The organism is Rhizobium sp. CF122, from assembly GCF_000282035.1.
GTDB lineage: Bacteria > Pseudomonadota > Alphaproteobacteria > Rhizobiales > Rhizobiaceae > Rhizobium.
Window position 1 is genome coordinate 1 of record NZ_AKKA01000028.1, and the last position, 57456, is coordinate 57456.

A 57456-nucleotide genomic window follows, 5' to 3' on the forward strand; every position below is an offset into this window, starting at 1 on the left:
CTACCCCTTTTCTAAGTCAACAGCGGTTTTCAAAAAAAACGAGATTTCTTGCATGGCATTGAATTTTAACGCGGATTTCCAGAGGCCAGCTTCTCGGCCCCGCGATTGCGCGGCCAGCCGGATCATTTCTAAGAAAATAGGGTCCCAAAACGCAATGGCGAGGTACTTCGCCCTCACATCTTCACATTCAGGTGGTCTCAAGGGCGAATGATTTGGGTGTGCGCACCCGGCCCATTTGACTTCTATTGCCAAACTATGCACTTTTCGGCGCCAGCCACAGCTGCCCGAAGACGCCCACCGAAAGGACGCGGATCCACCTGCCATGATGACGGAGAAGATGATGATCCGCTCGTTCGGCAACGAGCCGCCGCTTCTCGCCGATGGCAGACGTGCGCCGGACCGCCGCGAGGTTTCATTGCGCTGGCTTTCGGGTACGTTCCTCACCGGCATAACATCGAGCGTGCTGATGGGCGTGGCGCTCTTCGCCGCACTCGACGGTCGCCAGCAGCTGGCGATCCCTGCCGAGGCTTACGCCAATATCAATGCCGAGGCGCATGCCGATACCGACGTGACGCGCGGCAGCCGCCTGATTGCCTCCGCGATTGCAGCCAAGCCGTCGGACCGCAAGATCATGGAGGTCTCGACCGTCGTCCACGAGGGTGACAAGGAGGTTGTCCGCCGCCAGCCCTTTGCACGTGTGAAGATAACGCTTGCCGCCAACCACGTCGCGACCGAGGACTATCCAAGCTTCAACCCGCTGACGATCTTCTCGGCGGACGAGCCCGATGCACAGCCAAACGTTCGCACCGGACAGATCTACGGTTCGGACGTGGAGTCTGAGGTCAGTCTGAAAACGGTAGCCTACCCCACGGCAAAATCCGATCTCCAGGTAGCAGCCGGTATGACCCTCGACGAGATCGAGGAGAACGTGCGCTCCAACGGCTCCGTCCTGACCGACGGTGCGGCCCAGGTCGCAGCACTCTACTATGTGGACCCACGCCGCTTCTCCAACGATGACAATGACGTTGACCTGACGGCCGGCCTGACGGCCCGTGTCCTCGAGCAGAACATGACGGTCTCCGCACCGGAATCGATCACGCCGCAAACGGAAGAGTTTGCCGACGACATCATCCCGGTACGCCAGGACACCTCGATCATCAAAACAATGACGGAGTCGGGCTATCCGGAGCCGCAGGCCAAGGGCCTGTCTGCCTATCTGTCGCCCATGATCGGATCGGACGATCTCTCGAAGGGCGATGTGTTGCGGATCGGCATCCTGCAAAGAGGCGAGCAGGCCAAGATCATCCGCGCCAGCGTCTATCGCGGCACCCGCCATCTTGTCACCGTGGCGCTCGACGACCACGACCGGTTCGTCGCCGGGCACGAGCCGCCGCAAATCGATGCGGTCACGACCGCCTTCGACGACAGCTCGACATCGATCCCGTCCAACCAGAACCTGCCGCGCGTTTATGACGGCATCTATCGTGCTGCGCTCTCCTACGGCATGACCAAGGACATGACCGCGCTGATTATCAAGCTGCTGGCGAGCAGCGTTGATTTCCAGGCGGAATTGCGCCCGACCGATACTCTGGAGGCTTTCTTTTCGGTCACCGATTCCAGCGGACAGGCAACGGCCGATTCCGAGCTTCTCTACGTGAATGCGCGCTTCGGCGACACGCAGACCCGCTTCTACCGCTTCCAGGATCCGGAAGACGGTTCGATCGACTACTTCGATCAGGACGGTAAGAGCATTCGGCAATTCCTGCTGCGCAATCCCGTGCCGAACGGCATTTTCAAGTCGGGCTTCGGCATGCGCCGGCACCCGATCCTGGGTTTTGCCCGCATGCACACCGGCGTCGATTGGGCCGCTCCGCGCGGCACGGCGATCATCGCCGTCGGCAACGGTACCGTCGAAAAGGCGGGCTGGGATTCTGGCGGCTACGGCAACCAGACCATCGTCCGCCACGCCAATGGCTACGAATCCTCCTACAATCACCAGAGCGCCATCGCCAAGGGCATCATTCCCGGCGCCAAGGTGCGCCAGGGCCAGGTGATCGGCTGGGTCGGTACGACAGGCGAATCCACTGGCCCGCATCTGCACTACGAGATGATCGTCAACGGCACCAAGGTCGATCCCCTGCGCGTGCGCCTTCCGGGTGGCAAGTCGTTGAAGGGTGAAGCGCTGGCAAAGTTCGAAGACGAGCGGCAGCGTATCGACACCCTTCTCGGCAACCAGCCGCCGCCGCAGGTGGCAAGCAAATAGCATCCACAAAAATGGCGGCCGAAGCCGCCATTTTCTTACTGAGATCGAAGGATCTTAGGCCGCTTCGTTGACCGCGGTATTCCGGGTGCGGAACAACAACCGGTCGGTACCGCTGGTGATCTTCACCGTCGATCCATCCGGCACCTGGCCGGAGAGGATCTGTTCGGCCAGCGGATCCTGAACATACTTCTGGATCACCCGCTTCAGCGGCCGCGCGCCATAGACCGGATCGTAGCCCTTGTTGGCGAGCCAGGTCCGCGCATCGTCGTCGAGCTCGAGCGTGATCTTGCGCTCGGCAAGCAGCGCCACCAGACGCTTCAGCTGAATGTCGACGATCGCGCCCATTTCCTCGCGCTTCAGGCGATGGAACAGGATGATCTCGTCGATGCGATTCAGGAACTCCGGCCGGAAGTGACTGCGCACGACCTCCATCACCTGCTCGCGAACCACCTCGCTGTCGTCGCCTTCCTTGAGCTGGGTCAGGTATTCGGCACCGAGGTTCGACGTCATGATGATCATCGTGTTGCGGAAATCGACCGTCCGGCCCTGACCATCCGTCAAGCGGCCATCGTCCAGAACCTGCAGCAGGATGTTGAAGACATCAGGGTGCGCCTTCTCGATCTCGTCGAACAGCACGACCTGATACGGCCGGCGGCGAACGGCTTCCGTCAGCGCACCACCTTCATCATAGCCGACATAGCCGGGAGGGGCGCCGATCAGCCGGGCCACGGAGTGCTTCTCCATGTACTCGGACATATCCATGCGCACCATTGCCGTCTCGTCGTCGAAGAGGAAGCGGGCAAGCGCCTTGGTGAGCTCCGTCTTGCCGACACCGGTCGGGCCAAGGAAGATGAACGAGCCGATCGGTCGGTTCGGATCCTGTAAGCCGGCACGCGCACGGCGCACCGCACGCGAAACGGCCTGAACCGCGTCACCCTGACCGATCACCGATTTCGCCAGTTCGTCTTCCATCCGAAGCAGCTTGTCGCGCTCGCCTTCCAGCATCTTATCAACCGGGATGCCGGTCCAGCGAGAGACGACATGCGCAATGTTGTCGGGGGTCACGACCTCCTGCACCATGGCGCTGCGATCGCTATCCTGCTGTTCGGCCTCACCAAGCTTCTTTTCCAGTTCCGGAATGACGCCATACGTCAGCTCGCCGGCACGCTGGAACTCGCCCTTGCGCTGTGCGATCGCGAGTTCGTTGCGTGCTTCGTCCAGCTGCTTCTTTAGGTCCGCGGCAAGGCCAAGCTTCTGCTTTTCCGCCTGCCAGCGGGCCGTGAGGGCATCGGCCTCTTCCTCAAGACCCGTCAACTCGGTTTCAAGCCGCACCAGCCGGTCGGCGGATGCCGTGTCGGTTTCCTTCTTCAGCGCCTCGCGCTCGATCTTCAGCTGCATGATGCGCCGATCGAGTTCGTCCAGCTCCTCAGGCTTGGAATCCACCTGCATGCGCAGCCGCGCAGCAGCTTCGTCCATCAGGTCGATTGCCTTGTCGGGCAGGAAGCGGTCGGTGATGTAGCGATTGGAAAGCGTCGCAGCCGCGACCAGGGCCGAATCCGAGATGCGGACCTTGTGGTGTTGCTCGTATTTTTCCTTGAGGCCGCGCAGGATCGAGATCGTGTCCTCGACAGTCGGCTCCTCGACCATGACTGGCTGGAAGCGGCGGGCAAGGGCCGGGTCCTTCTCGACATGCTTGCGGTATTCGTCGAGTGTGGTCGCACCGACGCAGTGCAGCTCGCCGCGGGCAAGCGCAGGCTTCAGCAGGTTGGAGGCGTCCATCGCCCCATCCGCCTTGCCGGCACCGACCAGCGTGTGCATTTCGTCAATGAACAGGATGATCTCGCCGTTCTCGGCCTGCACCTCGTTGAGTACGGCCTTCAGCCGCTCCTCGAACTCGCCGCGATACTTTGCGCCGGCAATCAGCGCGCCCATGTCGAGCGCCATCAGCTTCTTGTCCTTGAGCGATTCCGGCACGTCGCCGTTGACGATGCGCAGCGCAAGACCTTCGACGATGGCGGTCTTGCCGACGCCGGGCTCGCCGATCAGCACCGGGTTGTTCTTGGTGCGGCGCGAGAGAACCTGGATCGTGCGGCGGATTTCGTCGTCGCGGCCGATGACGGGATCGAGCTTGCCCTCGCGAGCCTCGCCAGTCAGATCGCGTGCGTACTTCTTCAAGGAGTCGAAGCCCTGTTCGGCATTCGAGCTGTCAGCCGTGCGGCCCTTGCGGATCTCGTTGATCACCTGATTGAGCGCAAGCGCAGTCACGCCAGCGTTCTTCAGCGTGGTAGACGTCGACGCCGAAGACTCGATCGCCAATGCCTGCAGCAGACGCTCGACGGTGACGAAGCTGTCGCCAGCCTTTTTCGCTGCCTCTTCAGCAGTCGAAAGAACCTTGGCAAGCGGCTGAGCAAGATAGATCTGCCCGTTGCCGCCGGAAACCTTCGGCAGCTTAGCAAGTGCGGCATCGTTGGCAAGACGCGCAGCCTTCGGGTCACCGCCTGCGCGCTCGATCAGCGAAGCGGCCATGCCCTGATCGTCGTCAAGCAGCACCTTCAGAACATGTTCGGGGGTGAACTGCTGGTGCCCCTGCGCAAGCGCATAGGTCTGGGCGGATTGAATGAAACCGCGCACCCGCTCGGAGTATTTTTCAATATTCATACTGTACCTCCATGAATCGCCCTGCCCTCATAAGGCACAGGCCGATGACTGAGATTGAGCTCCCTTAAATGGCAAGCCCATTGTTCCGCCGCGGTTGGGATTTGCGGCCGACGAACTTTGGCTGGATATGGTGGAGGATTTTAACAGTTTAAAGAGGCTACCAGGCGAAAAACCACGACATCAAACGCCAGGACCTGATGGAAGCTGTCGCCGCGCTTCTCGGTCTACAGCATATTAGCTACCGCTTGTGAATGGCGGGCGCGGAGCGCAAGATGCCGCGGCGGAAACGCGCTATCTCGCCTTGGGGAGGAAATCATGGACGACCTGAACCTCACGACCCTCAAAAAGGGTCAAGCGTTAGTGAAAGACGTGGTCATCGAAGGCCTTGCGGCAGGGTTGCGCGGCAAGTTGCTGAGTGGAAAGGATGCAGATTACGACGCGGCGCGGGCTATATGGAATGCCATGGTCGACCGGCGCCCCGGCCTTATCGCGCGCTGCGCTGGCGCAGCCGATGTCATGAGAGCAGTTCGGTTTGCGCGCGACAATGGACTCTTGCTGGCTGTTCGCGGCGGGGGGCATAACATCGCCGGCAATGCCGTCTGCGAAGGCGGCGTCGTTATAGACCTGTCGCCGATGAAATCGGTAAGGGTTGACCCAGGCACGAGACGCCTGCGCGTTGAGCCGGGCGCGACACTCGCCGACGTGGACGGAGAGACGCAAGCTTTCGGGCTTGCCCTGCCCACCGGCATCAACTCCACGACCGGCATCGCGGGATTGACACTCGGTGGCGGCTTTGGATGGCTAACCCGCAAATTTGGACTGACGATCGACAACCTCATTTCGATGGACGTCGTGACAGCGGAAGGGAAGTTCATGCGCGCCAGTGAACGCGAGGAGCCGGACCTTTTTTGGGCCTTGCGCGGCGGTGGCGGCAACTTCGGTGTGGTGACCTCCTTCGAATTCCGGCTTCACGACCTGCCTGGAGATGTCCTCGCGGGTCTGGTCGTTCATCCCTTCGCCGATGCAGACACTGTGCTCAAGCAATATCGCCAGGCACTCGAAACCGCGCCTGACGAACTGACGTGCTGGGTCGTCATGCGCAGGGCACCACCGCTTCCCTTCCTGCCAGCAGAATGGCATGGCAAGGAAATCGTAGTGCTTGCCATGTGCTATTGCGGCGACGTCGAAAAGGGAAAGGCAGCGACTGCCGAGCTTCGCGCCATCGGTCGTCCGATCGCCGACGTCGTCGCTCCGATGCCCTTCGCCGCCTGGCAGCAGGCTTTCGATCCGCTGCTGACACCGGGTGCGCGCAACTACTGGAAGAGCCAGGACTTCGCCGAGCTTTCGGACGCGACGATCGCGATACTTCTCGACGCCGTACGCAAGCTTCCAGGTCCGGAGTGCGAAATCTTCATTGGCCATGTAGGCGGCGCGGCAGGCCGCATCCCCGTGGAGGCCACGGCCTTCCCGCAGCGAAACTCGCATTTCGTCATGAACGTTCATGCACGCTGGCGTGAGAAGTCGATGGATGACACTTGTATCGGTTGGGCGCGCGCGCTTTTTGAGGCGACAAAGAAGAATGCCATCGGCACTGCCTACATCAACTTCATGCCGGAGGATGAAGCCGATCGTGTTGAAGCGGCCTATGGTGCCAATTACAGGCGCCTAGCGGCGATCAAGCAGCACTACGATCCGCAGAACCTTTTTAGGATGAACCAGAATGTGAAGCCGGAGACGGAGATGCGGGCTGCCAGCTGACCGGCAAGCAAAGCGGCAGCGGCCAGGATCCGGCGACAATGCCAGACGAGATGCCAAGACCGTAAAGGCCGTTAGACATCAAAAAAGAGGCCGTCCCAGGACGGCCCCTCATTCATTCCCCACTTCTCCTGGAGGGCCCCACGTCTTCCTAAGGGCAAGTGCAATCCATTAATCCGAGGTGACGTCTACCAGGACGGGCGGTTCGCCGGAAGCGGCTTCTCCCTCATCCTGAGCCTCGCCTTCCGCAGCGCGACGCGAACGACGCGGGCGGCTGCCGGCAGTGCGGCGACGTGGCTGACGTTCGCGCGGCTGGCCTGCGGCGCTTTCTTCGTCCATCGAAACCTCCACCGGGATACCTTCGATCTCCGGCTGCGGACCGCTGCCATCGATGACTTCGGGTTGCGGCGCTACAGCAACGGCTTCAACCGGAGCTGGCTGCTGTTCCTGACGCCGCGGCTGGCGAGGTTGCTCGTCGTTGCGACGCGGCTGTTCATCGCGGCGACGCTGCGACTGCTCGTCCGAACGGCGCTGCTGATGCTCGTGCTGCTGACGCGGCGGCTGGACGATGACGACGTCGTCGTTGTCGATGCCCTCGACGTCGTCTCCTTCGCGCTCGGCGCCTTCACTGAATTCATTACGGTCGTCGCGCTGGAAGCGCTCCTGCATCTGCGCCTGTGCGGCGGCAATGATGCGATTGTAGTGTTCGGCGTGTTGCAGGTAGTTTTCGGCGATGACACGGTCACCCGAGCTCTGCGCGTCGCGAGCGAGCTGCGCATACTTTTCAGCGATATGCTGCGCGGTACCACGGATCTTAACGTCTGGGCCGGAGCTGTCATAAGTCCGCGTCAGCGGATTGCCGCCCTTGCGGTTGAAGTTGTTGTTATTGTTATTTCCACCACCGCCGCCGCCGTTGTTGCCACGCCCGCGACCGCGCTTGTTCTGCTGTCCTGGCCTCATAGATCGTTCACCTGAATTCTCTGTTTGTTGTGGAGTTATGGCACCAACCGCCGTGGCCGGTTCACCGGCTCAGGGCCCTCGTGCCGCAAGCATACTGCGCCTTCGCGCCAACCTGCCGCTTGTTCTCAAGTCAGTTTGACTGATTCACGCGTTGGGTCGTGTTCAACCTTTGAAGCTCTCGTTTAAAAGAGCGGACCCCCTAGGCCGAGCTAGTATCGAACGACTCGTCGTTCTGTCCTATCTCTCCAACGCGTGGGGTCAACCTATATTGCTTCCCGTGGAAATCCAAGCCTTTTCTTCGCAATGACACCAATGTCCTGTTCAATGCTTTGGGTTGCCGCGCATCACTTGAGCGCGAACACAAGCGCCCGGTCATTCTGGCCGTAATCCTTTACGGATTCCAGAAGCTTGAAGCCTTCAGCCTCGAAAACGTCTGTCACGTCGCTTCGCTGGTCGTAGCCGATCTCAAGTCCCACAACGCCATTCGGCTGCATGAACCTTGCCGCATCCTTGGCGATGGTTCTGTAGGCGTCAAGCCCATCCGCGCCGCCATCCAGTGCGGCAGGTGGATCAAATTTCGTCACTTCGGGAGCGAGAGTGTGAACAACCTTAGAAGCGATATAGGGCGGATTTGAGACAATCGCATGAAACGCGCCGTGGATGTTTTCAAACCAGCTGGACCGAATGGCTTCGAAGCGATCCTGTAATCCGTTTCTTTCCGCGTTTGATTTCGCCGTCCTCAACGCATCGGTCGATATATCGCTGCCGACGCCTGACGCTTCCGGACATTCGCTCAATAGCGCCAGGCATATCGCCCCGGTTCCGGTTCCTAGATCAAGGATATGGATACGGCCCTCGGTATTTGCAAGATCGCGCAGATAAGGAAGCATCGTATCGACGAGAATTTCCGTATCGGGCCTGGGCTCAAGGGTTTCCGCCGACAAAGATAGTGGCAGGCCATAGAACTCGCGTTCGCCAAGAATGCGATGAACCGGCTCATGCGCCAGCCGGCGCTCGATCGCTTGCTCGAGCAAGACCGCCTGCTCCGTGGCGACGGTCTCGCCACCGCGCGTCACGATAGCAGTCGTCGAGAGTCCAAGCAGCCCTGCGACCAGCACACGAGCATCCGCGGCAGCGCTCTCTATGCCGGCTTCGGTGAAGCGACGGCGAGCCTCAGCCAGCATTTGGGAAACCGTAGGCTCGGCCTGTTTCCCGCTCATGCTCATTGCTGCTCGCCGAGTTGAGCCAACTGGCTCGCCTGATAGTCGGCCATCAGCGCGTCAACCACCTCGTCGATCTCGCCGACCATCATCCGGTCGAGCTTGTAGAGCGTCAGGTTGATGCGGTGGTCCGTCACCCGCCCCTGCGGGAAGTTGTAGGTGCGGATGCGCTCGGAACGGTCGCCGGAGCCGACCTGGCTCTTGCGGTCGGCAGAACGCTCACTGTCGGCGCGTTGACGCTCGGCGTCATAGAGCCGCGAGCGCAGAACCTGCATCGCCTTGGCGCGGTTCTGGTGCTGAGACTTCTCCGAGCTGGTGACGACGATGCCGGTCGGCAGGTGGGTGATGCGCACCGCGGAGTCGGTGGTGTTGACGTGCTGACCGCCAGCACCGGAGGAGCGCATCGTATCGATGCGGATGTCTTCCGGCCGGATCTCGATGTCGATCTCCTCCGCCTCCGGCAAAACCGCCACCGTCGCGGCCGAGGTATGGATGCGGCCACCCGCTTCCGTTTCCGGCACGCGCTGGACGCGATGGACACCGGACTCGAACTTCAGCTTGGCGAACACGCCCTTGCCGGTGATCGTCGCGATGATTTCCTTGAAACCGCCAGCTTCGCCTTCGCTCGACGACAGCACTTCCACCTTCCAGCCGTGAGCGGCGGCATAGCGCTCATACATCCGGAACAGGTCGCCGGCAAAGAGTGCGGCTTCCGAACCACCGGTTCCGGCGCGGATTTCCAAAATCGCGCTCTTTTCGTCGGCGGCGTCCTTCGGCAGCAACAGGATCTGGATTTCCTGCTCCAGCGCTTCCAGCCGCTCCTTCACCTCAGGCAGCTCCAGCTCGGCCAGATCGCGCATCTCGCGGTCGACTGATTTGTCATTCAGCAGGGTTTCGAGGTCCGCAAGCTCCGCAATTGCCTTCTCGTAGACGCGGATCTTCGTAACGACGGGCTGCAGCTCTGAATATTCGGAGGCGAGCTTGACGTAGACATCGGCCGAGGGGCCAGCCGACATGCGCGCTTCGATCTCGCCAAAACGGCGTTCCAGCTCGCGCATCTTTTCAACGGGAAGCTTCGCCACCCTTCACTCCGATTCTGCTTGTCTTGAACTAAAGAGGAATATTGTGAGCATCGGCGAAGTGGGCAAGCACGTCACGCATCGGGGTCGCTGACTTGGTATCGTCAAGCGCCTCGTTCATCACCTTTGCCAGCGCCTCGGCGTCGAGACCGAGCAACATCGCCTTCACCGGACCGATTGACGCCGGCGACATCGATACCGAACGGAAGCCGATGCCGAGCAGTGCCATTGCCGAGATCGGCTTGCCGGCAAGCTCGCCACACAGCGTCACCGGCGTGTTGTTGCGCTCGCCCGCCCGCACGATGTCGCGCAGGATCCTGAGGAACGGCTTGCCAAGCGGATCGAAGCGGTCGGAAACGCGCGCATTGCCGCGATCGACCGCCATCGAAAACTGGAACAGGTCGTTCGAGCCGACCGAGACGAAATCGACCGCCGACATCAGTTCGTCGAGCTGCCAGAGCAGTGCCGGCACCTCCAGCATCGCGCCGAACTGCAGCTTGCGCGGCAGGCCATGGCCAAAGCGGGAGAGATGCTGCACTTCCTTCTGCAGAAGCTCACGCACCGCAGCGATCTCGGAAACCTCGGTCACCATCGGCACCATCAGCTTCAGCTCGATGCCGGCCGCCGCCTTCAGCATGGCGCGCAGCTGCGTGCGCAACAGACCCGGACGATCAAGCGACAGGCGGATCGCCCGCCAGCCGAGAGCCGGATTTTCTTCTTCATGGCCGCGGAAATAGGGAACGACCTTGTCGCCGCCGATATCAAGCGTGCGGAACGTCACGACCCGTCCGGCCGCCTGCTTCAGCACGTTGCGATAGAACAGCTCCTGCTCTTCCGCCTTCGGCATCGTGGAGGCGATCATGAACTGCAGCTCGGTGCGGAACAGCCCGATGCCTTCGGCGCCCGAGTCCGAAAGCTGCGGCAAATCGACCAGCAGCCCGGCATTCATCATCAACGACACGCGCTGCCCGTCCTTGGTGCGCGGCTCGACGGAGCGCAGCGCCCGGAACTGCTCCTGCCGACGGGCGCGGAACCGTACTTTTTCCTCGTAGGAACGCTGATGCTCCGGCATGGGGCGAAGATGCACATGCCCGCCATCGCCATCGATGATGACGGCATCGCCGTTTTCGGCAAGCGCCACCACGCCCGCCGCCTGGCCGATAACGGGAATGCCCATGGCACGCGCGACGATCACCACATGGCTCGTCACCGCGCCTTCTTCCAACACCAGGCCGCGCACATTGGCGCGCGGATAATCCAGTAGCTCGGCCGCGCCCATCGCACGCGCCAGGATAATGGCGTCGCTCGGGAAACCATCCCCCGCGGTGCGGCCCGTATAGCCGGTCAACTGCCGCAGCAGCCGGTTGGCGAGATCTTCGAAATCGTGCATCCGCTCCCGCAAATAGGGATCGGTCATGCGGATCATGCGCGCCTTGGTGTCGCTCTGCACCTTCTCGACCGCGGCTTCCGCCGTCAGGCCGTTGCGGATCGCTTCCTCGAGCTTGCGCACCCAGCCCTGGTCATAGGCGAACATGCGGTAGGTTTCGAGAACCTCGCGGTGCTCGCCCTCCATCGAAACGTCACGCTGCGACAAAAGGTCATCAATCGAGATGCGCAGCGATCCGAGCGCCTCGCTGAGACGGCGGATTTCCTTCTCGGAATCCTCGTTCAGCAGGTTGGTGACGACGATACGCGGCTCGTGCAGCACGACGTAACCCAAGCCGATACCTTCGTTATAGGTGTCGCCGTCGATGGTCACCGAACGTGTCAGGTCGAGTTCGAGGCCGGGCTTGGTGATCTTCTTGAGCTCGCCGGTGGCGATCATCTCGGCAAGCACCATCGCGGTCGTCTCGAGCGCTTCGAGCTCTTCTTCGCGATAGGTGCGGCTTGCCTTGTTCTGCACGACCAGAACGCCGAGCGAACGGCCGGTGCGCAGGATCGGCACGCCGAGGAAGGAATGATAGATCTCTTCGCCGGTTTCAGGCAGGTAGCGGAAGGCCGGATGCGATTGCGCGTCGGAGAGATTGAGCGGCTGCGCCGATGCGGCGATCGTGCCGACCAGACCCTGGCCCATCTTGAGCTGGGACAGGTGGACCGCTTCCTTCTTCAGACCTTCGGTTGCATAGAGCTCGAGAACGCCGTCGGCGCGCAACACGTAGACGGAGCACACCTCCGCCACCATGTTAGCTGCAATCTGGCGAACGATCCGATCGAGACGCTCCTGCGGCTCCAGCGGCTCCGCCATCAACTCGCGCAGCCGCTTGAGCAGCACGCGCGGACCGCCCGAAAGGTCTCTCATTGCGTCTCAAGCTCCAAAACAAACATCAAAGTCTTACAGCCAACAGCCGCGTGACTTTTCAACTTGAACGCGCGGCAAGCCTGTTCAGAATCAGTTCTTATCCAGACCGTAGCAGGAATGCAAAGTCCTGACAGCGAGTTCCGCATAAGGACCGTCGATCAGGATCGAAATTTTGATCTCCGACGTGGTAATGGCCTTGATATTGATGCCCTTGTCGGCCAGTGCCTTGAACGCGGTGGCGGCGACGCCCGCATGGCTGCGCATGCCGATGCCGATGACCGACACCTTCACCAGGCCCGATTCGTTCTGAACGACGTCGTAGCCGATCTTTTCCTTGTTCTCGCCGAGAACCTTGATCGCCTTTTCGACATCGCCCGACGGAACCGTGAAGGTCATGTCGGTCTTCGAGCCGTCTTCGGAGATGTTCTGGACGATCATGTCGACGTTGATGTGGCTTTCGGCCAGCGGTCCGAAGATCGCCGCGGAAACGCCCGGCCGGTCGGCAAGACGGCGAAGCGAGATCTGAGCCTCATCCTTGGCATAGGCGATGCCGGTGACTACTTCCTGTTCCACGATTTCATCCTCGTCACAAATCAGCGTTCCGGGCGGATTCAAGAAATCACCCATGCCCGGAGCATCGGGATCTTCGAAAGAGGAGCGCACGAAGGTACGAACCTTGTGCACCATAGCGAGTTCCACGGAACGCACCTGCAGAACCTTAGCGCCAAGCGAAGCCATTTCGAGCATTTCCTCGAAGGCGATCTTCTTCAGGCGGCGTGCCTGCGGCACGATGCGCGGGTCCGTCGTATAGACGCCGTCGACATCGGTATAGATATCGCAGCGATCGGCCTTGACCGCAGCGGCGATCGCCACCGCCGACGTATCGGAGCCACCGCGGCCAAGCGTCGCGATGCGGTTGTCGGGGCCGAGGCCCTGGAAGCCGGCGACGACGGCCACCTGCCCCTCGCTCATGCGCTTGATGATGTCGGAGCCATCGATATCGAGAATGCGCGCGGCGCCATGGGCATTGTCAGTGCGGATCGGGATCTGCCAGCCCTGCCAGGAGCGGGCGTTGATATCCATCGCCTGCAGCGCGATCGCGAGCAATCCGGAGGTCACCTGCTCGCCCGACGCGACGACCGCATCATATTCGCGCGCATCGTAGAACGGCGAATTGGCGCCAACGACCTTCGGCGTTCCCTGCACCCAGCCGACCAGTTCGTTGGTCTTGCCGGACATGGCGGATACGACGACCGCCACTTCATGGCCGGCATCGACTTCACGTTTCACATGGCGGGCAACGTTCTTGATGCGGTCCAGGTCAGCGACGGAGGTTCCGCCGAATTTCATTACGATGCGTGCCATATGCCTCTACCACGACCTAGTGCCGAGAGAGACCAAAGCCAGACCCGGCATCACGAGCCCCACACGGAACCGCACGGCCGAAGAGCCAGGAATTGGGAGTTTCTGGAACCCTTCTAAAGCCTTGCGCCCCAAGGGCCCAAGTTGCCGCGTCTCTTAGCGAGTTTGTGGGGGGGTGGCAAGGTGTGGAACGGAGAATGGCGGCGTGCTGGCGCCGAAGGCGGATGGCTATCCTTGAAGTGGGTGGGCGCGGCGCTAATTCCCCCATCGGCCTTCACCTTTGACGCAGACAGGACAGCATAGGGAGCGATTTGTTTTGCGCGAAATGAACCACGCTGAGCGCCGGCGGAGCTTGGTGCACCTAGAAGGACTGATGGCAATCCTGAAACCTCTTGCCAATGCGAACGAGAACACGAAGCTCTGCGTGGCGATGACGCGGGTGCAGGCACTTTTGCGAGACAGTCTTGACGATGTGGCCGAAGCAGCCAATCCGGTCGCCGATGAAATTGTCGAGGAAGCCGTTCAAATCGTCGCAGAGATCGAATTCAGGCTGACGATGGGCCTCCGTTCCGGCACCGTTCATTAGCATATCAGGACGACAGAAGAACCGGCGCCCGTCCCGCCTTGCGTCCGTATTTTAGAGGGGATCAAGCTTGTCACAACCCGTACTGTTCACCCCGTTTCGCGTCCGCAATGTTGAGCTTGCAAATCGGATCGTGATTGCGCCGATGTGCCAGTACTCTGCCGAAAATGGCTGCATGACCGATTGGCATATGATCCATCTCGGCCAGCTGGCTTTGTCGGGCGCGGCGTTGCTGACCATTGAGGCGACGGCTGTCGTTCCCGAAGGGCGGATCACGTTTGCGGATGTCGGGCTCTACGACGATGCCACCGAAGCGGCGATGGCCCGCACTCTCGAAGCCATCCGCCGCTGGTCCGATATACCAATTGCCGTGCAGCTTGCCCATGCAGGCCGCAAGGCATCCACGGAGGTTCCGTGGCGCGGTGGCGCGCAGTTCCCACCCGATCATTCGCATGGCTGGCAGACCCAGGCACCATCGGCGATCGCTTTCAATCCCAACTATGTGCCGCCGACGGCGCTGAACCAGGAAGGCCTGAAGCGCGTGCGGGACGCCTTCGCTGCCGCGGCCGTACGCGCAGCAAGGATCGGCATCGATGCCGTTCAAATTCATGGCGCGCACGGCTATTTGCTGCATCAGTTCCTATCGCCGCTATCCAATCACCGTTCCGACGAGTATGGCGGCTCGCTCGAAAACCGCATGCGGTTTCCGCTTGAAGTCTTCGATGCCGTCAGAGCGGCCTTGCCGTCCGACAGAACTGTCACGATGCGGGTCTCAGCGACAGACTGGATGGAGGGCGGCCTGGACATCGACCAAGTCATAACCTTTGCCCAGAATCTCAAATCAAGGGGGTGCGATGCAATCCACGTATCGAGCGGAGGGTTGCATTCGGCCCAGCAGATTCTTGTCGCACCCAACTACCAAGTGCCGCTTGCACGTGCGATCAAATCTGCCGTCGATATACCTATTGTCGCAGTTGGCCTGATCACCGAGCCTATACAGGCCGAGGCTATTGTCGCTACCGGCGATGCCGATCTGATCGCTCTCGCCCGCGCGGTGCTCTACGATCCTCGTTGGCCCTGGCACGCTGCAGCAAAACTCGGCGGCAAGGTGAAGGCCGCCAATCAATATCTCCGCTGCCAGCCTCCGCAGTTCAAATCGCTGTTCATGACCTGACGGCGCGCACCGGCCCCGTAAGCATTCAGCCGGGACTATACGTCGGAGCTCCAACCGCCCGAAAGGCGCAGTTGCATCACGCCACGGAAACAGGCAGCCTGACTGCGCCGAGAAGACGCCGGCCGTCCATCTGCGTCCATCGGCTCCGACGCAAGGGCTTCGATCGCATATGACGCGTGCGCAGCAAATCGGCGTAATCATTGGCCTCGCCATTGTCGCGGCCCTCACGGTGCTGCGGGCAAGCGATCCGCCACTCTTGCGGCAGATCCGCGACATCACCTTCGACGAATATCAGCGCATTTCACCACGCGCTTTCGAGCCAACGCCGGTCCGCATTATCGACATCGACGAGGCATCGCTCAAGGAGTTCGGCCAGTGGCCCTGGCCGCGCGACCGGCTGGCCGTTCTCGTAGAACGGCTATCGGATCTGGGTGCTGCTGCGATCGCCTTCGACGTCCTGTTCGCCGAGCCTGACCGCCTCTCGCCGCGCACCGTCATGCGCGATGTTGCCGGCGTTGACCCGACGTTGCTAAACCGCCTGCCTGACAATGACGAGCTTTTCGCCGAGGCGATCGCCGGACGCCCCGTCGTGCTCGGCTTCGGCCTGACGACCGAGGGTAGCTACCGACCACCGGTCAAGGCGGGCTTCGCCTTTACCGGCGAAAGCCCAGTTAACGCTCCTCCCCGCCTCGATGCAGCGACCCCGATACGCCCACAATTGCAGATCAATGCCACGGGTCTCGGCCATATCAGCCTCAATCCCGGCAATCCCTCCGCTGTCGTACGCAAGGTGCCGCTCTTTTTGACGGACGGCGAGCAACTCTATCCGAATCTGGCGATCGAGGCTCTGCGCGTTGCCCAAGGCGCTTCAACCTATGTGCTGGCGGCCGCCCCCGAAGCTCCCGACACACTGACATCGGCCAAGATCGGCGAGTTCATCGTGCCGGTGACGGCCAGCGGCGAACTGTGGCTGTATACCAGTCCCGATGTTGCAGAGCGCTATATCTCCGCCGGCAAGATCCTGGCCCCGCAGGGCGTCGATCCGCAAATCGCTGCCGCCATCGAAGGAAGCATCGTCTTTGTCGGGACGTCCTCGGCCGGTCTGCAGGATATCCGGACGACGGCTCTCGGCCAGAACGTCCCTGGTGTTTCCATGCATGCCCAGACCGTCGAGCAGATCCTGACCGGTCATTTTCTCTCCCGGCCCGACTGGGCGGATGGAATGGAAATCCTTGCGATTGCCGTGCTGGGCACGATCCTGGTTGTGCTGACCACCTTCGTCAGCCCGGCCGTAGCGCTCGTCTGTGGCCTCTGCATTACGGCGCTGGCGCTTGCTGCCTCATGGTTTGCCTTTTCTGCCTGGGGCCTGCTTTTGGATCCGCTCGCACCAATCATCGCCGGCTCGATCATCCATTTCGCCGCGACCTCCTTTCGCATTCTCGTCATCGACCGCGAACGGCGCGAAGTCCGCCGCGCCTTCGGGCAATATCTTTCACCCTCACTGCTTTATCGGATCGAGCACACCCGCGATGCGATGCGCCTCGGAGGCGACGACCGCGAACTGACCGTGATGTTCGTCGACGTTCGCGGTTTCACCGAACTCAGCGAGCGGCTGCAGCCGGCCGAAGTCGTCCGCTTCTTGAACACGTTGCTCGATGCGCTGAGCCGCCACGTGACCGCCAATGAAGGCACGCTCGACAAGTTTATCGGCGACTCGATCATGGCCTTCTGGAACGCTCCGGTGGATGTCCTGAACCATCCTGCCAAGGCGGTCCGAGCAGCCCTTGCGATGCGTGAGACGCTCGCCTCACTTAACGCATCGGATGCCTTCGGCTTCGGCAAGGAGTACCAAGTTGGCATCGGTATCGGCATTCATACAGGCCTTGCCTGCGTCGGCAACATGGGGGCCGAGACGCGCTTCAACTATTCCGCTGTCGGCGATGCCGTCAACGTCGCGGCACGCATCGAGTCCGCCTGCAAGGAGGTTGGTTTCGACATTCTCGTCTCCGAGAACACGGCTGGCGAGTTGTTGCATTTTGCGCTCCTCGACGCCGGCCTACTTGGACTGAAGGGCAAGAGCAGCAGAGCGCACCTTTATGCAGTTATCGGCGGCGAACAGGTTCGAAGCTCCGGCGCCTTTGCTGACATGCAGCACATTCACACCGAGCTTGTCACGGCACTGCGCGCCCATTCGGCGGAGAGCCGGAAAATGCTCAGCGTCGCCAAGCTCAAGGCGGCGGAACTAACAGCAACTCTACCTCAGTTCTACAGCCGCCTTGGGCGCCGGGCCGAACACTTCCGTGACAGTCCCGGCAACGACGATGACAGCACTCGTGCGGGCTTGCCGCGCGAACCCAAGGTGCATCTTGAACCTTAATAATTTCCGCTTCGGCCTTCGCGACCACGACGACCGTCGCGATCGTGATCGTTGTCGTCCCCGCCATGTCCGCGATGATCGCGATCATGGTGGTCTCGACCGTGGTGATCCCGGTCATGATGATGATCAGGCTTGTCCGGTTTATCCGGCGGATCTGGCGTGTCCGGTGCCTGTTGCTGTGGCTGTTGCTGTGGCTGTTGCGGCGTCTGCTGTGGAGCCTGCGGTGCTTGCTGTGGTGCCTGTGGCGCAGGTCGCTCCTGCCGTTGTTGTGGCTGCGGCCGATCCTGGCGGTCCTGGCGCAGCGATGCCAGCCCACAACTGGTGCGGATGCCGCCAAGCGCCCCGGAAAGCTGCTGATCCCCCGAAAGGAATGGCAGCGCTCGCGGATTGCTGAGTGTCTGGAGTGTACGGCGGTCGACCTGGCTGGGATCGGTCATCCTGCCGCCGCGTGTTGCAATCACGCAATCGCACTGCTGACGCAACTGTCTGCAGCCGCCCGGGCCGCAGAAGCTCGCCGCTCCGTTGAGCAATACGATGGCGGTCGTGCCGTTGGGTCCGACGTAGAAATCGAAGGCCGTGCCACGTACCCCGATTGTCCCGGCCGGCGTCACGATCGAATAGGCCGAGGAGGCCGAATTGCCGCTGATCCATCGGAACGTCCCCTTCGCCGCCTTGATCGAAAGGCGCTTCACAGAGGCGGAATCGTCATAGACGAACTTGTCGATCACAACCGTCGAGCCAGCGCCGACAGCGAGCTTCGTACCGTCCTTGAATATGAACTGCCCGAGGCCCGATTTAGAGGTTCGGATGCGCTCGTCGCGGTGAACCGGCGATCGAACGACGAGCGGACCGGTTTCACCCGTCACCTCGGTGCGGATCAGTGTCGCCTGCCCCACCGGCTCGGCGGAAAAGGCCTGCATCGGGCTAAACAAAGCAAAAAGGACACCTGCAGCGACAGCACCACAGAAGCGTGACATGGTCGATCCCCAACAAACTATCAGTATATTAGCATATTGTTAACTTTAACGTCTCCTCATCTTCTTGGTGTAGGCTGCGCTGCAGTTCGCCTCATTTGAAAGTTGCTTGCGACACTGCGTCCGCGGTCAGCTCTTGACTTCCTCACAGCTTCGTCCGACTTCACTCGGAACGAAATGCGAGGACGGAAACATGAGCGAAGCGGCAAAAAGCACGATCGATCAGGAAGAGGTGGACCGCTTCTCGGCGATGGCGGCGGAATGGTGGAGCCCTACCGGCAAGTTCAAGCCGCTGCACAAGTTCAATCCCGTACGGCTCGCCTACATCCGCGACAGAGCAGCGGAAAACTTCGGACGCGACATCCGTAGCGCGAAGCCGCTGGACGGTCTTCGCGTCCTCGATATCGGCTGCGGTGGCGGCTTGCTGTCGGAACCGGTTGCGCGGATGGGCGCCAGCGTCGTTGGTGCGGATCCATCGGAGAAGAACATCGGCATTGCCTCGACGCATGCGAAGGCCTCCGGTGTGCCTGTCGATTATCGGGCGGTGACGGCCGAACAACTTGCGGAGGCCGGCGAAACTTTCGACATCGTCCTCAACATGGAAGTCGTGGAACACGTCGCCGACGTCGATTTTTTCCTGACCACCTGCGCCGGGATGGTTCGCCCGGGTGGCCTGATGTTCGTCGCGACTATCAATCGGACGATGAAGGCAGCCGCACTCGCCATTTTTGCCGCAGAAAATATCCTGCGGTGGCTGCCGCGTGGCACGCATCAGTATGAGAAGCTGGTTCGTCCGGAAGAGATCGAAAAGCCCGTGACGGCAAACGGCCTCTCGATCATCGATCGCACGGGCGTCTTCTTCAATCCGCTGTCAAATCAGTGGAATCTGTCGAAGGACATGGACGTAAACTACATGATGCTGGCGAAACGTACCGTCGTATAGAGTTTGCGGGGGGCAGATGCCCCTCGGCGTGCCTACCGTGAGCCACAACATTCTTTGAAGGGTTTGCCGGAGCCGCATGGGCACAGGTCGCGACTGCGTCGTTGCAGACGACCGATCAAGCGCACCTTCGCCGCCGACGGCAGCGACGATGCCACGAAAGCCGCCAACTTTGCCGAAACACCTGGCACCACCAGGCGACGGCCGGATTTGAACCCGCGCCACGCGCGCTCGGCCACATAGTCGGAGCTGAGCTTGGGCAGGATCTTGAACAGTGCAGCCCGGCCCGCGCCTGACCGCTCCAGGAACTCCGTCGCAACAGGTCCGGGCGCGACACAGGTCACCGTCACGCCGGTCGATTTGACCTCCTGATGCAACGCCTCCGAAAAGGAGCGAACGAAGGCCTTGCTGGCGTAGTACAGCGCCATGTTCGGACCCGGGGTGAAGCCGGCAATGGAACCGAGGTTGAGTACGCCGCCGCGCCCACGGGCCACCATTCCCGGCAGGAAATGCAGCGTCATATCGGTCAGCGCGCGAATGTTAACGTCGACCATGCCGAGCTGGTCTGCAATCGGAAGCGCTGTCGCCGGACCGCGCAAACCATAGCCGGCACTGTTCACCAAAACGTCGCAGACCAAGCCGTTGGCCGTGAGGAAGTCCTTCAGTCGCGTCGAGGCGTCGGCCGCGAGAAGGTCGAGCGAGAAGGTGAATGCTTCGCCACCGGCCGCTTTCACATCGTCTGCGGCGGCAGCCAGCCCGTCCAACGACCGCGCAACGAGGACGACAATCGCACCTTCGCATGCGGCGACCTTAGCGATCGCCCGGCCAATGCCGCGGGACGCGCCGACCACGACGACGGCGGGGCGCAATGTTTCACGTTGTTTGTCTGTCATGATGCCTCTCCCGACGCCGCCTCGCCGGGGATCGCTCCACTTGAAGCCATGTCTCGGACTTCATCTGTGATGGCTCCGTTCAAAATGTTTTCGAAGCGAATCAGGGCGCGGGCTACATTGGCGCCATCCATCACCCGATGGTCATAGTGGACGCGGACGGTGACCGTTCCGTCTTCGGAAATCGAGCCATAATTGAAAATGGTGGTCAGCGGCGTCAGCGGGTTCAGCGATTCTGCGCCCAGGCCCGAATAGACCGACAGCTGGAATGTACCGAAGCGGCGTCCGCGCTGCCGCCCGAGGTTGAGCCCCAGCCACATCAGCAGCCAACGAATCGGGCCAGGCGCGCGCGCAAATTTCAGAGCCTTGCGGAACTGCTTGATCTCCTGAACAGGCTTTGACCTGGCGGCCAGAAACAGTTCCTCGATCTCCCCTATTGACCGATGCTCCGGATCTTCGATCGTGCTCAATAGCACGATCCGCTCCCCCTCGTGCTCGCGCTCGTGAGCGACGGAGGCAATACTGACCGGATATTCGTAGAGCTGGGGCCGGGGCAGCTTGACATAAGCGCGCCGCAGTTCCGGCACGTCCTGGCTGAGAAGCGCATAACCCTTCAGGAACAACACGGTCCAGGATGTCTTGCTCTGTTGCGCCATCCTCGCTTGCTGTAATGGCCCGAGGTTCATCTGCCGCTGCACCGTGACGCGCGGCACGCCGATCGAGAACCGCATGAGGTCTCCGACCAGACGTCGTGATGGCGAAAGCTTGATGGCACGTCCCCGCATCATGCGTCCTCTAGTAGATGTAGGGGATAATTCGCTTTGTCCGGTCCATGTAGGCACGATACTCAGGGCCAAAAATCTCCAGCATCATGCGCTCCTCCTTGTCCACCCGCAAAAAGAAGAGGACTGCGAAGCCGATCACGCCTGCCAGCCCAACCACCCAATTTGCCAGCAGAAATACCTGGCCGAGCGCCATCAGCAGAAAGGACGTGTACATGGGATGGCGCACAAATGCGTAGGGACCGTGGGAAATCAGCTCGTGCTTCTCGCGAATCTGCAGGGTGATCGACCAGTTGCGGCCGAGCGCCTTGTGCGTCCTGCGGAAGACCCACATGGCTGTGCAAAACAATATTGCGCCAAGGATCACCGCCCATGAATGCGCCGTATAGTCGGCAGCCTCCGGCCTCCCCGTCGCGACATAGAAGCCGGGAACAAAGGCAAGCCCCAGGAGCGCGGCCGAAAGACCTACCGATTCAACTCCCGAACGACGGTCGCTGACAACCCTCGTTCGCCTCGCGCGACGTTCCGAAGGATAGCGAATTGCGTACCAGGCGATAATGCCAAGTACCCACACAATTTTACCAATGAGAGCAACGCTCAATTCAGATCACCGGAGCCCTTCGTCGATCATGCGGACGCGATGACCCGATGGGCTCGCTCCGCAGTCACGTATTCATCTCTCGAAGCTTTGTAATGAACTCTTGCGGACGAAGCCAGATGCTGGGTGTCTTGTATCCCATGGAACCTGCGATCTCGCCGACGAAATTGTTGCAATTGTCGACCGTGGCCTGCCACAGCTTCGATTTTGCCTGCAGTTGGCGAATGAAGGCGACGGTCTTGTTGTACTCGGCTTCCGTCAACAATATGCGCCAACTTGCCGAACGATAGGCTTCTTCAAGGTCTCCATCTGTCGCTCCGGTCGACGCGGGAACGGGAATGAAGTGCCCGAGAACGTAAGGCGCGGCGTCTTCAGAAGCAGGCGCAAGCCCGGCGACCTGCGGATTGATCATCCCGCCGGACTTGTTCAGGCGCCCGAAGACCGCATAGGTATGACCATAGGTCAGCGCGTAGCGTGAACGGAATTCGATGAAATACTGGCCCTCCCGCTGGGAGGCTTTGCTGACTTGCGCGCCACTTGCGTTCGAGGTGAACCTCGGTTGCGGCGGCTTGTCGTCCGATTGGCAAGATGTGAGCGCGAGGGCGATGAGAAACAGGAGGGATTGGTGGCCTTTTGCAAGCGTCATAACTACGCTTCATCTCCGAGATCGAATGAGCACAGACCACCACGCAAAAGTGCCAGCCTAAGGTTGTGCATTTGCCCGCAGGCAGCCCGGCTCCGACAACAATTTGGGGGAGGGGCCACGAAGTCCCTCCCCCTTCCTCAAAGGTCAGATGTTACTTGGTGATTGGTGCGGCCTCTGCCACTGGCGGCGGGGCTTTGCCCTTGCCTTTACCAACTGATCCGCAAGCCGTCAGGCTCGAAACGGAAAACAACGCAACAAGGCACATTATTAGGATTCTGCTCATCAAGTAGTCCTCTCCGTTAGCATGGAATAGGTTATCGAAGGCAACGATTCTACTAATAGCGGTAAAATAGCCCCAAGCCAAGTGCAGAAAGGGCACAGTGCGCCCGTCGCGTCGCGCAAGCGACCCGCAATGCTAACAGACGGTGGCAATATCGATACAAAATGTAAGTATCATATGACCAAAACGCTGGTCCCCACGGGCGCCCGACCGTAGAGGTGAACGATGTCTTCATTGGTCATACGGATGCAACCATTCGACACCGCCTGTCCGATCAGCCACGGCTCGTTCGTTCCATGGATTCGGAAGTAGGTATCCTGCCCGCCGCGGTAGAGATAAAGTGCCGCCGCACCGAGAGGATTGTTTTCCCCTCCGGGAACCCCGCCGGCATACTGCGCCAACCGCGGCTTGCGTTCGATCATGCTAGCAGTCGGCGTCCACGATGGCCACTCGGCCTTTCGCCCGACAACGGCATTGCCCTTCAGAGTAAGACCTTCCTCGCCGACTGCGACGCCATAGCGTGTCGCGCGGCCCTCTGGCTCGACGTAGTAAAGGTAGCGTTCGTAGGTGTTGACAACGATACTGCCCGGCTGCTCGCTGCCCGAATATGCAACCTCCCGTCGCCGGATACGGGAACTCGTCGAAGAAAAGGGATTCTCTATCGGCCAACTCGCCGTCGTGCATCCAGAGGCCATCAAAGCCACACAGCCCAAGATTAGGCTACGGCGCGTAATATGGTCGTTATCCATCGTTACCTGCTGATAATGGTGAGCCCTATCGTTTTCCTTTAGCATCCCGTTGTTTTCAGGCCAAGTCATCGGCGGACCGCTGCAGCGCTCTTCTGTGCAGAAACCTCCCTATCGTTGTATAAGTCCTTCATAATGTCGTCCCGTCAGAGGGCGCCTCTTGCGGCAACAGGTGCCGCAAAGCTAGGTTGGAACGGTTCGCGCCGTAGCGCCGGTGCCCTACACGGGCTTTCAGGCAGGTTGCAACTGTTCGCGTTTGAATTGGTCTGGCTGCAGGGGAGCGGTAGCAAGAAACGATGAATCTTGGTTTCGAAGGAAAAGTAGCGATTGTCACCGGCGCGGGCTCTGGCATCGGCGCGGCCATCTCCCGGCAATTGGCCGAGGAGGGTGCGGAGGTTGTTGTCGCGGATATCAATGCCGAAGCAGCAGAGCGCGTTGCCGCGGAGATTCGCGGAAAGGGGGGCAAATCTCGCCATTTTGTCGTCGATGTCACCGATGCGGCGGCGGTTGAAAAGCTGATTGCAACGGTCGCCGAAATGTGCGGAGGCCCGCATCTTGCAGTCAACAATGCCGGCGTCGACGGCGTGCGCAGGGCGACGGGCGACTACCCGCTCGACAACTGGCACAAACTGATGGACGTCAACCTCAACAGCGTTTTCTACTGCATGAAGTACGAGATCGCGGCCATGCTGGCCGGCGGTGGCGGGGCGATCGTCAACGTGTCGTCCGTGCTCGGTGCCGTCGCATTGCCAATTGCATGTGCCTATACGGCAGCCAAGCACGGCGTCGTCGGCCTGACAAAGGCCGCGGCTATCGAATATGCGCGCTTGGGCATCCGCATCAATGCGGTCGGCCCCGGCTGGATTGAAACACCGCTTTCGTCAGAACATCGCGATATTGCGAGCAGTCGCCGCATGGAGGCACTGCAGCCGATGGGCCGGCGCGGCACGCCGGAGGAAGTGGCAGCGCTCGTCTGCTTCCTATTGTCAGAGCAAGCAAGCTTCATCACCGGCAGCTACCATCTCGTGGACGGAGCATACAGCGCGCACTAGCTTAATTCACATCGTCGGGCAGAACAGGCAGGGCGGCAATCTCGATGCCCTCCTCAAGGAGTGCTTGCGCTTCATCCATAGTGGTCTGCCCGATGATCCCGCGGGCGTCGCTCTCTCCATAGTGGATCTTGCGCGCTTCCTCGGGAAACCGTGTTCCGACATCCTCGGAATTCGCCTTGATCGTCGCAACGGCCTCTTTTAGCTTCTGGAACGCGTCCCGACGCATCGTATCCATCGCGAGCGTCTGCATTTCGTCCTTCTTGCGCGCCGTCGAAACGGACGGCGCCATCAGGAGCTTGGAGATGGACGCGGAATTGCAGACGGGACAGGTTAGAAATCCTGATGCGACCTGGCGATCGAAATCGGCGCTTTCGGAAAACCAGCCTTCGAATTCATGGGTATTTTCACAACGCAGGGAATAACGGATCAAGCGGCCACACCTCCTGCAACTGCCCCTGCAACCCTCTCGATGGAAAAATCACGGCCATTTTTCAGGTTCGGAATCTTGTCATGGGCGGCCTTGACGGCAGCGGTGTCAATGTCGGCGATGATGACGGCCTCCTCAGTTGGGCCGGCCGAAGCCAGTACACGGCCCCACGGATCGATGATCATCGAATGACCAAAAGTCTCTCGTCCGTCCTCGTGACGACCCGCCTGAGCAGCGGCAATCACAAAAACGCCGTTCTCGATTGCGCGCGCACGCAGCAGGATTTCCCAATGCGCTTCGCCGGTCTGCTTCGTGAAGGCGGCAGGCACTGTCATCACTTCAGCGCCCGCAACGGCCTGGGCGCGGAAAAGTGCGGGGAAGCGAACATCGTAGCAGATCGCAAAGCCCATTTCGGCGAAGGGAAGCGACAATACGCGCACCTCGGACCCCGGGCGGTAGGCCGCGCTCTCGCGCCAGCTTTCGCCGTTGTCGAGATCGACGTCGAACATGTGGATCTTGTCATAACGATTGAGGATCCTGCCATCAGGGCCGAAGAGATAGCCGCGGTTGGCGAGCTTCCCGTCATCCAGCGCGATTGCGGTAGATCCCACGTGCATGAAGATGCCCAGATCCCGTGCTAGCTCCGAACCGGTCCGGACGATGACATCAGTGGTTTCGTCGCGCAGGAGAGCCTTGGCAGCCGCCCGGTCGCGCTGCAGCATGCCTGTCATCTCAGGTGTCTGCACATACGTCGCGCCCAGGCCCGCAGCCTCGCGGACGAGGCGCGCCATCGCCGCCGCGTTCCTCTCGGGATCGACGCCGGAACACATCTGGATGGCGGCCGCCGTAAACGTCATCGCTCTTCCTTACGCAGCAAGCAGAGGATCAAGCCCACCGGCACGATCCAACGCATAGAGATCATCACATCCGCCGACATGCTGCTCGCCAATAAAAATCTGCGGGAAGGTCGTGCGACCGTTGGACTTGCCGATCATCTCCTGGCGAAGCTCCGGCGCAGAGGTTGCATCGTGCTCGACGAAATCGACGCCCTTTTCGGACAGCAGCGTTTTGGCGCGCGCGCAATAACCGCAGGCTTGGCGCGTATAGATGGTGACGGGTGCCATGAGGACTCCAGACAATACAGGTTATCTTTTTCGTCATATAGTTTCTGAAAGAGCCCTTGCAAAGGTCAAAACCATGATGTCCGCCGCTCCTGCCTTGCGCAATACCTTCGCTGCCGCGGCAACCGTGGCACCGGTCGTGTAGACATCGTCGACAAGGATAAGCCGTTTGCCGAAGGCGTCGTTGTCCCGCGCCTTGGCGATGGCAAAGACACTGCCAACATTTTCTTCGCGCGCCTTTGCGCCGAGGCCCACCTGAGGGCGGGTGCGTTTGATACGCATCAATGTTGCAGGCAAAAGCGTCTTGCCGGATTGCTGCGCGAGATGACGCGCCAGCTCGGCCGCCTGGTTGAATTTGCGCGAAAACATGCGGCTTCGATGCAGCGGTATCGGCAAGATGGCGTCACAGCACTCGACCATCCCGTCACTCGCCCTGAGCATCCACTCGGCCATCATCGGCGCGAGATCTGTTCGGTCGCGACATTTCAGACCATGCACCAGCTGGCGCACCGGCTCGTCATGAAAAGCGGCAGACCGCAGCCGCTCGAAAGGCGGCAGATTGGCAATCGCCTCAGCATGAGGATGCCAGACCCAAGATCATGCGAGAACGGTATGCCAAGGACTTCGCAATTCGGCCGTTCAATGAAGAGCATTTTGGACCAGCACGTCGGACAAAGGCCGTTGTGGCGGCCGGTGGCGATCCCGCAAACCACGCATCCCGGCGGATAGACGAGGTCAACCAGCAGCCCGAAGGAACGCATCAGAAGCAGCCCTTTCAGCTGCATGGGCAATCGCAATCTCCTAGGTCCCATTGCCCCCTCAACATGGGGTAATCGCGGCGCGAATCGCCCCAGGCCATTTTTCTAAGATGATGGCTGGCGGGGGTGGTTGCCCCCGATAAGATGGAAAAACGGGCTCACGATTGGAACCGGGCCCAAACATCTCGAATGGAGGCAACCATGGACCAATATATCGGGCTTGACGTTTCATTGAAAGATACCGCGATCTCGATCCGACAGGACGGGAAGCGGATCTGGCGGGGGAAGTGTCCTTCGGATCCAAAGGTTCTGGCGCAGGTGATCCGGAAACACGCCCCGCACGCCAAGCGCGTTGTGTTCGAGACGGGGCCGCTGTCGACGTGGTTCTATCATGCACTGACGGCCGAGGGGTGCCGGCGATCTGCATTGAAGCGCGGCACGCGCAAAAGGTATTGGACGAGACGCTCAACAAGACCGATGCCAATGATGCGGATGGCTTGGCCCAGCTGGCCGAAGCCGGCTTCTACAAGGCGGTCCGGGTAAAGTCGTTCGACGCCATGCTGACGCGCACGCTGGTCGGGGCTCGCAATCAGCTCCTGAGCATCTCAACCCAGCTCAGCAACCAGATCCGCGGCCTGATGAAGACGTTCGGTCTCATTGTCCCCAACGGAACAGGTCGGGTATTTGATGGCAATGTGAGGGAGCTCCTCGATGGGAATGACGGCCTTGCCAGGATCATATTGCCTCTGCTTGAGGCGTGGCGCGACATACGCAAGCGCGCGGCCGATCTTGGTCGCCAGCTGGTCGCAGCGGCGCGGGAGAGCCAGGCGACGAAGCTGTTGATGACGATTCCGGGTATCGGCGCCGTCACGGCCGTCTCCTACGTCGCAGCCATTGAAGATCCCGGAAACTTCCGGACGTCGCGCTCGGTTGGCGCCTGGCTCGGGCTGACAACGCGGCGTTACCAGTCTGGCGAGGTCGATTATGACGGCCACATCTCGCGACGAGGCGACAACCATTTGCGGGGACTGCTTTATGAAGCGGCGACGGTGATCCTCACAAGAACCAGTGCCAGGAACGAGAGCAGTCTCAAGAGCTGGGGGCTTAAGCTGCGTGAACGGTTGGGCTTCAAGCGCGCTGCGGTGGCGGTCGCCCGTAAGCTTGCGGTCATCATGCACAGCATGCTCAAGACAGGAGAGGTATTCAACACATTGGCTGGCGCCACAGCATAGGCGAAGCGCCAGCCTTCTAACCTCAGCGCGTCAAATCTGATTTGAGCACTGAGCGTCCCTGCTGCGGACGTGGGTTCGATCATTCCGTCGCACTGGGCTGCAGCTCGTTCGAGACTGCGCCCTCGACATAGGAAGATCCTACCTGCGAAGACCCATTATGCGGCGACCATTTGTCGACCGCGGAGACAACCCTGCTCCCGGCGTTGGACAGCTCTGAAGAAAATATGGAAAGACTAGCGCGTTTCGCCTCTGAGGAAAATCGCCTTGCGGCACTGGTTCCGCGGGACTATGCAACGCGCCATGGATATCATCTTCGACCAGGCCCGGATCGCCACGAACCGGCATCGCGCGCTTTTCAACCACGACCCGAAGGCGACCTTCCTCCTCGATATCGCCGCAGAAGAACTCGGCGAGCGCCTCGCCGTGGTCGAACGGACCTTCGAGCACGCGGTCGAACTACATGGCGCCACGGGTGCTGCGGCCCGCGCTGCGATCGCGACCGGCAAGATCGGACAACTGACGCGCGTCGAGAGCGAACGAGCTTATGCTGAGGCGCAAGAGGCCTTCATCGAAGCCGCGCTGGAGGAGGTTCCCCTGGAGCCGCAGTCGGTCAACCTTGTGCTGGCGCCGCTCAGCCTTCACCTAACCAACGACACCCCCGGCGTCTTCATCCAGATTCGTCGCGCCCTCAAGCCAGATGGGCTCTTTCTTGCCGCGGTTCCCGGGTCGGGCACGTTGCAGGAATTGCGCGAGGTGCTGCTCGCAACCGAGATAGAGATGACGGGTGGTGCGAGCCCGCGGGTGATCCCCTTCGCTGACGTCCGCGATGTCGGCGGTCTGATGCAGCGCGCCGGCTTTGCCCTGCCGGTGATCGACGCCGAGACCTATACGGTTCGCTACGATTCGATCTTTCCGCTGATGAGGGACCTGCGGGCAATGGGCATGACCAACCCGCTCGTCGCGCGCAGTCGCAAGCCTTTGACGCGCGCCTTTTTCATGCGGGCGGCTGAAATCTATGCCGAACGCTATGCCGATTCGGACGGCCGGATCAGAGCGACCTTCTCAATTATCTATGTCTCGGGATGGGCGCCGCACGAAAGCCAGCAAAAGCCGCTTCGCCCTGGCTCGGCAAAGGTGAGGCTCGCCGACGCGCTGAAGGTCGAGGAGCATAAGCTGAAGCAATAGAAATCGGCTTAGTTGGGGAACTGGTTGGCGATATAGCTCAAGATGCTGTTGATATCACCGCCAAGCACCTGCGCCCCACCAATGAGAGCGACGGATATGAGGGCCGCAATCAGGCCGTATTCGATCGCGGTTGCGCCACGGATGTCTGCCAGAAATGCCCTTACTACTCGCATACCCACCTCGGCGCTAAGCGGCGGTCATCTATCACGTTGCGGCTGCCGCTGCAGCAACGCCAGTCTCAGCAGCCAGCCCCGCTTCCGTAACCCTGCACCACGCAAACGGAACCTGGCGTCTCCTGAAGGACGCTCCGGCGGATCGTATAGCGCTTGCCGCTCTCGGTCTTCGGAATTGAGCCCGTCGTAATTGTATCGAATTCGGACGGCGCACTCGCGAAGACGCTCGACTTGGACTTGTCGGCAAGCATCGGCGTCAAGATCAAAGTCAAGGCCACAACAGCCGTACCAAACAGCAGCGCGATGTTCAGCACTCCCGTTCTGCTCGAGGCAGTCGAGGCCTGTTCTTTCTCTCTCACAGCTTTCCAGAAATCGTCGTCCATGCGTCAAGCCTTCTACACACACGCCAGTTGCTTGATTGAGGCCGATATTTGGCAGAAGGTGTTAAACGATCCATTAATATCCACACGCAAATTGGACGCGCGCAGGATAATAATCAGAAGCTTCTAAAGTAGATCCTGCAAAATCGGAATAAGCGGCTCGTCAGCGGGTGGCATCGGGTAGTCGCGTAGAGCCTGCGGCTTCACCCATTTCAACGCTTGCCCTTCTTTCCCGTGCGGAATTCCTTCATAGCGCCGGCAGACATAGAGCGGCATCAGAAGATGGAACTTCTCATAGGTATGGCTGGCAAAACTGAGCGGCGCCAGACATGCGACCTTGGTCGTGATCCCAAGCTCTTCGTGAAGCTCGCGCACCAGCGATTCCTCCGGCGTCTCGCCCGGCTCGACCTTGCCGCCCGGAAACTCCCAAAGTCCGGCAAGCGACTTTCCCGCGGGGCGCTGCGCCAGCAAAATGCGCCCGTCGGAATCGATCAGCGCGCAGGCAGCAACAAGAAGGATGCTTCGGGCGGCGTCGCTCATCGCGACGGCTCCTGCCGCCAATAGGAATAGCGGTAAGCCTCGTGGAAGCCGAGCCGTTCGTAGAGCGCCAAAGCCGGAGCGTTCGTCGCCTTCACCTGCAACCAGGCGGAACGGGCGCTGCGCATCCTCGCCCAGCGCAGGGCGGACGTCAGGATTTCCAGGCCAAGCCCTTCGCGGCGTCGCTCCTTGGCGACGGAAAGCGACATGATGCCGGCAAGATCATTGTCCTGGACGCAAAGCACGGTCGCAAGCGGCCCCGTCTGCGGATCCTCGATCATGAACAGGCCCGAGGGCGGCTTGATCGCGTTGATGATCTCCGCAAGCGCCGGCTTGAGCTTGGACGAGACGCCGTCGGTGGCCAGATTGGCATCCACGAAACGGCCGATATCGTGCGTTGGCAGGTGATCGAGCGTGTCCGGCAGGTCTGCGTGCGCGAGATCGCAGGTCATGACGATCGTCTCGTCGAACGAGGTCCACTGCTGCTCCCGCACGAGGTCGATCAGCACCGGCGAGGCGAGCGGCGTCTGCCGCAGGACCGCCGGGCGACCATAAGCTTCGAACTTGCGGCTTGCCTTGGCAAGCCGAATCGCGACGTCGCGGTGATCCGAAGGATCGAGCGGCACGATCGAGTTCAGCCGATTGGACGGATGCCCCGCGGTTAGCCGTACCTGCCAACTGCCGTCATACTGCACGGATGAGGCAGGCCAGGCCCGGAAGCCGACGGCCTCCAGCCTGCGCACGAGCGGCAGATTCGCCTTCTTGGGTAATGTTTCAGTCAATGAAAGATCAGCTCCGGTAGTCACCGTTGATGGCGACATACTCCTTTGTAAGGTCGCACGTCCAGACCGTGGCGGTCCCGTTTCCGAGACCAATGTCCACCTTCACAGGAATATCCTGCTTTCTCATCACGTTGGTTGCAGCTTCTTCGGAATAGCCGGCGTCGCGCTCGCCGTTGACGGCAACACGCACATCACCGAACCAGATCGCCAGCCGGTCGCGGTCGGCCATTTCGCCCGACTTGCCGACGGCCATGACGATGCGGCCCCAGTTGGCATCCTCGCCGGCGGCTGCGGTCTTGACGAGTGGCGAATTGGCGATCGAGAGAGCGATCTTCTTGGCCGCGGCATGGCTTTCGGCGCCTGTCACGGTGATCTCGAGCATCTTGGTCGCGCCTTCGCCGTCGCGAACGACCTGCAACGCAAGATCCTTGAGAAGATCGTTAAGGGCAGCGCGGAAGGAGGCAAGGCGCGCGTCATCGGCGTTCTCAACACGAGCCTGACCGTCTTCGGCGGCCGCACCCGTTGCAAACAGCATCAGCGTGTCCGATGTCGAGGTATCGCTATCGACCGTCATCGAATTGAACGTCGGATCGACACCGGCAGACAGGAGCGACTGCAGCGCGGCGGGGGCAACATCAGCGTCGGTGACGACGAAAGAGAGCATGGTCGCCATATCAGGCGCAATCATGCCGGCGCCCTTTGCGATCCCGTTGATCGTCACCTTCACGCCGCCGATCTCCGCGCTGCGGGTGGCGACCTTCGGATAGGTGTCGGTCGTCATGATCGCCTTGGCTGCCTCGAACCAGAAGTCGCCGGTCGCATCCTTGTACATCTGGTCAAGAACGCCGGAGAATTTCGTCGCGTCCAGCGGTTCGCCGATGACGCCGGTGGAAGCGAGGTAAACTTCGTCCTCGCCGCAGCCGACAGCGGCAGCAGCGGACTTTGCCGTCAGCGCCGTCGCCTCGCGGCCCTTAAGTCCGGTGAATGCATTGGCATTGCCGGAATTGACGACGACGGCGCGTGCAGCGCCATGCGGCAGGTTTGCGCGGCAGAAGTCGACAGGTGCCGACGGGCACTTCGAGCGGGTAAAAACGCCGGCGACCGCGGCCGGCTTGTCGAACACCATCATCAGCACGTCGGTGCGGTTCTTGTACTTGATGCCGGCTGATGCAGTGGCCATGCGCACGCCACGCAAGGCGGGCACGGTGGCATAGGATTTCGGAGCGAGCGGAGAAACGGAACCGGACATGGCGATCGACCTGGTGGCTGGAAGGATTTTCCGGGCGAAGTATAAGCCGGCTCGCCCTGCGGAAATACGACAACTGTTATAGTGAAGGGCCCGGAAGAACCGGGCCCTGCATTCTAGATTACTGTTGCGGCTGCGCGGCGGGCTCATCACCCGGCTGCGGCTGCTTGTTGGCATCCTCGTAGCCCTTGCGCAGCGCCTCGTCGGTGATCTCGACCTTGGACTTTTCCTTGGCGGCAGCGAGAAGCGCGAGATACTTGTCACGCATGACGAGCTGGCGAACCTGGTCCTTGACCTGATCGAAGGCCGGCGGAGGGGCGTCGCGCTTATCCTCGACGAGGATCACGTGATAGCCAAAATCGGTTTTCACAGGGGTCTTGGTGTAGGTACCCTTCTCAAGTGCGAAGGCAGCCACTTCGAATTCCTTGACCATGCGGCCCTTGGTGAAATAGCCGAGATCGCCGCCGTCAGCCTTGTTCGGATCGGTGGACTTTTCCTTCGCCAGGTCCGCGAAGTTCTTGCCGGCGTCGAGCTGCTTAATGACGTCCTTGGCCTCATCCTCGGTCTTCACCAGGATATGGCGGGCGTGCACTTCTTCCTGCTTCGGGAGTGCTGCAACTTCCTTGTCGTAGCGCGCTTTGACTTCCTCATCGGTGACCGTATCGACGACGTGCTTCTTGAAATAAGCGTTGTGCAGTTCGCGATCGGCGAGATACTGCATGCGCTTCTTGAATTCGGCTGTCTGGTCGAGCTTTTCGGCGATCGCGTCCTGCGCCAGCAGCTTGACGTCGATGGCAGCGGACAGGGCGGCGACCTTTTTCTGGTCGTCCGGAAGCTGTGCGAGTTGCGGGTCGAGATTGGCGACGGCCAGATCGAGATCCGACTGATGAATCTCGACATCGCCGACCTTGGCAACGACGGCATCTGGCTTGTCTTCCGCATGGACCGGCGCCTGAAACGCAACGAACGTTGCGAACGCCATCACAGCGATTTTGTTGTAGTTCAACATCAAATAACCCTTCACAGTTAAACCCACCGGCTTCAACGTCGTGAATCCAGCCTGAAACAGCCATCAACACCGGAATGTGGCCTTTCTATATCAGCCAAATCCGTTGACATCATTCGACCCCCCTCTTATCTGTCACGCAACCTCGCGTCCAGAAAAGTTTCCTGGCGTTTCGAGACGTGTGCCTGAAATTCGGCCGGGCTACGGATAAGAAAAGCCGGGGAAGAATATTGAGAAAGGACCAGTCATATGGTCAGCTTTGGCGGTATAGCCCGCAAAATATTTGGCTCTGCCAATGATCGCCGCGTGCGGTCCTTCCAGCCGAACGTCGCAGCCATCAATGCCATCGAAGAAAAGACGAAGGCCTTGAGCGACGAGCAGCTGGCTGCGCAGACGGTCGAGTTCCGCAAGATGCTTGCAGACGGCAAGACGCTGGACGACATCCTCGTTCCGGCCTTTGCGGTCGTGCGCGAAGCGTCGCGCCGCGTTCTCGGCATGCGACCCTTTGACGTACAGCTGATTGGCGGCATGATCCTCAATGACGGCGCCATCGCCGAGATGAAGACCGGCGAAGGTAAGACCCTCGTCGCTACGCTGCCGGTCTACCTGAACGCGCTCGCCGGCAAGGGCGTGCACGTCGTCACCGTAAACGACTACCTCGCCCGGCGCGACGCCGCCACCATGGGCAAGATCTACGGCTTCCTCGGCTTGACCACGGGCGTCATCGTCCACGGCCTCTCGGACGAAGAGCGCGCAGCAGCCTATAACTGCGACATCACCTACGCGACCAACAACGAACTCGGCTTTGATTATCTGCGCGATAACATGAAGTACGAGAAGAGCCAGATGGTCCAGCGCGGCCATAACTTCGCGATCGTCGACGAAGTGGACTCGATCCTCGTCGACGAAGCGCGCACGCCGCTGATCATCTCGGGACCGCTCGACGACCGCTCCGATCTCTACAACACGATCGACGCCTTCATCCCGCTTTTGTCGGAAGGCGACTACGAGATCGACGAGAAGCAACGCTCCGCCAACTTCTCCGAGGAAGGCACGGAAAAGCTGGAGAACCTGCTACGCCAGGCTGGCCTGCTGAAGGGCGCTTCGCTCTACGATATCGAGAACGTGGCGATCGTCCATCACGTCAACAACGCGCTCAAGGCTCACAAGCTGTTCCAGCGCGACAAGGACTACATCGTCCGCAACGACGAGATCGTCATCATCGACGAATTCACCGGCCGCATGATGCCGGGCCGCCGTTATTCGGAAGGCCAGCACCAGGCGCTGGAAGCCAAGGAAAAGGTGCAGATCCAGCCGGAAAACCAGACGCTGGCCCAGATCACCTTCCAGAACTATTTCCGCATGTACGACAAGCTGGCCGGTATGACCGGTACAGCGCAGACCGAAGCGGAGGAGTTCGGCAACATCTACGGCCTCGACGTCATCGAGGTGCCGACCAACCTGCCGATCCAGCGTAGCGACGAGGACGACGAGGTCTACCGGACCTTCGAGGAGAAGTACAAGGCGATCATCGCCGAGATCGCCGACGCGCAGAAGCGCGGCCAGCCGGTTCTTGTCGGCACGACCTCGATCGAAAAGTCCGAATACTTGGCCGACCTGATGCGCAAGCAGGGCTTCAAGGACTTTCAGGTCCTGAACGCCCGCTACCATGAGCAGGAAGCCTATATCGTCGCGCAGGCCGGTGTGCCGGGTGCGGTGACGATCGCCACCAACATGGCAGGCCGCGGTACCGACATCCAGCTCGGCGGCAACCTTGAAATGCGTGTCGAGCGCGAGCTTGGCGACGTTGAGCCCGGTCCTGAACGCGACGCCAAAGCCGAAGCGATCCGCGAAGAGATCAAGCAGCTCAAGGAAAAGGCGCTTGCCGCCGGTGGCCTTTACGTGATCGCCACCGAGCGCCACGAAAGCCGCCGCATCGACAACCAGCTGCGCGGCCGTTCCGGCCGTCAGGGTGACCCCGGCCGCTCGAAGTTCTACCTGTCGCTTCAGGATGACCTGATGCGCATCTTCGGCTCTGACCGCATGGACAGCATGCTGCAGAAGCTCGGTCTCAAGGAAGGCGAAGCCATCGTCCATCCCTGGATCAACAAGGCTCTGGAGCGCGCGCAGAAGAAGGTCGAAGCCCGCAACTTCGATATCCGTAAAAACCTCCTGAAGTACGACGACGTTCTGAACGATCAGCGCAAGGTGATCTTCGAGCAGCGCCTTGAGCTGATGGAATCGCCGAACATCTCCGAGACCGTTTCCGATATGCGCCGTGAGGTCATCGAAGACCTTGTCGAGAAGCATATTCCAGAACGCGCCTATGCCGAGCAGTGGGATGCCGCCGGCCTGAAGGAACGGACCGCCGCTCTGCTCAATCTCGATATGCCGATCGAGGACTGGGTGAAGGAAGAAGGTATTGGCGAGGACAACATTCGCGAGCGCCTGACGGAAGCGTCGAATGCGGCCTTCACCGAGAAGGCCGAGCGCTTCGGTCCCGATATCATGCACTACGTCGAGCGCTCGATCGTGATGCAGACGCTCGACCACCTGTGGCGCGAGCATATCGTCAACCTCGACCACCTGCGCTCCGTCGTCGGCTTCCGCGGCTACGCGCAGCGCGATCCGCTGCAGGAATACAAGTCGGAAGCGTTCGAGCTCTTCACCTCGCTGCTCAACAACCTGCGCGAAGCCGTAACCGCACAGATGATGCGCGTCGAGCTCGTGCAGCAGGCGCCGGCCGAGCCGGAACCACCATTCATGCAGGCGCACCACCTCGATCCGAATACCGGCGAAGATGATTTCGCGCCCGCCTACCTGGCCTCGGAAGTGGTTGTCGCCCCGGAAAACCGCAATCCGGCCGATCCGTCAACCTGGGGCCATGTTGGCCGCAACGAAGCCTGCCCCTGCGGCTCCGGCAAGAAGTTCAAACACTGCCACGGCGCCTTCGCACAGGCTTGAGCCTGGCCGGCACGCTGAGTACAAGGCCCTTGCGATGGGAACGTCGCGAGGGCTTTCTCACTTCCGGATGCCCGCTCCGGCCCATGCACAACTCTTGATTTTATAATCCGCGCAAATTTCAGCCACATAACCGTCGCTTTGTTCATCGAGCTTGGCGCCATATTCAACCAGATTGCCGAGAACGTGATGAACACTGGTGCCCTAGCGGCTCCCTATTTCAGTCAATGGGAAACGGCGTCGATGACGCTGCCCGTACTTGAAAGCGGCGCGTCTGCACTGATGAACGACCCGCTCTGGCGCCAGTCAGGCGCCGAGACCACCGAGGAATATGCCCGCTGGGCCGTCAATATCTGCGGCATGGCATGCCTGAAGATGGCACTTGCCGCACGCGGCGAGACACACCGGACAATCGATCTGGCGCGGGCCTGCACTGCCTTTGGCGGATACGTCGTCAACGAGGCGGACCAATCGATCAAGGGGCTGATCTACGCGCCGTTCGTCACCTTCGTCGGACAGAGCTTCGGCCTCAAGGCCGAAACGATCACCAATCTGCCGACCACTGATATTCCCGATCTGCTCCGGCAGGCACACATTCTTCATCGCCTCGGTCAATAGCCAGATCCGGTGGCCGGATCGCGAGCCGCCCTCGCGCGGCGGCCATCTCGTACTGGTGGCGGCGGCAACGCCCGAGACCATCCGCTTCCACAATCCATCCGGCCATGACGTTCAAAGCCAGGCAGACGTCGTGCTGTCGCTCTCGACCTTCGACCGCTTCTTCGCTAATCGCGGCGTGGCCATCACGCTCTGACAACATCAACAGGGAACAATCATCATGCCGACCACGCGTTCTGTCGAAAGTGACCAGCCCCGATCCTCGCGCTTGCGGGTAGCTGTCCTGTTCGGCGGGCGCTCGCCCGAGCATGATGTCTCGATCCTGTCGGCAACCAATGTCGTCAATGCCCTCGATCCCGACCGCTACGACGTTCTTCCCGTCTTCGTGACGAAGGAAGGTCAGTGGTTGCTGACGGCACGGCAGACGGAACTGGCGACCGCGGCGGTTGCTAGCGACGCCCCGGAACTCGCACTGCTGCCAGGCGGTCGCGGTCGCTTGCTCGCCATTCCTCAGAATGCAGCCCCCTACGAAGTGCCACCGATCGATATCCTGTTTCCGGTCCTGCACGGCATGCACGGAGAAGATGGGTCGGTCCAGGGGCTGGCCGCCGTCGCCCGCATGCCGCTCGCCGGATGTGGCATCCTCGGCTCGGCAACCGCCATCGACAAGAACATCGCCAAACGCCTGCTGAAGGAGGCCGGTCTGCCGGTGGCGAAGGCCGTCTGCATCGAACAAGACGCGCAGCAGTCCTTCGACGATGTCGTAAAGGAACTCGGTCTACCGCTGTTCATCAAGCCGGCGCGTCAGGGCTCCTCCGTCGGCGTCAGCAAGGTAACGGGCGCCGAAAGCTTCGCAGCCGCCCTGGCCGAAGGCTTCCGGCACGACAACAAGCTGCTCGCCGAGGAATTCATCGCCGGCCGCGAGATCGAATTCAGCGTGCTGGAACATGCCGATGGCTCGCTCTTCGTGTCACTGCCGGGCGAGATAGCGCCAGCCGAAGCCCACGGCTTTTACAGCTACGAGGCCAAATATATCGACGAGAACGGCGCAGCGCTCAGGGTCCCAGCACAACTGCCGAAAGAGATCGAGGACGAGCTGCGCCGCACCGCCGCCAATGCTTTCAAGGCGCTCGGCTGCGATGGAATGGCGAGGGTCGATTTCTTTTTAACGCCCGACATGTCCTTCGTCGTCAACGAACTCAACACCATACCTGGCTTCACCAATATCAGCATGTATGCCAAGGCCATGGCGGCGAGCGGCGTCAGCTATGCCGAGGTTCTCGACCGGTTGATCGAACGTGCGCTTTCCCGGCCAGATCGCTGATATCAGCCGCTCCAGCGGTTCGGCCGAATGACGCTGTCACAACCGTTTCTTAACGCTGTTCTGGCAAGACTTCCGCTAGGATTTGCCTGAAGAGTTTTGCGTGTTTGTGATGGCGGTCATTGAGACGGCGGAAAAGATGCTGCCTGCGGGTCTGCGCCCGGCGGGGAGTCGTATGCTGCGCTCCCTCGCTGCCGTTCTCACCGCGCGGGGCGAGAAGGCCGCCGCCCAGCGCATGGCGCTGATCGCCTTCTCCATCCGCATTGCCAGCGCCGCCCTCGCCTTTCTGTCGCAGATCGTCCTGGCGCGCCTGATGGGCGAATACGAGTACGGAATCTTCGTATTCGTCTGGGTGCTGATCGTCCTCTTCGGCGATCTTTCCTGCCTCGGCTTCCACACCGCGATCGTCCGCTTCCTGCCGCAATACAAGGCAGCAGGCGCTCTTGAGAAGATCCGCGGGCTGACGGGCACCGCCCGCATCTTCGGATTGCTTTCGGGCACGGCCGCGCTTGCCATCGGCATGATCGCTCTGCAAGTCTTCCGCGACAGCATCGAGAACTACTACGTCGTGCCGATCTTCCTCGGACTGATCGCCATGCCGATGATCGCCCTCGGCGATATTCTGGAAGGCACGTCGCGTGCCAACCACTGGCCGGTCATGGCGTTGAGCCCCGCTTACATCGTCCGGCCGATCCTCATCATCCTCTTCATGCTGACCGCGATCGGCCTCGGCGCCCCGCATACGGCGGTGACGGCGATGCAAGCAGCGCTCGCGGCTACCTATGTCACCGCCGTCGGGCAATACGTGGCAACCCTCCTGCGCCTGCGTCGGCACTACCAGGAAGGTCCGCGCGCGGTCGATTTTCTCGGCTGGCTTGGCGTAGCCTTCCCGATCTTCCTCATCGAGGGTGTCAGCTTCCTCCTGACCAATTCGGACGTCGTCGTGGTCGGCATCTTTCTCGAACCACACGACGTCGCCATCTACTTTGCCGCCGCCAAGACCATGGCGCTGGTCCACTTTATCAATTTCTCGGTAAAGGCGGCATCCGGTCCACGCTTCTCAAGCCTCATCGCCGAGGGGACACGCCAGCAGCTCGCGGCCGCCGCCATCGACGCCGCCAGGTGGACGTTCTGGCCTGCGCTGGCCATCGGCCTTGCCGTCGTCGCCACCGGTCACTTTCTGCTCTCCCTGTTTGGCGGCGCTTTCACGGCCGGCTATGTCGTGATGGCGATCCTGCTGGCCGGTATTCTCGCCAAGGCGCTGGTCGGACCGGCAGAAACGCTGCTGATGATGACCGGCAAGCAGAACATCTGCGTTCTGCTCTATGCCGGAGCCCTGATCGCGAATATCAGCCTCAACGTTCTCCTCATTCCCGGACTGGGTATCAAGGGCGCCGCCATCGCCACGGCCTCGGCCATGGGCGTGGAAGCCATCCTCCTGCATTTTGCCGTCCGGCGCGCGCTTGGCATCGCGCTCTTCGCATTTGCCACGCCTCCGGCCAAAACAGACATGGAAGCCCGATAGAATGGTGCGCAATCCCCCAGCCAGCGAAACGACCGATCTCACAACGAACCGCATGGTTCACGAGCTCGCAGCTCTCGATTTCGACACGCCGCAGGCGGATGCCCGCGTGGAAGTCGGCCGCACGGGCCGCGAGCTCTGCCTCTACTCCGGCAAGCTGGGCTACGAGTTGCAGGAAGAGCTTGATTTCCTGTCCAACCGCGCGATGGAGCCGAATGTTTTCTTCACTGGGCGCTTTCTCGCGCCGGCCATGCCGAGGCTGGACGACAGACAGGTGAACTTCGCCCTGCTGCGGGACCAGAGCGACACGCGAAGCCGGATGCGCTTCCTGATGCCGTTCTCCGTGGAAAAGCCCGGCTTCGCCGTCGGCCCCTCGATCGTGCGTGTCTGGTCGAACAGCTTTGCGCCGCTCGGCACGCCACTCATCGATGCCGAGGATGCAGGCGAGACGCTGGACAATCTCTATGACGGCCTGACCCATCGCGACCTGCGCCTGCCGCCAATCCTCGTGCTGCCGGATGTCAGGCTGAACGGCATCTTTGCGCGCATGGCAAGGGCAGTCGCCATTAGCCGCAACCTGCCGATCACCATAACGAATCCCTATCAACGTGCCATGCTGCAGAGCGACGAGGACGCAGCCACCTATCTGCGCGATGCGATTTCTTCATCGCATCTGAAGGAGATGCGCCGGCAATGGCGTCTGCTCGAGGAGCAGGGCACAGTGGTCTACAGCGTCGCCCGCCAGCCCCGTGACATCCATATGCGCTTCGAGGAATTCCTCGCGCTTGAAGCAGGCGGCTGGAAGGGCAAGAAGCGCACCGCCCTGGTCACCGACCGCTACCACACCGCCTTTGCCCGCGAGGCCGTTTCCAATCTCGCCGCGGTCGATGCGGTACGTATCCACACGATCGACCTCAACGGCAAGGCGATCGCCTCGATGGTGGTCTTGATGATGGGCAGCGAGGCTTATACGTGGAAGACGGCCTACGACGAAGCCTACGCGCGCTATTCGCCAGGCAAGCTGCTGATGGGCGAGTTGACGGAATGGCACCTCGACGACGCCAACATCGTGCGCTCCGACTCCTGCGCTATTCCCGATCATCCGATGATCAACCGCTTCTGGCAGGAGCGGGAGGAGATGGGCACCATGGTGATCGGGCTTCACCAGAACGGTGACCGCGACGTTCGCCAGGTGGCCGCGCAACTTCATATGTACAGCAGCACCCGCAATGTTGCGAAGATGCTGCGCCAAAAGATCATGTCGCTTGCCAGGCGCGGCAAGTCTCCTCAGTAGTCACGCCAAACGGTCTCAGCTAGCGCTGGCGCGCTCGCGAAGTATGCGGCGGATCACCTTGCCTGTCGTCGTCAGTGGCAGTTCCGAGACGAATTCCACTTCGCGCGGATACTCATGCATCGAGAGCCGCATCTTCACCCACTCCCTGATATCGGAGGCCAATCGGCCACTTGGCTCGAAGCCCGGCGCCAGTACGACATAGGCCTTGACGATCTCGGTGCGCACGGGATCGGGCTTACCAACGGCGGCAGCGAGTTGCACAGCCGGATGGCCGATAAGACAATCCTCGATTTCCGCCGGTCCGATGCGATAACCTGAGGACGTGATGACATCGTCGTCCCGCCCGAAGAAGGTGACATAGCCGTCCGCATCTTGGCGCCCGATATCGCCCGTCAGCAGCCAGTCGCCGACAAACTTCCGTTCGGTCGCCGCGCCATCGTTCCAATAGCCGAGGAACATCACCGGATCCGGCCGACGGATCGCGATCTGCCCGGCTTCGCCAGCCGGCAGCACTTCGCCTGTGTCGCTGATAATCGCTACGCAATGCCCCGGCACCGACCGACCGATCGCACCGGGACGGCTGACACCGATTGCGGCATTCGACGAGAGCACGAAATTGCACTCCGTCTGGCCGTAGAACTCGTTGACGGTGATCCCGAGCGTGCGTTTGGCCCATTCCAGCGTTTCGGCGCCGAGCGACTCGCCCGCCGAGCCAATCGTGCGCAGCACGAGGTCATACTTCGAGCGCGGATCGGGCACCGACTTCAGTAGCCGGAGTGCCGTCGGCGGGATGAAGCCGTTGCGCACCCTCATCTCGGCCATGATGCGATAAGCTATGTCCGCATCGAACTTCTGCGCCGGCGACGAGACGACGGGAACGCCAAGCAGCAAGCTGGGTAGGAGCGCATTCAGCAAGCCGCCGGCCCAGGCCCAGTCGGACGGCGTCCAGACCTTGTCGCCCGGCTGCGGGAAGCCCTCATGGGCAAACTGCATCCCCGGTATATGCCCGGCAAGCACCTGGTGGCCGTGAAGGGCTCCCTTCGGCGGACCTGTCGTTCCCGACGTGAAGATCATCAATGCCGGATCATGTGGCGCCGTCTTCGCGACCTCGAAGACTAGCGGATGGCCTTCCACCAGCGCCGCGAAGGATCGTGCGCCGGGCTCATCGCCGTCAACACTGATGACCTCGGCCAAGTCAGGCAGTCGTTCCCGGATCAGGCTGATGCGCTCAAGTCCGAATGCATTGGTGATGACGGCGGAAACACCCGCCGTCCGCAGCCGGTACTCCAAGGCTTCGACGCCGAAGAGCAAAGCCAGCGGCAATGCGATCGCGCCCATCTTGTAGATCGCGACATGCGCGACGACCGTCTCGAAAGACTGCGGCAGCAGCAGCGCGACCCGATCGCCCTTCTTCAACCCCAGTGACACAAGCGCATTGGCGAGCGATGACGATCGATCTGCCAACTCCCGGTAGGTCATGGAAAGGTGACTGCCACCAGGGCTGAAATGCTCGAGGCAGACGCGATCCGGCGCCCGCGCGGCCCAGTCGTCGCTGACCGCACGGCCGATATTGAAATCCTGCGGTATGTCCCACACAAAATCGCGGTAAAGGTCTTCGTAGCGATCGCGCTGCGGCAGTCTCATCGGCAGAAATCCAGTCAGATGCTGCAGCAGCTAACACCCAGAACCCGGCCTACGCAAGTGCGAGATCGGCCGGACATCCTTGGATCGGTCACAAAACTTTTGTGTGAGTGGCCGACACTTTCGCGCTTGCCGCGCTAGATCAAAGGACGCGCTGGGTAGCGATCTGATGTTTGGAGCAATTTCATGGACTACATCAAATTTGGCGGCACTGGGCTGGAAGTGTCGAGAATCTGCCTGGGCTGCATGACCTTCGGCGAGCCTGGCCGCGGCAACCACAGCTGGACGCTCGGTGAAGAAGACAGCCGGGCACTGATCAAGCAGGCGCTCGACCTCGGCATCAACTTTCTCGACACCGCCAACACCTATTCGGATGGCTCCTCGGAGGAGATCGTCGGCAGGGCGATAAGGGACTTCTCCAGGCGGGACGACATCGTGCTCGCGACCAAGGTTTTCAATCGCATGCGACCCGGCCCGAACGGCGCCGGCCTCTCACGGAAAGCCATCTTTGACGAGATCGACAATAGCTTGCGTCGCCTCGGCACCGACTATGTCGACCTCTATCAGATCCATCGTTTCGATCACACGACGCCGATCGAGGAAACGCTGGAAGCCCTGCATGATGTCGTGAAGGCAGGCAAGGCACGCTATATCGGCGCCTCCTCCATGTATGCCTGGCAATTTGCCAAGATGCTCTACACGTCGCGCGCCAACGGCTGGGCGTCCTTCGTCAGCATGCAGGACCACCTGAACCTGCTCTACCGCGAGGAGGAACGCGAAATGCTGCCCTTCTGCCAGGATCAGAAGATCGCGGTGATCCCGTGGAGCCCGCTCGCCCGCGGCCGGCTGACGCGCGACTGGGATGAGAAGACGGTCCGCAGCGAGACCGACGAATTCGGCAAGACACTCTACAAGCAGGCGGAAGAGGCCGATCGCGCCATCATCGGCATCGTCGGCAAGCTGGCCGAGAAACATGGCGTCTCCCGCGCCCGGATCGCTACCGCCTGGATCCTGCAGAAAGGTGCTGTTACGGCGCCGATCATCGGCGCGTCGAAAGCCAATCATCTGGCCGACGCGGTTGCCGCCTTGTCCGTCAAGCTGACGACCGAGGACATTGCGGCGCTGGAAGAACCGTACGTTCCTCACAGGGTCGAAGGCTTCAAATAACGAGATCGTTTGGAGAATGCCCGGTCGCTTGTGTTGAGCCGGCGACCGGCCGTTCCGCTCAAGGATATTGCCATGACGACCATTCCCTTCCAGGCGCGCCGCTTTCAGTCCACGGCCGCCTACTATACGCGCTATCGCGTTCCTTATCCGGATGAACTCATCGAGCGGGTCGCGGCCCGTGCCGGACTCGCAGTCGGCGAGCGCGTACTTGACCTCGGCTGCGGCCCCGGTCAACTCGGCATCGCCTTCGCGCGACTTGCCAAAGCCGCCGTGACCGGCCTCGATCCCGAACCGGAAATGCTGGATGCGGCGCGCACCGATGCAACCGCCGCCGGTGTCGATGTCACCTTCATCAAGGGCTCTTCCTACGATCTTGATTCGCGCTTCGCGCCTCTCAAGATGACGGTCATGGGACGCTCCTTTCATTGGATGGACCGCCCGGCGACGCTAAAGGCTCTCGACGCGATCACCCTTGCCGACGGCTGTGTCGTCTTGTTCGGCGACCGTCACATCTCCTCAACGCCGGACTGGCGGCAGTCCGTAAATAAACTGGCGGAAACCTTCGCGCCGGAGCGCAATGCCGATCGCGAACTGCGAAAGGGACCGGATTGGATCGAGCACGAGAGCATCCTGCTCCGTTCCACCTTTAACGATCTGGAACGAATCTCCGTTGTCAGGGAACGCAGGCTCAGCCTCGACGATGTCGTCGGCCGGGCCTTCTCGACCTCGGTGACGTCGCCACAGGCGCTCGGCGAAAGGACTGCAGCCTTCGAGACCGAACTTCGCGCCACCCTTCTCAAACTTTCGCCCGAGGGCACGTTCGCGGAGGTGGTGGAAATCGGCGGTCTGATCGCGCGCCGAGGCTAACCGTCGGTCCTGCTTGCTAGGGAAAGTGCGTCGCGCGTCGTATAAAGAAAACTATCGGAGAGTTCGCGGCTCTCGACGGCGCGCGCCAGAATCACCGCCCCCATCATTGCGGAAAGCGTTGTAAACCCCCTCTCGCGTCGCTCCTCCGAGGTCTCGCCGGGAACGATCTCGGACAGAACGTCGACGAGCATTGAAAGCCCATCGTTGAAGGTTTCGCGCACCGCCCCGCGGCTGCGGCTAACCTCCTGGGCAAGCGAGGCGAAGACGCAGCTGCCGCCCGGATCGTCGACGCTGCAACGCGACAAATAGTGATTGAGCAACGCATCGAGCGGCCGCCCCGGCGCCGAAGCGATGATCTCATTCCAGCGGATCTTCACCTTCTCGATCAGCGCGCGGCTGACTTCCAGCGCCAGCTCTTCCTTGGATTCGAAATGACCGTAGAATCCGCCATGCGTCATTCCGGCGGCCTTCATGATGTCGGCGACGCCGATGCCGTCGAAGCCCTTTTCGCGAAACAGCACGCCTGCGACCTGCAGGATCTTCTCGCGATTTTCGGCAAATTTCTCTCGGCTGACCCGCATTCGCTTCTCCGCAATTAGCAGCTTGACAATTTATATGACGTCCATCATCAATACGCAACAATTATGATGACCATCATCTAAAAGCTTCCGATAGTCTCCGACAACCTCAAGACGGGACGGCCACATGGTATCGACTGCACTTGCCTCATCGCTGGCGCGACGCAACATCCACTATGGATGGGTGGTTGTCGCGGCAACCTTCCTCACCATGCTGGTGACCGCCGGCGCGATGGGCGCCCCCGGCGTCCTCATCAAGCCGCTTCAGGACGAGTTCGGCTGGGAGACCTCGCAGATATCCTCCGCACTCGCCGTCCGCCTGATCCTGTTCGGGCTCATGGGACCGTTCTCCGCCGCCTTCATGAACTACTTCGGCGTCCGTAAGGTCATCGTCTTCGCCATGGCCCTGATCGGCGGTGGCTTCGTCGGCTCGCTCTTCATGACTGAGCTCTGGCAGCTGCTTCTGCTCTGGGGCGTCGTCGTTGGCTTCGGCACGGGACTGACCGCAATGGTGCTCGCAGCAACCGTATCTGCCCGCTGGTTCACCAAGCATCGCGGCCTCGTGGTCGGCATGCTGTCGGCAAGCTCGGCGACCGGGCAGCTGGTCTTCCTGCCGCTGATGGCCGAGCTGACGGAGCGCTACGGCTGGCGCGCAACGGTCTTTCTGGTCTGCGGCATGATCATGTTCGCCGCCCTCATCGTGCTGGCCTTCATGCGCGACCGCCCCTCCGACCTCAACCTGCCCGCCTTCGGTGAAGAACACGTCACCCAGCCGCCGCCGACGCAGTCCGGCCTGCTGGCGATGCTGGCAACTCCGATCACGGTTCTCAAGGAAATCTCCGGCACGTCGACCTTCTGGATTCTCTTTGCCACCTTCTTCATCTGCGGCCTCAGCACCAACGGCCTGATCCAGACGCATTTCGTCACGCTCTGCGGCGACTTCGGCATCATGCCGGTCGCTGCCGCGAGCGTCCTCGCCGTCATGGGCATCTTCGATTTCTTCGGCACCATCGGCTCCGGCTGGCTCTCCGACCGCTTCGACAATCGCTGGCTGCTCTTCTGGTACTACGGTCTGCGGGGCCTCTCGCTGCTCTTCCTGCCCTTCAGCGATTTCAGCTTCTACGGCCTGTCGATTTTTGCTGTCTTTTACGGCCTCGACTGGATCGCCACCGTTCCACCCACGGTCAAGATCGCCGCCGACCGCTTCGGCCGCGAAAAGGCTGGTCTCGTCTTTGGCTGGGTCTTCGCCGGACATCAGCTGGGAGCGGCAACCGCCGCCTACGGCGCCGGCTGGTCGCGCACCGAACTGCAGAGCTATCTGCCCGCCTTCTTCATCGCCGGCGCCTTCTGCCTGCTCGCCTCGATCCTTGCGATCACGTTGAAGAAGTCGGGTCTCCACCAGCCCGCCGCCGCTGGCGCGCATTGATGCTGTTTCCGGCCGCAGGTGGCAGGCCGGAAACTCCAATAAATCAAGCCGAGAACTTCGCCCGCCGTCTTGCGCGCGCGGGCGAACGCATGCTAGACAGCCGCCTCGTCGGTATCCGTTGCCCCATTGGCGGAATTGGTAGACGCGCTCGACTCAAAATCGAGTTTCGAAAGAAGTGCTGGTTCGACCCCGGCATGGGGCACCACCGACAATCCACGAAAGTGTCATCGTGCGATCCGCTCCCGTGCTTTTCGGCCGCAGGCGTGGCAGGCTTCAGTGGAAACTCTCAGCGAAAACGACGCCGAGGGAGATAAAAATCAGAGCCCCCACAAGCGCCACAAGCTTCCGGGTTGCACCAGGAACCTGAATGCCTGCCGCATCGACCTTAAATGCCAGATAGAGCGGGAAAGCCACGAAGAAGATTGAGATCCACTTCGGACGCATCATCGTCGCGTCGACGGCAAGCATGATTACGAAGACCAGAAACATGCTGATGAGAAGCATACGGCCGATCACCCGCGTCCATTCGCTGCTCGCGGCTAAGATCGTGCGGATATGACCACGATAGACGACGGCAAGGATAGCCAGCGTCAACGCAGAGCATTTGACAATCGATGCCAGCAGCTGCCACGCGGCCACCAGTTGGACGGGAGCCTCGTGGCTTGCTACTCCCCGCATCTTCGTCAGCGTGTCGCCGGTTGCCGTATCGAGATGGGTCATAACCCAGTAGACATGTGGTCCGGCGACGGCGAGACCAACCGCGATGGTCACCGCCAGGCGCCAGTTGAAGACCAATCGCCGCATACCGGGTTCAAGTAGGAGCGCGACGACGGTCGCGACGGGGATGATCGCAAAGTTGTACTTCGCAAGCAATCCAACACCGGCAGCCGCGCCAAGAAGCGCATAGTTGCCGGTTGACGGCCGTTCCGCCATTAGCGCCAGCACGTACAGGAAGAATGCAACGGCAGCGAAGGCGCCAACGCTATGAGTCAAATCCCGCTGCGAGAGCAGAAAGATCGCAGGCAGGCTGAGCAGGCCGAGGACGGAGATCCAAGCAGTGTCGCGCGCCCCCACCACTTTGCGGGCCGCCAAGCCGAGAAAGATGCAGCTCACCAGCAGCGTGGCATTTTTCAAGAAGGCGAGTGTGTCGACCGACGCGCCGAAGACCTTGCCAAAACAGTAAAACAGCCAGTTGTAGAGCGGCGGCTGATCGCCGTATCCCAGTTGCAAGGCATGCGCGAGCCTGATCTGTTCTGCCTCGTCGGACCCGAGATCGCCACCGCGAAGGAGCCTAAGGGCAAAGCTTGCCGTGAAGTACGTCGCCAATAGTAGGACAGGCAAAAGCGCGTCCAGCCGCGCAGCGCGTGGCGCGGAAACGTATGAACCATCAGCAGTATCAGTCAATTCGGCCCCACGATCGGCTTGATCGGATCTTCACTGACAGGAACATGCAATTCTTCTGATGCACTGTATAGCGGTTCACCCGCCATTTCAGGCACTTGCCAGCGCCGTTCCGACAAAGTGTGTTGCCTCACTGCAACGCCTGCGCCACCAGCGCTCACAGCATTGCTGCCTCAATTGCGCTCTACCCAGCAATTGGTCGGACGTGGCAAATCAACTGTTTAATTTCTCGGGCGTTTCGGCCAAACTGCGCCCGCCAAGAGGGAAAGTGCACGCGTGCATCAGGAAGTATCGCTTATTGCCACAGTTGCCGTGAGTTTCGTCTGTGCGGCGATACTCGGCTATATCGCCGATCGAGTGCGTCTGCCGCCGCTTGTCGGATACTTGTTGGCCGGTATCGCCATGGGGCCGATGACGCCCGGCTTCGTCGCCGACGCCGGGCTTGCCAGTCAATTGGCAGAAATGGGCGTCATCCTGCTGATGTTCGGCGTTGGCTTACATTTTTCCACCGCCGATCTCCTCGCGGTACGCGGCATCGCCGTGCCGGGCGCAATCGCGCGCATCGTTATCGTTACGCTGCTCGGTGTCGCCCTCGTCAAATGGTGGGGTTGGGGCCTGGGCGCGGGGATCGTCTTCGGCCTCAGCCTGTCGGTAGCAAGCACGGTTGTGCTGCTGAAGGCCTTGGAGGAGCGAAATCTGCTCAACTCGGCCAGCGGCCGCGTTGCCGTTGGTTGGCTGATCGTCGAAGACCTTGCCACGGTTCTGGCATTGGTGCTTCTGCCCGCCGTCGCCGAATTGCTCGGTGGCCATGCCGACAGCGGCAGCCTTGCACAAAGTGCGGGGTTGCCTCTTCCGCTGACGATTGCGCTGACACTGTTGAAAGTCGGCGCTTTTGCGGTGATGGCGATCTTTCTCGGCCCGAAGATCGTCCCTTGGCTCCTGACGCTGGTCGCCAGAACCGGTTCACGCGAACTCTTCACGCTGACGGTCCTCGCCATAGCGCTTGGCATCGCATTCGGCTCCGCGCAAATCTTCGGCGTCTCATTCGCGCTCGGTGCTTTTTTCGCCGGCGTGGTCATGAGCGAATCCAACCTCAGCCATCGAGCCGCTGCCGATTCGCTGCCGCTTCAGAACGCCTTCTCGGTGCTGTTCTTCGTATCGGTCGGCATGCTGTTTGATCCTTCGATCCTGGTGCGCCAGCCGATGGCCGTAATCAGCGCCCTGGCGCTGATCATCATCGGCAAGACCGTCATCTCCTTCCTCATCGTGGTCATGCTTCGCTATCCGATCGGAATGGCGTTGACCGTATCAGGCGGACTGGCGCAGATCGGTGAATTCTCGTTTATTCTTGCTAGTCTCGGCGTTTCTCTCGGATTGCTGCCGAATGACGGGCAGGACATCATCCTCGCGTCCGCCATCATTTCGATCACGCTCAATCCGCTCGTCTGCGTGGGCGCCGAAGCGCTGCACACCCAAATCCACGCCAGATGGCCGGCGCTCAGCAATCACTTCGGCCGCCGTCGGCATGAGGCACTCGGCCGCGAACTTGAAAAGATCCGAGCGATCAACGAAGCCCGCGAGCACAAGCATCAGCTCGAGATGCAGGAGCTTATCGAAACCTTTCCACTCTTTGCCAAAGTAGACGAGGATTCGCAGGAGGAATTGCTGCTCCTCTTTCGGCCGAAATCGGCCTTGCCAGGCGAGCGCGTGATGCGCAAGGGCGACCGAGGCGATGGTATGTACTTCCTGTCGTCGGGCGCGGTGGAAGTTCAACTGCCGGGTGAGCCGATCCGACTGGACCCTGGCGCGTTCTTTGGCGAGATGGCGCTGCTCAGCGGCGGTCGCCGCACCGCAGACGTCGTCGCCGTGGATTTCTGCCAGTTCTTTGTGCTGGAAAGGCGCGATTTCAACATGTTCACGGCAAAGCATCCCGTTTTGCGCCAGGCCGTCAGCGAAATGGCCCGCGAACGAACGGAAATGAACGTCATGCGGCAGAAGCACGATCAGCCCTCCCGCGTCGACTCGTGAGCTCCGTGCTCAGTGCGATCACGAAGATTTTTTGGCACGTCACCCTACGAACGACACAGCAAGCATTTACAGCCGCACCGACGCCCCATAAAGCTCATGCGCTCGAAGCGAAAGGATTGGAATGCTCCGCAGACTCTACGACTGGACCATGTCTCTCGCAGCTCGGAAATCGGCCGAAGTCTGGCTCGCCGTTATCGCCTTCGTCGAAAGCTCTGTCTTCCTGGTTCCTGCCGACGTTCTTTACCTGCCGATGGCGCTCGCTAAGCCGGAGCGCGCCTATCGCTACGCGCTGGTCGCGACCGCCGCCTCCGTCCTCGGCGGCATCGCCGGCTGGATGCTCGGCTACTACGCTTATGACGCGATCGCCCGCCCGGTTCTAGAATTTTACGGAAAGCTCGACGCCTTCGAGCAGCTGCGACTCTATATCCACGACGAGTGGGAAATCCTGCTGCTGCTGCTCGTGACCTCAGGCTTGGCCCATCTACCGCCGATCAAAGTCGTGACGATCCTCGCCGGCGTCATTCACATGAATCTCGGCTTCTTTATCATCTCGGCGATCGTCGCACGCGGCGCGCGCTTCTTCTTCCTCGCGTGGCTGCTGCGCCGCTACGGCGAGCCGATCCGCCACTTTATCGAAAAGCGCCTCGGGCAGGTTGCGGGCGTCGTTGCCGCCGTCGCCATTGCCCTCGGGATCGCCTATAAATTACTTGCCCACTGAGCCATTTGCGCGGAGTCCGTTCATGCCTGCCTCGTTTTCCCTTGCTCGCCCGGTCGTCGGCTACTCGATGGTGCTCGCACTCGGCATGGCGGTGGTTGTCGGCACCGCGCTCGGCTTTCAGTATCTTGGCGGCTACATTCCCTGTGCGCTTTGCCTGCTGCAGCGGCAGCCCTATTACTACGGCATTCCGATCGCGATCCTTGGCGCGATTGCTTCCGCAGTCGGTCTTCCCAGCTGGATCGGCCGCGCATTTCTGCTCGCCGCCGGCATCCTGATGATCGTCGGCGCCGGCATGGGCGTCTATCACGCCGGTGTCGAGTGGCAGTTCTGGCAAGGGCCGGCAACCTGCTCCACGACGGCGGGCAGCATGACACAGAACGCCGGCGACCTGTTGGGTGAATTGAACAGCATCAAGGGTCCGTCCTGCACCGACGCCGCGCTACGCGTCCTCGGCCTGTCCTTCGCAGGCTGGAACGTGATTGCGAGCCTCATCCTGGCGGCCTTCGCCTTTATCGGCGTCCGCAAGACGGCCTGAGCCTGACGGATGGGAGACTGATCAGGGCTGCAGTTCGCTATCCCAGTAGAGATAGTCGAGCCAGCTGTCATGCAGGTAGTTTGGCGGGAAGAGCCGGCCGTTGTTGTGCAGATCCTGTACCGTCGGCTGGTAAGGCTTCTGATTCGGGAACATGCCAGCCTGTTTCGGCAGCTTGCTGCCTTTTCTGAGATTGCAGGGGGAGCAGGCCGCAACGACATTTTGCCACGTCGTCTCCCCGCCATGGGCACGCGGGATGACATGGTCGAAGGTCAGGTCGTCATGCTCGCCGCAATACTGGCATTCGAACTTGTCGCGCAGGAACACGTTGAAGCGGGTAAAGGCCGGATTGCGGGAAGGCTGGACATAGGTCTTGAGGCAGACGACGCTTGGAAGCCGCATCGAAAAGCTCGGCGACGATACCGAATGTTCGTATTCTGCAATGATATTCACACGGTCGAGAAATACCGCCTTGATCGCGTCCTGCCAGGACCAAAGCGACAAGGGGTAATAACTCAGGGGCCTGTAGTCAGCGTTCAGGACGAGCGCCGGCAGGGCCTGTGGGGAAACTGCAATCGTCAAGGGACTCTCCTGATCGATTCGGCATCTGCCCTCTTATATTAGGCCGGTTGTGACGGCATTGTGAAGTCTAATAAATTCAAGCATCAATGCCGCGATGCAAAGCGCTGTCGCTCAGTCGATCGGCAACATGCCGCGACCGAGCTTGATGGCATAATAGGCCCAGAAAAGCCTTGCTGCGACCGACCGCCATGGCGACCACGCACGGGCCAACGACGCCAGCTCGCGGGCAGGCGGGCGAGCGCCGAGACCGAATGCCGCAGCCACCGCGTTCTGCAGGGCGACGTCGCCGGAGGGAAAGACGTCCGCGTGGCCGCCGCAGAACATCAAGTAAACCTCGGCGGTCCAGGGACCGATTCCCTTGAGAGCCGTAAGCTCAGCCAGCGCTTCGTCAGGAGGCAAGGCGGAGAGCGCGAGGAGATCGAGGCGCCCGGAGGCGACCGCGTCGGCAATACGCGATAGCGTTTCCGCCTTGGCGCGCGAGAGGCCGAACTCGCGCCACGCGTCGGGATGGAGAAGCACGTAGTTGTCCGCCGTCAGCACGCCTTCGACCGGTCGCATCCGTCTCCAGATCGCTTCGGCGCTGGCTCGCGACACCATTTGCGAGACGATGACGTGCGCGAGACCCTCGAAACCCGGTTCGCGCAACCGCAAAGGGAGGGGCCCGGCCTCGGCCGCAATGGCTGCAAGCCGCGGATCAAGACGAAGCAGGTTCTCCAGCCCCTCCCTCACATCATCATCGCTGCGAATGATCAACACGCTTCCTCGCGATCCTATCGAATCCATGGCAGAAGAAAGCATGACCGCGAATCCTCGTCAAAAGCCTGTTTTTCGTTTTGCGCCGAGCCCCAATGGCCCGCTTCATCTTGGTCACGCACTCTCTGCCTTTCTGAACCGAGACATGGCGATATCGGCCGGAGGACGCTTCTTGTTACGCATAGAAGACATCGATCTGACGCGCTGTACACCCGAATTGGAGGCGGGCATCTATGCCGACCTCGAATGGCTCGGCATAGACTGGGAACGACCGGTGCGGCGGCAGTCGGAGCATTTCGCAGAATATCAATCAGCCCTTGAACGGTTGATCGACCTCGGCCTCGCCTACCCCGCATTCATGACCCGGGGCGAGACCAGGACGTTGGTCGCAGCCGCCGAAGCAGATGGTAAGCTCTGGCCGCGAGACCCAGACGGCTCGCCGCTCTATCCGCCTGACGATCGTGAGCGGTCCGATGTCGACCGGCGGCAACTGCTCGCATCGGGCCTCAAGCACGCCTGGCGGCTCGACATGGGCAAGACTTTGGAGGCATTGGGCGAGGCCCTTTCTTGGGAGGAAACCGGAGACGCCGACCGTGGCCTGATCGCCGCAAATCCCGGCGCCTGGGGAGATGTCATCCTGTCGCGGTCGGATGCGCCGTCGAGCTATCATCTCTCGGTCGTCCTTGATGACGCCCTGCAGGAAGTTACCCATGCGGTTCGCGGGCTCGATCTCTTTCATTCGACTTCGGTGCATCGACTGCTCCAGACCCTGCTCGGCTTGCCGGCGCCGGTCTATCACCACCATCGCCTGATCACCGATGAGGGCGGCCGCAAGCTTTCCAAGAGCGAAAGCGACACAGGGCTCGCCGAACTCCGCGGGCGCGGTCTTTCACCGACCGACATCCGCCGCCTTGTGGGGCTTTGACGTCTTATTCTGCCTCCCGCCGAGGAAGTTGTTCTTGAAGATTGCACGCACGCGAAACTTCAGGAGGGCGGCATTGAGCTCGGCGCCGATAATGAAGATGACACCGACCATATAAAGAAAGATCAGAACGATCATCACCGATGCCAGACCCGCATAGGTCGCGGTGTAGTTGGCGAACGTCGCCAGGTAATAGGCGAAAATCAGGGCTCCCGCCAACCAAAGCAACAGCGTCACCAGCACGCCCGGCACGACATCGAACACACGGCGTCGCCCGGCCGGCAGCCACAGGTGAACGACGAAGAGGCCGACGGTCAGCATGAACAGCGTTCCGTAGACGCGCCAGCTGAAGACGACTTCGAGCGTATCGGCAAAGAGCGGGAACCACTGGCGCGCATAATCGAGGGCAAGCGGCACGGCCACAAGCAGGATGCTGACAGCCGCAAAGATGATTACGGCGATGATGACATAGCCAAGACTTGCAAGGCGGGTGATGTACCATGGCCGCGTTTCCTGAACACGGTAGGCGCGGTTGAGCGATATCCGCAGCGCCTCGACCCCGTTCGAGGCGAAGTAAGCCGCCGCCAAGACGGACACAGTCAGCAGGCCGCCGCGCGGCACGGTTAGGACCTGGATTACCTGGTCGACCAACGGCTTGGCGATCGCCTCCGGCCAGGTATCGAAGATCAGATGTATCGCCCGGTCTGAGAATTGGTCAGCGCCCAGAAAGGTCGCGAGCGTCGTGCCGAAAATGAGAAACGGAAAGACAGCCAGAAGCGTAGACAATGCGACATGGCTCGCCATCGCGAAGCCGTCGTCTTCAATAAGGTGGCAGATAGCATCGTAGACCACATCATAGAAGATGCGCATTATCTTCGGCATTCGGTCTCCCGGCTTTGGTCGTTGTGTCGCCCGTTCGAATATGGGAAACCACTCCCATTTTGTACAGGAATCATTCCATGTCGGACCAGCGCACCATCATCGTGACCGGATGCTCTTCCGGGATCGGCGCATACTGCGCCCGGGCGCTGAAGGCCGATGGCTGGCGGGTCTTTGCCACGGTGCGCAAATTCGATGATCTGGCGCCGCTGGAAGCCCACGGCATCGAGGCCTTCCGCATGGACTATACGCGCATCGACACGATTTCGGATTTCGTGCGCGATGTGACGGCGCTGACCGGCGGACGCATCGACGCGCTGTTCAACAACGGTGCCTACGGACAGCCCGGCGCCGTCGAGGACATTCCGACGGACGCCCTGCGCGCTCAATTCGAAACGAACGTCTTCGGCTGGCATGAGTTGACGCGTCAGATCGTGCCGCTGATGCGCAAGCGCGGCCAGGGCCGGATCGTTCAGTGCTCGTCGATCCTCGGCGTCGTGCCGTATCGTTTCCGCGGCGCCTATACCGCCTCCAAATTCGCTCTCGAAGGTCTGAGCATCAGCCTTCGCATGGAGTTGCAAGGCAGTGGCATTCACGTAAGCCTGATCGAGCCGGGCCCGATCGCCTCCCGTTTCACGGCAAACGCGCTCGCAAAGATCAATGAGCACATCGACGTGAAAAACTCGGTGCATGCGGCAGATTACCGCCGTCAGCTTGCACGGCTTGACGGATCGGGCCCTCCCAATCGACATAAGCTCGGTCCGGACGCAGTCTATGCCGTGCTGAAGCACGCATTGAACTCGAACAATCCGAAACCACATTACCCCGTAACCACGCCGGCCAAGCAGGGTATGGTACTGAAGAGGCTGCTGCCTGCAGACCTGTTCTACCGCCTGATGCGCTGGGTGGACTAATCAGGAAAGCCAAAGCCAGCATGTCCACGGTCACCTACATTCTCGCGATCATCGTCATGGGCATCGTCGCCCTGGTGCTGATTCGCGGCCTTTTCAACATGATGAAGGGCGGCAATCCGAACCTCTCCAACAAGCTGATGCAGCTGCGCGTGCTACTGCAGGCGATCGCCGTGCTCCTGATCATGCTGACGCTCTGGCTGACCGGTGGCGGCCGCCCTAGCTAAGTCAGGAAAAGGAGGGGTAGGCATGGTCAGGCTCAACAAGATCTACACGAAGACCGGCGACGACGGCACCACCGCACTCGTTTCCGGACCGCGCCGTCTGAAATACGATCTGCGCGTCGAGGCCTACGGCACCATCGACGAGGCCAACTCCGCCATCGGCGTGGCGCGGCTCCACATGCAGGGCATGCCCGTCCTGGAGAGGATGCTGACGCTGATCCAGAACGACCTCTTTGACCTTGGCGCCGACCTTGCGACGCCAGATGATGGCAAGCCGCCCGCACACGAGCCGCTGCGCATTGTCGATAGCCAGGTCGCGCGCATCGAGAGCGACATCGACGAATTGAACGCCGACCTGCAGCCCTTGAAATCCTTCGTGTTGCCGGGCGGGCACTCGGCTGCCGCTCATCTTCATCTCGCCCGCACGATCGCACGTCGCGCGGAGCGGCTGATGGTCGAACTTGCCCGCACGGATGGCGAGGTCGTCAGCGACGCCGCATTGAAATATGTCAATCGGGTTTCGGACTTCCTCTTCGTCGCCGCCCGTCACGCCAATGACCGTGGCAATGCGGATGTGCTTTGGGTTCCGGGAAAAAACAGGTAACCTCGCCCTCGACCACGTGACGCGAACGCCGGGGGGCAGGCTTCATGTTCATACCGTTGCACGATGCCAATACGCTGAAGCACATCAAGGTCCAATGGGTCACCATGGGGCTGATTGCGGTGGACCTCGTGGTTTGGCTATTCACTGGGGTTGTCGCCAGCCAATCCGTGTCGCAGGCGACGATTGTCGGCCTGGGTTACATTCCCGCGGTTGCCTTTCACCACGCAAGGTTGGAGCCGGCGCTGGCCTTCATCCCGGAACCGCTGACCTACATCACCTACTCCTTCGTGCATTCGGGTTTCTGGCACCTGGCTCCCAACATGCTCTTCCTTTGGGTCTTCGGCGACAATGTCGAAGACGCGATGGGTCACCTGCGCTTTCTTGTCTTCTATCTGCTCTGCGCGGCGGCCGGCGCTCTCGTTCATGGCCTCGTGGGGACGACATCGGAAGCACCGCTTGTGGGCGCCTCCGGTGCGATCTCGGGCGTAGTTACGGCCTACGTCGTCTTGCATCCTCGCGTAAAGGTCTGGGTACTCGTGCTGATGCGCGTGCCATTGCCGTTGCCCGCCTTCGTCCCGCTCCTTCTCTGGATCGGCCAGCAATTCGTGATGCTGGTCTTGGAACCCGATGGCAGCATCTCCTGGGGTGCCCATGTGGGCGGCATCCTCGCCGGCGGCCTGTTGGTCCTTCTCATGCGCCGCCGCGGCGTCCCTCTGTTCGATCGGGAAGTCGTTACACCGCGGGCCGTCAGAGACCGGCGAACAGCCAACCCGGCAATGGCCGTGGCGCCCGGCCAGCAGTTACGCCCGCGCCTTCCCTGGAACAGGGAATAACCGCAATATTGACGTGAACGTAAACGTCATTTATTGACGAGCTCAATTTGCCTGTCTGCGTCATGGAAGCGTTGTGTTTGGAGGAAAAACGCGTATCCATGTCGCCATTCGACAATCGGAGCAGCGCCGAAACGCGCATTTTCTTGGCGAAAGAGTTGAAGGAAGGACCCCATGAAAATTCTCGTCCCCGTG

At 60.9% G+C, this 57456-nt stretch carries 51 protein-coding genes, 1 tRNA gene and 3 pseudogenes; 26 read left to right on the forward strand and 29 right to left on the reverse strand.

Annotated elements, in window-relative coordinates:
• Positions 1–322: 322 nt before the first annotated feature.
• Positions 323–2263, forward strand: a complete 1941-nt coding sequence (locus PMI09_RS07570) for a M23 family metallopeptidase (RefSeq protein WP_007790605.1) — start codon at positions 323–325, stop codon at positions 2261–2263.
• A 54-nt stretch (positions 2264–2317) separates the two neighbouring features.
• Here the strand turns inward: PMI09_RS07570 and clpB are convergent, their stop codons facing one another.
• The gene (gene clpB / locus PMI09_RS07575; protein WP_007790608.1) at positions 2318–4921 is read right to left on the reverse strand and encodes an ATP-dependent chaperone ClpB; all 2604 of its coding nucleotides are present in this window, start codon (positions 4919–4921) and stop codon (positions 2318–2320) included.
• Positions 4922–5236: 315 nt separating this feature from the next.
• On the opposite strand from clpB, the gene PMI09_RS07580 reads away from it, so the two are divergent.
• Complete coding sequence (locus PMI09_RS07580) at positions 5237–6679, forward strand: FAD-binding oxidoreductase (protein WP_007790611.1); 1443 nt, start codon at positions 5237–5239, stop codon at positions 6677–6679.
• 168 nt (positions 6680–6847) lie between these two features.
• Here the strand turns inward: PMI09_RS07580 and PMI09_RS07585 are convergent, their stop codons facing one another.
• From PMI09_RS07585 to PMI09_RS07605, 5 genes are all read right to left on the reverse strand, one after another.
• Positions 6848–7636 carry a DUF4167 domain-containing protein gene (locus tag PMI09_RS07585; RefSeq protein ID WP_007790614.1) on the reverse strand — a complete coding sequence of 263 codons (789 nt, stop codon included), beginning with the start codon at positions 7634–7636 and terminating at the stop codon, positions 6848–6850.
• Between the two features lie 344 nt (positions 7637–7980).
• Positions 7981–8862 (reverse strand): peptide chain release factor N(5)-glutamine methyltransferase, encoded by an 882-nt coding sequence (prmC, locus tag PMI09_RS07590; RefSeq protein WP_007790617.1) that lies wholly within the window; start codon positions 8860–8862, stop codon positions 7981–7983.
• Positions 8859–9938 carry a peptide chain release factor 1 gene (prfA, locus tag PMI09_RS07595; protein ID WP_007790620.1) on the reverse strand — a complete coding sequence of 360 codons (1080 nt, stop codon included), beginning with the start codon at positions 9936–9938 and terminating at the stop codon, positions 8859–8861. Before prfA ends, prmC begins: the two co-directional genes overlap by 4 nt.
• Positions 9939–9966: 28 nt before the next feature.
• Entirely contained in the window at positions 9967–12234 is a 2268-nt protein-coding gene (ptsP, locus tag PMI09_RS07600; protein ID WP_007790623.1) for a phosphoenolpyruvate--protein phosphotransferase, read from the reverse strand.
• A 90-nt stretch (positions 12235–12324) separates the two neighbouring features.
• Entirely contained in the window at positions 12325–13599 is a 1275-nt protein-coding gene (locus PMI09_RS07605) for an aspartate kinase (RefSeq protein ID WP_007790625.1), read from the reverse strand.
• A gap of 370 nt (positions 13600–13969) precedes the next feature.
• Here PMI09_RS07605 and PMI09_RS07610 point away from each other — a divergent pair, with 370 nt between their 5' ends.
• The 3 genes from PMI09_RS07610 to PMI09_RS07620 all read left to right on the forward strand — a co-directional run bounded on the left by PMI09_RS07610 (position 13970) and on the right by PMI09_RS07620 (position 17730).
• On the forward strand, positions 13970–14182 hold the full coding sequence (locus PMI09_RS07610; RefSeq protein ID WP_037082229.1) for a hypothetical protein: 213 nt from the start codon (positions 13970–13972) through the stop codon (positions 14180–14182).
• Positions 14183–14249: 67 nt separating this feature from the next.
• Positions 14250–15353, forward strand: a complete 1104-nt coding sequence (locus PMI09_RS07615) for an NADH:flavin oxidoreductase/NADH oxidase (protein WP_007790628.1) — start codon at positions 14250–14252, stop codon at positions 15351–15353.
• A 169-nt stretch (positions 15354–15522) separates the two neighbouring features.
• The gene (locus PMI09_RS07620) at positions 15523–17730 is read left to right on the forward strand and encodes a CHASE2 domain-containing protein (RefSeq protein ID WP_007790631.1); all 2208 of its coding nucleotides are present in this window, start codon (positions 15523–15525) and stop codon (positions 17728–17730) included.
• Here the strand turns inward: PMI09_RS07620 and PMI09_RS07625 are convergent.
• Positions 17727–18707 carry a FecR family protein gene (locus PMI09_RS07625; protein WP_007790633.1) on the reverse strand — a complete coding sequence of 327 codons (981 nt, stop codon included), beginning with the start codon at positions 18705–18707 and terminating at the stop codon, positions 17727–17729. The genes PMI09_RS07620 and PMI09_RS07625 overlap by 4 nt on opposite strands.
• A gap of 190 nt (positions 18708–18897) precedes the next feature.
• On the opposite strand from PMI09_RS07625, the gene ubiG reads away from it, so the two are divergent.
• Positions 18898–19647: a bifunctional 2-polyprenyl-6-hydroxyphenol methylase/3-demethylubiquinol 3-O-methyltransferase UbiG gene (gene ubiG / locus PMI09_RS07630; protein WP_007790635.1), complete on the forward strand. Its 750-nt coding sequence runs from the start codon at positions 18898–18900 to the stop codon at positions 19645–19647.
• Positions 19648–19679: 32 nt separating this feature from the next.
• Here the strand turns inward: ubiG and PMI09_RS07635 are convergent, their stop codons facing one another.
• The 6 genes from PMI09_RS07635 to PMI09_RS07655 form a co-directional block, all read right to left on the reverse strand.
• Entirely contained in the window at positions 19680–20537 is an 858-nt protein-coding gene (locus tag PMI09_RS07635; RefSeq protein WP_007790637.1) for an SDR family NAD(P)-dependent oxidoreductase, read from the reverse strand.
• On the reverse strand, positions 20534–21319 hold the full coding sequence (locus PMI09_RS07640; protein WP_007790640.1) for a hypothetical protein: 786 nt from the start codon (positions 21317–21319) through the stop codon (positions 20534–20536). Before PMI09_RS07640 ends, PMI09_RS07635 begins: the two co-directional genes overlap by 4 nt.
• A gap of 10 nt (positions 21320–21329) precedes the next feature.
• On the reverse strand, positions 21330–21917 hold the full coding sequence (locus tag PMI09_RS07645) for a protein-S-isoprenylcysteine O-methyltransferase (protein ID WP_007790642.1): 588 nt from the start codon (positions 21915–21917) through the stop codon (positions 21330–21332).
• A 64-nt stretch (positions 21918–21981) separates the two neighbouring features.
• Positions 21982–22560 carry a hypothetical protein gene (locus tag PMI09_RS07650; RefSeq protein ID WP_007790644.1) on the reverse strand — a complete coding sequence of 193 codons (579 nt, stop codon included), beginning with the start codon at positions 22558–22560 and terminating at the stop codon, positions 21982–21984.
• A gap of 151 nt (positions 22561–22711) precedes the next feature.
• Positions 22712–22843 (reverse strand): ABC transporter, encoded by a 132-nt coding sequence (locus tag PMI09_RS32065; RefSeq protein ID WP_081499031.1) that lies wholly within the window; start codon positions 22841–22843, stop codon positions 22712–22714.
• Between the two features lie 170 nt (positions 22844–23013).
• Positions 23014–23589 (reverse strand): L,D-transpeptidase, encoded by a 576-nt coding sequence (locus PMI09_RS07655; RefSeq protein WP_007790646.1) that lies wholly within the window; start codon positions 23587–23589, stop codon positions 23014–23016.
• Between the two features lie 293 nt (positions 23590–23882).
• Between PMI09_RS07655 and PMI09_RS07660 the strand changes: the two genes are divergently transcribed.
• Positions 23883–24638 (forward strand): SDR family NAD(P)-dependent oxidoreductase, encoded by a 756-nt coding sequence (locus PMI09_RS07660; protein ID WP_007790648.1) that lies wholly within the window; start codon positions 23883–23885, stop codon positions 24636–24638.
• A gap of 1 nt (position 24639) precedes the next feature.
• Here PMI09_RS07660 and PMI09_RS07665 read toward each other — a convergent pair whose 3' ends face one another.
• The 4 genes and pseudogenes from PMI09_RS07665 to PMI09_RS07680 all read right to left on the reverse strand — a co-directional run bounded on the left by PMI09_RS07665 (position 24640) and on the right by PMI09_RS07680 (position 26998).
• Complete coding sequence (locus PMI09_RS07665) at positions 24640–25068, reverse strand: DUF1178 family protein (protein ID WP_007790650.1); 429 nt, start codon at positions 25066–25068, stop codon at positions 24640–24642.
• Positions 25065–25922 carry a carbon-nitrogen hydrolase family protein gene (locus tag PMI09_RS07670; protein WP_007790653.1) on the reverse strand — a complete coding sequence of 286 codons (858 nt, stop codon included), beginning with the start codon at positions 25920–25922 and terminating at the stop codon, positions 25065–25067. The genes PMI09_RS07665 and PMI09_RS07670 overlap by 4 nt, the downstream gene beginning before the upstream one ends.
• Before the next feature lie 9 nt (positions 25923–25931).
• Complete coding sequence (gene grxC, locus PMI09_RS07675; RefSeq protein WP_007790656.1) at positions 25932–26189, reverse strand: glutaredoxin 3; 258 nt, start codon at positions 26187–26189, stop codon at positions 25932–25934.
• Positions 26190–26222: 33 nt separating this feature from the next.
• A pseudogene (locus PMI09_RS07680) lies at positions 26223–26998 on the reverse strand (ComF family protein).
• A gap of 147 nt (positions 26999–27145) precedes the next feature.
• Between PMI09_RS07680 and PMI09_RS07685 the strand changes: the two are divergent.
• Both PMI09_RS07685 and PMI09_RS07690 read left to right on the forward strand, forming a co-directional pair.
• A pseudogene (locus PMI09_RS07685) lies at positions 27146–28176 on the forward strand (IS110 family transposase).
• 300 nt (positions 28177–28476) lie between these two features.
• Positions 28477–29361 carry a methyltransferase domain-containing protein gene (locus PMI09_RS07690; RefSeq protein WP_037082237.1) on the forward strand — a complete coding sequence of 295 codons (885 nt, stop codon included), beginning with the start codon at positions 28477–28479 and terminating at the stop codon, positions 29359–29361.
• A gap of 8 nt (positions 29362–29369) precedes the next feature.
• On the opposite strand, the gene PMI09_RS07695 is transcribed toward PMI09_RS07690, so the two are convergent.
• The 6 genes from PMI09_RS07695 to PMI09_RS07720 form a co-directional block, all read right to left on the reverse strand.
• A complete protein-coding gene (locus PMI09_RS07695) occupies positions 29370–29534 on the reverse strand; it encodes a Flp family type IVb pilin (RefSeq protein WP_007790671.1) in 165 nt (54 codons plus the stop codon).
• 65 nt (positions 29535–29599) lie between these two features.
• Complete coding sequence (locus PMI09_RS07700; RefSeq protein ID WP_007790674.1) at positions 29600–29917, reverse strand: hypothetical protein; 318 nt, start codon at positions 29915–29917, stop codon at positions 29600–29602.
• Between the two features lie 123 nt (positions 29918–30040).
• Positions 30041–30454 carry an 8-oxo-dGTP diphosphatase MutT gene (gene mutT, locus PMI09_RS07705; protein ID WP_007790678.1) on the reverse strand — a complete coding sequence of 138 codons (414 nt, stop codon included), beginning with the start codon at positions 30452–30454 and terminating at the stop codon, positions 30041–30043.
• Positions 30451–31272, reverse strand: coding sequence for a GNAT family N-acetyltransferase (locus tag PMI09_RS07710; RefSeq protein ID WP_052026517.1), 822 nt, complete (start codon positions 31270–31272; stop codon positions 30451–30453). Before PMI09_RS07710 ends, mutT begins: the two co-directional genes overlap by 4 nt.
• Positions 31241–32482 (reverse strand): bifunctional glutamate N-acetyltransferase/amino-acid acetyltransferase ArgJ, encoded by a 1242-nt coding sequence (argJ, locus tag PMI09_RS07715; RefSeq protein WP_007790683.1) that lies wholly within the window; start codon positions 32480–32482, stop codon positions 31241–31243. Before argJ ends, PMI09_RS07710 begins: the two co-directional genes overlap by 32 nt.
• 118 nt (positions 32483–32600) lie before the next feature.
• The gene (locus tag PMI09_RS07720; protein ID WP_007790685.1) at positions 32601–33488 is read right to left on the reverse strand and encodes a peptidylprolyl isomerase; all 888 of its coding nucleotides are present in this window, start codon (positions 33486–33488) and stop codon (positions 32601–32603) included.
• Positions 33489–33734: 246 nt separating this feature from the next.
• Between PMI09_RS07720 and secA the strand changes: the two genes are divergently transcribed.
• The 5 genes and pseudogenes from secA to PMI09_RS07745 all read left to right on the forward strand — a co-directional run bounded on the left by secA (position 33735) and on the right by PMI09_RS07745 (position 41198).
• Entirely contained in the window at positions 33735–36449 is a 2715-nt protein-coding gene (gene secA / locus PMI09_RS07725) for a preprotein translocase subunit SecA (RefSeq protein WP_007790687.1), read from the forward strand.
• Positions 36450–36635: 186 nt separating this feature from the next.
• Positions 36636–37257: pseudogene (locus tag PMI09_RS07730) on the forward strand (C39 family peptidase).
• 24 nt (positions 37258–37281) lie between these two features.
• Positions 37282–38385, forward strand: a complete 1104-nt coding sequence (locus PMI09_RS07735) for a D-alanine--D-alanine ligase family protein (RefSeq protein WP_007790694.1) — start codon at positions 37282–37284, stop codon at positions 38383–38385.
• A gap of 109 nt (positions 38386–38494) precedes the next feature.
• Positions 38495–39907 (forward strand): lipopolysaccharide biosynthesis protein, encoded by a 1413-nt coding sequence (locus PMI09_RS07740; RefSeq protein ID WP_037082232.1) that lies wholly within the window; start codon positions 38495–38497, stop codon positions 39905–39907.
• Between the two features lies 1 nt (position 39908).
• Entirely contained in the window at positions 39909–41198 is a 1290-nt protein-coding gene (locus PMI09_RS07745) for a GNAT family N-acetyltransferase (RefSeq protein WP_007790700.1), read from the forward strand.
• 15 nt (positions 41199–41213) lie between these two features.
• On the opposite strand, the gene PMI09_RS07750 is transcribed toward PMI09_RS07745, so the two are convergent.
• Complete coding sequence (locus tag PMI09_RS07750) at positions 41214–42842, reverse strand: AMP-binding protein (RefSeq protein WP_007790702.1); 1629 nt, start codon at positions 42840–42842, stop codon at positions 41214–41216.
• Positions 42843–43025: 183 nt separating this feature from the next.
• Here PMI09_RS07750 and PMI09_RS07755 point away from each other — a divergent pair, with 183 nt between their 5' ends.
• Positions 43026–44006 carry an aldo/keto reductase gene (locus tag PMI09_RS07755; protein WP_007790704.1) on the forward strand — a complete coding sequence of 327 codons (981 nt, stop codon included), beginning with the start codon at positions 43026–43028 and terminating at the stop codon, positions 44004–44006.
• Positions 44007–44078: 72 nt separating this feature from the next.
• Positions 44079–44873: a class I SAM-dependent methyltransferase gene (locus tag PMI09_RS07760; protein WP_007790706.1), complete on the forward strand. Its 795-nt coding sequence runs from the start codon at positions 44079–44081 to the stop codon at positions 44871–44873.
• On the opposite strand, the gene PMI09_RS07765 is transcribed toward PMI09_RS07760, so the two are convergent.
• Positions 44870–45454 (reverse strand): TetR/AcrR family transcriptional regulator, encoded by a 585-nt coding sequence (locus tag PMI09_RS07765; RefSeq protein WP_007790708.1) that lies wholly within the window; start codon positions 45452–45454, stop codon positions 44870–44872. The two genes, PMI09_RS07760 and PMI09_RS07765, sit on opposite strands and share 4 nt — an antisense overlap.
• A 124-nt stretch (positions 45455–45578) precedes the next feature.
• On the opposite strand from PMI09_RS07765, the gene PMI09_RS07770 reads away from it, so the two are divergent.
• Both PMI09_RS07770 and PMI09_RS07775 read left to right on the forward strand, forming a co-directional pair.
• Positions 45579–46877 (forward strand): MFS transporter, encoded by a 1299-nt coding sequence (locus PMI09_RS07770; RefSeq protein ID WP_007790709.1) that lies wholly within the window; start codon positions 45579–45581, stop codon positions 46875–46877.
• A 120-nt stretch (positions 46878–46997) separates the two neighbouring features.
• Positions 46998–47082: transfer RNA gene (locus PMI09_RS07775), tRNA-Leu, on the forward strand.
• Positions 47083–47150: 68 nt separating this feature from the next.
• On the opposite strand, the gene PMI09_RS07780 is transcribed toward PMI09_RS07775, so the two are convergent.
• On the reverse strand, positions 47151–48281 hold the full coding sequence (locus tag PMI09_RS07780; RefSeq protein ID WP_081499029.1) for a glycosyltransferase family 39 protein: 1131 nt from the start codon (positions 48279–48281) through the stop codon (positions 47151–47153).
• A 273-nt stretch (positions 48282–48554) separates the two neighbouring features.
• On the opposite strand from PMI09_RS07780, the gene PMI09_RS07785 reads away from it, so the two are divergent.
• The 3 genes from PMI09_RS07785 (at position 48555) to PMI09_RS07795 (ending at position 51559) form a co-directional block, all read left to right on the forward strand.
• The gene (locus PMI09_RS07785) at positions 48555–50306 is read left to right on the forward strand and encodes a cation:proton antiporter domain-containing protein (protein ID WP_007790714.1); all 1752 of its coding nucleotides are present in this window, start codon (positions 48555–48557) and stop codon (positions 50304–50306) included.
• Between the two features lie 121 nt (positions 50307–50427).
• Complete coding sequence (locus tag PMI09_RS07790; RefSeq protein WP_007790716.1) at positions 50428–51024, forward strand: YqaA family protein; 597 nt, start codon at positions 50428–50430, stop codon at positions 51022–51024.
• A gap of 22 nt (positions 51025–51046) precedes the next feature.
• Complete coding sequence (locus PMI09_RS07795; RefSeq protein WP_007790719.1) at positions 51047–51559, forward strand: disulfide bond formation protein B; 513 nt, start codon at positions 51047–51049, stop codon at positions 51557–51559.
• 21 nt (positions 51560–51580) lie between these two features.
• Here PMI09_RS07795 and PMI09_RS07800 read toward each other — a convergent pair whose 3' ends face one another.
• A complete protein-coding gene (locus PMI09_RS07800; RefSeq protein ID WP_007790722.1) occupies positions 51581–52138 on the reverse strand; it encodes an HNH endonuclease in 558 nt (185 codons plus the stop codon).
• A 111-nt stretch (positions 52139–52249) separates the two neighbouring features.
• Entirely contained in the window at positions 52250–52936 is a 687-nt protein-coding gene (locus tag PMI09_RS07805; RefSeq protein WP_007790724.1) for a DNA-3-methyladenine glycosylase family protein, read from the reverse strand.
• Between PMI09_RS07805 and gluQRS the strand changes: the two genes are divergently transcribed.
• Complete coding sequence (gene gluQRS, locus PMI09_RS07810) at positions 52935–53816, forward strand: tRNA glutamyl-Q(34) synthetase GluQRS (protein ID WP_037082234.1); 882 nt, start codon at positions 52935–52937, stop codon at positions 53814–53816. The two genes, PMI09_RS07805 and gluQRS, sit on opposite strands and share 2 nt — an antisense overlap.
• On the opposite strand, the gene PMI09_RS07815 is transcribed toward gluQRS, so the two are convergent.
• Positions 53781–54695 carry a YihY/virulence factor BrkB family protein gene (locus PMI09_RS07815; protein ID WP_007790729.1) on the reverse strand — a complete coding sequence of 305 codons (915 nt, stop codon included), beginning with the start codon at positions 54693–54695 and terminating at the stop codon, positions 53781–53783. The two genes, gluQRS and PMI09_RS07815, sit on opposite strands and share 36 nt — an antisense overlap.
• A gap of 77 nt (positions 54696–54772) precedes the next feature.
• On the opposite strand from PMI09_RS07815, the gene PMI09_RS07820 reads away from it, so the two are divergent.
• From PMI09_RS07820 to PMI09_RS07835, 4 genes are read left to right on the forward strand one after another with little or no spacing between them, the layout of a single operon-like run.
• On the forward strand, positions 54773–55606 hold the full coding sequence (locus tag PMI09_RS07820) for an SDR family oxidoreductase (protein WP_007790732.1): 834 nt from the start codon (positions 54773–54775) through the stop codon (positions 55604–55606).
• Between the two features lie 20 nt (positions 55607–55626).
• On the forward strand, positions 55627–55830 hold the full coding sequence (locus tag PMI09_RS07825; protein ID WP_007790735.1) for a twin transmembrane helix small protein: 204 nt from the start codon (positions 55627–55629) through the stop codon (positions 55828–55830).
• A gap of 22 nt (positions 55831–55852) precedes the next feature.
• Positions 55853–56431: a cob(I)yrinic acid a,c-diamide adenosyltransferase gene (locus PMI09_RS07830; protein ID WP_007790737.1), complete on the forward strand. Its 579-nt coding sequence runs from the start codon at positions 55853–55855 to the stop codon at positions 56429–56431.
• A 44-nt stretch (positions 56432–56475) separates the two neighbouring features.
• Positions 56476–57264, forward strand: a complete 789-nt coding sequence (locus PMI09_RS07835) for a rhomboid family intramembrane serine protease (protein ID WP_007790739.1) — start codon at positions 56476–56478, stop codon at positions 57262–57264.
• Positions 57265–57456: the final 192 nt, after the last annotated feature.

Coding starts and splice junctions, on each gene's coding strand:
- PMI09_RS07570 (WP_007790605.1), top strand. CDS start 323: ATGATGACGGAGAAGATGATGATCCGCTCGTTCGGCAACGAGCCGCCG.
- clpB (WP_007790608.1), bottom strand. CDS start 4,921: ATGAATATTGAAAAATACTCCGAGCGGGTGCGCGGTTTCATTCAATCC.
- PMI09_RS07580 (WP_007790611.1), top strand. CDS start 5,237: ATGGACGACCTGAACCTCACGACCCTCAAAAAGGGTCAAGCGTTAGTG.
- PMI09_RS07585 (WP_007790614.1), bottom strand. CDS start 7,636: ATGAGGCCAGGACAGCAGAACAAGCGCGGTCGCGGGCGTGGCAACAAC.
- prmC (WP_007790617.1), bottom strand. CDS start 8,862: ATGAGCATGAGCGGGAAACAGGCCGAGCCTACGGTTTCCCAAATGCTG.
- ptsP (WP_007790623.1), bottom strand. CDS start 12,234: ATGAGAGACCTTTCGGGCGGTCCGCGCGTGCTGCTCAAGCGGCTGCGC.
- PMI09_RS07605 (WP_007790625.1), bottom strand. CDS start 13,599: ATGGCACGCATCGTAATGAAATTCGGCGGAACCTCCGTCGCTGACCTG.
- PMI09_RS07610 (WP_037082229.1), top strand. CDS start 13,970: ATGGCAATCCTGAAACCTCTTGCCAATGCGAACGAGAACACGAAGCTC.
- PMI09_RS07620 (WP_007790631.1), top strand. CDS start 15,523: ATGACGCGTGCGCAGCAAATCGGCGTAATCATTGGCCTCGCCATTGTC.
- PMI09_RS07625 (WP_007790633.1), bottom strand. CDS start 18,707: ATGTCACGCTTCTGTGGTGCTGTCGCTGCAGGTGTCCTTTTTGCTTTG.
- ubiG (WP_007790635.1), top strand. CDS start 18,898: ATGAGCGAAGCGGCAAAAAGCACGATCGATCAGGAAGAGGTGGACCGC.
- PMI09_RS07635 (WP_007790637.1), bottom strand. CDS start 20,537: ATGACAGACAAACAACGTGAAACATTGCGCCCCGCCGTCGTCGTGGTC.
- PMI09_RS07640 (WP_007790640.1), bottom strand. CDS start 21,319: ATGCGGGGACGTGCCATCAAGCTTTCGCCATCACGACGTCTGGTCGGA.
- PMI09_RS07650 (WP_007790644.1), bottom strand. CDS start 22,560: ATGACGCTTGCAAAAGGCCACCAATCCCTCCTGTTTCTCATCGCCCTC.
- PMI09_RS32065 (WP_081499031.1), bottom strand. CDS start 22,843: ATGAGCAGAATCCTAATAATGTGCCTTGTTGCGTTGTTTTCCGTTTCG.
- PMI09_RS07655 (WP_007790646.1), bottom strand. CDS start 23,589: ATGGATAACGACCATATTACGCGCCGTAGCCTAATCTTGGGCTGTGTG.
- PMI09_RS07660 (WP_007790648.1), top strand. CDS start 23,883: ATGAATCTTGGTTTCGAAGGAAAAGTAGCGATTGTCACCGGCGCGGGC.
- PMI09_RS07670 (WP_007790653.1), bottom strand. CDS start 25,922: ATGACGTTTACGGCGGCCGCCATCCAGATGTGTTCCGGCGTCGATCCC.
- grxC (WP_007790656.1), bottom strand. CDS start 26,189: ATGGCACCCGTCACCATCTATACGCGCCAAGCCTGCGGTTATTGCGCG.
- PMI09_RS07690 (WP_037082237.1), top strand. CDS start 28,477: ATGGATATCATCTTCGACCAGGCCCGGATCGCCACGAACCGGCATCGC.
- PMI09_RS07695 (WP_007790671.1), bottom strand. CDS start 29,534: ATGCGAGTAGTAAGGGCATTTCTGGCAGACATCCGTGGCGCAACCGCG.
- PMI09_RS07700 (WP_007790674.1), bottom strand. CDS start 29,917: ATGGACGACGATTTCTGGAAAGCTGTGAGAGAGAAAGAACAGGCCTCG.
- mutT (WP_007790678.1), bottom strand. CDS start 30,454: ATGAGCGACGCCGCCCGAAGCATCCTTCTTGTTGCTGCCTGCGCGCTG.
- PMI09_RS07710 (WP_052026517.1), bottom strand. CDS start 31,272: ATGTCGCCATCAACGGTGACTACCGGAGCTGATCTTTCATTGACTGAA.
- argJ (WP_007790683.1), bottom strand. CDS start 32,482: ATGTCCGGTTCCGTTTCTCCGCTCGCTCCGAAATCCTATGCCACCGTG.
- PMI09_RS07720 (WP_007790685.1), bottom strand. CDS start 33,488: ATGTTGAACTACAACAAAATCGCTGTGATGGCGTTCGCAACGTTCGTT.
- secA (WP_007790687.1), top strand. CDS start 33,735: ATGGTCAGCTTTGGCGGTATAGCCCGCAAAATATTTGGCTCTGCCAAT.
- PMI09_RS07735 (WP_007790694.1), top strand. CDS start 37,282: ATGCCGACCACGCGTTCTGTCGAAAGTGACCAGCCCCGATCCTCGCGC.
- PMI09_RS07740 (WP_037082232.1), top strand. CDS start 38,495: ATGGCGGTCATTGAGACGGCGGAAAAGATGCTGCCTGCGGGTCTGCGC.
- PMI09_RS07745 (WP_007790700.1), top strand. CDS start 39,909: ATGGTGCGCAATCCCCCAGCCAGCGAAACGACCGATCTCACAACGAAC.
- PMI09_RS07750 (WP_007790702.1), bottom strand. CDS start 42,842: ATGAGACTGCCGCAGCGCGATCGCTACGAAGACCTTTACCGCGATTTT.
- PMI09_RS07755 (WP_007790704.1), top strand. CDS start 43,026: ATGGACTACATCAAATTTGGCGGCACTGGGCTGGAAGTGTCGAGAATC.
- PMI09_RS07760 (WP_007790706.1), top strand. CDS start 44,079: ATGACGACCATTCCCTTCCAGGCGCGCCGCTTTCAGTCCACGGCCGCC.
- PMI09_RS07765 (WP_007790708.1), bottom strand. CDS start 45,454: ATGCGGGTCAGCCGAGAGAAATTTGCCGAAAATCGCGAGAAGATCCTG.
- PMI09_RS07770 (WP_007790709.1), top strand. CDS start 45,579: ATGGTATCGACTGCACTTGCCTCATCGCTGGCGCGACGCAACATCCAC.
- PMI09_RS07790 (WP_007790716.1), top strand. CDS start 50,428: ATGCTCCGCAGACTCTACGACTGGACCATGTCTCTCGCAGCTCGGAAA.
- PMI09_RS07795 (WP_007790719.1), top strand. CDS start 51,047: ATGCCTGCCTCGTTTTCCCTTGCTCGCCCGGTCGTCGGCTACTCGATG.
- gluQRS (WP_037082234.1), top strand. CDS start 52,935: ATGACCGCGAATCCTCGTCAAAAGCCTGTTTTTCGTTTTGCGCCGAGC.
- PMI09_RS07805 (WP_007790724.1), bottom strand. CDS start 52,936: ATGCTTTCTTCTGCCATGGATTCGATAGGATCGCGAGGAAGCGTGTTG.
- PMI09_RS07815 (WP_007790729.1), bottom strand. CDS start 54,695: ATGCCGAAGATAATGCGCATCTTCTATGATGTGGTCTACGATGCTATC.
- PMI09_RS07820 (WP_007790732.1), top strand. CDS start 54,773: ATGTCGGACCAGCGCACCATCATCGTGACCGGATGCTCTTCCGGGATC.
- PMI09_RS07825 (WP_007790735.1), top strand. CDS start 55,627: ATGTCCACGGTCACCTACATTCTCGCGATCATCGTCATGGGCATCGTC.
- PMI09_RS07830 (WP_007790737.1), top strand. CDS start 55,853: ATGGTCAGGCTCAACAAGATCTACACGAAGACCGGCGACGACGGCACC.
- PMI09_RS07835 (WP_007790739.1), top strand. CDS start 56,476: ATGTTCATACCGTTGCACGATGCCAATACGCTGAAGCACATCAAGGTC.